Source organism: Streptomyces sp. NPDC048111, from assembly GCF_043202815.1.
Classification (GTDB): Bacteria; Actinomycetota; Actinomycetes; order Streptomycetales; family Streptomycetaceae; genus Streptomyces.
The window spans coordinates 934,308-989,573 of the sequence record NZ_JBIDBD010000001.1 but is presented as its reverse complement, the minus strand read 5'-3'; the positions used below and the strand labels follow the sequence as shown (position 1 = coordinate 989,573).

Sequence of the window (55,266 nt, the reverse complement as noted above, 5' to 3'; positions counted from 1 at the left end):
GCTGGCCAACTGCGCGTGGATCCTGGCCGCCAACGGATACCGGGTGCTCGCGGTCGACTGGGACCTGGAGGCACCGGGCCTGCACCGGTTCTTCCACCCCTTCCTCGACCTCGCCGACCTGGAGGCGACGCCGGGTCTGATCAACCTGATCACCGACTACCAGGACGAGGCCCGCCGCCCCGCCAACCGCGACCCCGAATGGCACCGCGACTACGCCCGGGTCCGCCCGCACGCCACCTCCCTCAACTGGAACTTCCCCCAGGGCGGCAGCCTCGACTTCCTCTCGGCGGGACGGCGCAACCGCGACTACCCCTCCATCGTCAGCAAGATGGACTGGGACGACTTCCACGAGCGGTTCGGCGGCGGCCAGTTCTTCGACGCCATGCGCGACGACATGCAGCGCCACTACGACTACACCCTGATCGACAGCCGCACCGGCCTCAGCGACATCGCCGACATCTGCACCGTCCAGATGCCCGAAGTCCTCGTCGTCTGCTTCACGTTGAGCGACCAGAGCATCGACGGCGCCTCGGCCGTGGCCCGCGACATCGAGGAGCGCTACCACGAGCGGCGCATCCGCATCCTGCCCGTCCCGATGCGCATCGACGACGGCGAGAAGGAGAAGGCGGACGCCGGCCGCGCCCTGGCCCGTGAGAGCTTCCCCGGCTTCCCCAGCGGGCTGAGCCCCGAGGAACTCGGCAACTACTGGGGCACGGTCGAGGTGCCGTACCGGCCCTTCTACGCGTACGAGGAGATCCTGGCCACCTTCGGGGACGCGCCCAACGTCGGCAGCTCCATGCTCAGCGCCTGCGAACGGCTCACCTCGGTGCTCACCGGCGGCCTGGTCAACTCGCTGCCGCCCATCGACGAGGCCGACCGCCTCACCCATGTCGCCGCCTACACCCGGCGCCGCCCCATGCCGCCGTCCAACCTGGTCCTCACCCATGTCGCCGAGGACCAGATGTGGGCGGACTGGCTGGTGCACGTACTCACCACCGCCGGGTTCCACGTCATGCCGGTCGACGTCCGCGCGCCCCAAACACCGGGCCGGGAAGCCGAGTTCACCTCGGGAGCCGGTTACCGCGTCATCCCGGTCGTCTCGCAGGCCTACCTCAACTCCGAGCGGGCCAGGAGCTTCTGGGAGACCGGGGGAGGGCTCGACGCCTCCGGGGCACGGCGCCACATCCTGCCCGTGCGCGTCGGCGACGTGCGCCTGAGCCCGCCGCTGAGCAGCCGCGGCGTCATCGACCTGGTGCGCCTGGACGAGAGCGACGCCGCGGCGGCCGTGGTCAGCGCGCTCGACCGGGCCGAGGCGGTCACCGCGCTGGCCTCCGCGCCCGCCGGACCGCGCTATCCGGGCAGCGTGCCCAAGATCTGGAACGTACGCCCGCGGCACGCCTGGTTCACCGGCCGCACCTCCGTCCTGGAGAAGCTGCGCGACCAGCTGCGCGGCGACAGCCGCTCGGCCCAGCGCTTCCCGCAGGTCCTGTACGGACTCGGCGGCGTCGGCAAGACGCAGGTGGCGCGCGAGTACGCGCACCGCTTCCGGGCCGACTACGACCTCGTGTGGTGGATCGAGGCCGAGCAGCCCGACCGGGTGGTGTCCTCGCTCGCCGAACTGGCCGCCGAAATGGACCTGAGGGCCGGTGACGTGGTCGCCGAGGCCGCCGCGGCCGCCCTCCAGGCCCTGCGGCGCGGTGCGCCCTACTCCCGCTGGCTGCTGATCTTCGACAACGTGGAGGACCTCGACCGGGCCCTGAAGCTGCTGCCCGAAGAGGTCGAGCCCATCTCCGGCGAGACCTACGGCCACATACTCGCGACCTGCCGCAACAAACCCGCCTCCACCGCGGTGGAAGCCATCGAGGTCGAGGTCTTCACCCGGTCCGAGAGCGTCGAGCACCTGTGCCGGCGCGTGACGAAGATGCCGGCCACCGACGCCGACCGGGTGGCCGACGCGGTCGGCGACCTGCCGCTGGCCGTCGAGGTCGCCGCCGCCTGGCTCGCCGAGACCGCGACGCCCGTGGACGCGTACGTGGAACAGCTCAGGGAGCAGAGCACCAAGGTCCTCTCGCTCGGCAAGCCCGAGGACTACTCCGAGCAGATCGGCGCCACCTGGAACATCTCGATCAGCCGGCTGCGCGACGAGTCCAAGGCGGCCGTCCGGCTGCTCGAACTCTGCTCGTTCTTCTCCGCCGAGCCGATCTCGATGCGCCTCATCGGCAGTGACTCCATGTTCGAGTCGCTGCTTCCCTACGACCCCGACCTGCGCGAACGCTACATGCTGGGCAAGGTCATCCAGACCCTGAACCGTTTCGCACTGGCCAAGGTCGACCCGGCGGACAGCAGCATCCAGGTGCACCGGCTCGTCCAGGCGGCCGTGCGGGCCGGGCTCAGCGACGAGGAGGTGGACACCGCCAAGCACGAGGTGCACCGCATCCTCGCCGAGGCCCGCCCGGTCGAGGGCGTCGACCGCGACAACCCGGTCAACGACCCCAAGAGCTGGCCCAGTTTCGAGCTGATCTGGCCGCACCTGAGCGCCTCCGGCATCGCCGACTGCGACGAGGAGAAGGTCCGCCAGCTCATGGTCGACCGCATCCGCTATCTGCTCAAGCGCGGCGAGCTGGAGAGCGCGCGGGTGCTGGGCACCCAGCTCAACAAGGTCTGGACGCGCGAGCTCGGCGAGAACGACCTCCAGACCCTCAACATCCGCTTCGAGCTGGCCAACGCGCTGCGCGCCCAGGGCAAGTACGTGGAGGCCCGGGCGATGGACGAGGACACCCTCGCCCGTCAGATCAGCGTCCTGCACAAGGACCACCCCAACGACGACCACCCCAGCATCCTCATCACCACCGGCAGCCTCGCCGCCGACCTGCGCGCGCTCGGCCGGTTCGACGAGGCCCTCACCCGGGACCTGCGGATCTACCACGGCCTGCGCCAGATCTTCGGCGAGAACCACCCCCGCACCCTCATCGCCGCCAACAACCTCGCGATCGACTACCGGCTCAGCGGCGACAGCGAGGCGGCCCGAAGGCTCGACGAGGAGACCGTCGAGCGGCGCAGCGCCTTACTCGGCGACGACCACCCCTTCACCCTCACCACCAAGGGCCACCTCGGGCGCGACCTGCGGGAGAGCGGCGACTACACCGCCTCCGTGCAGCTGCTGCGCGAGGTGGTCGCCGCGTTCGAGCGGGTCCTCAACGCGGACGTGCCCGAGGCGCTGCGCACCGCCAAGAGCCTCGCCGTGTCCCTGCGCAAGGCGGGGCATCCGCACGAGGCGAAGCGACTGACCGAGGAAACGTACAACCGCTATCGCGGCCGCTACGGGACCAAGGCGCCGGACGCGCTCGCCTGCTGCCTCAACCTGGCCGCCGACTTCTCGGCGACCGGCGACAAGCAGGCCGCGCTCGACCTGGCCCTCCAGGCCCTGGAGGGCTACCAGGGCACCCTGGGCGAGGAGCACCCCTTCACCCTGGCCTGCCGCAACAACCTCTACATCTACCAGCGGGGCCTGGGCGCGGCCGAGGAGGCGGCGCGCGGCGGTGAGGACGTGCGGGCCGCGCTGGAGGAAGTCCTGGGCGCACGGCATCCGTTCACCCTGTGCGCGGCGATCAACCTCGCCAACGCGTACGGCGACCTGGGCCGGCCGGACCTGGCCGAACGGTGGGAACGCACCGCCCTCAAGGGCCTGTTGGAGCGGTTCGGCCCGACCCACCCGGATGTGCTCGCCTGCCGCTCCAACCTGGCGATCACCCTGCGGGCGGCGGGCCGCGAGGAGGAGGCCCAGCGGTTGCGGGCCTCCATCCTGGAGCCGGCCGCCAAGCAACTGGGCGTGGACCACCCCGTGGCCGAGGCGGCCCGCTCCTGGCGCCGCATCAACCGCGACCTGGAGCCGCAGCCGGTGTGACGCGCGGGGGCCCGGAGCCGGCCGGCCCCGGGCCCCCCTTCACTTCCTCACCACGTGGCCCAGCTCAGCACCCGGGTGAGCACCCGCAGCGCACCGAAGTGGGCCGCGCCCCGCTCGACGATCAACTGGGCGCCCGGGATCCGCTCGGCCAGCCAGCGGGTGTGCTGGACGGGCGCGAACACGTCCTGCTCGCCGTGCCACAGCAGCACCGGGGCGGTGATGTCCTCCAGCCGGAAGTCCCAGTCGGTACTGAACGCCATCACGTCGTCCACCCAGCCGTCGGCCGAACTGCGCAGCGCCTCCTCGAAGTTGCGCTCCAGCATCACCCGGATGCCGGCGTCCGCGACGATGCCGCGGTCCGGTTTGGGCAGCCCGTGGCGCATGTCATCGACCGAACGGCGCGGATCGGAGCGGATGGTGATCGACCGCATGGTCAGCGCGGTCGTCAACTGCCCTTTTCCAGCAGCCGCGTTGATGTACTCCCGCACATTGGACTCGGTCATCCCCTCGAACCAGTCGAGCCCCTGCGCGTCACGCGGCGCGAGCCCCACCAGGGCCGCGGCCCGCGCCGTACGGTCCGGGAGCAGCGCCGCACAGGCCAGGGCGTGCGGGGCGCCGCCGGACCGGCCGACGACGGCGAACTCGTCGATGTCCAGCGCGTCGGCGATGGCCGCCACGTCCGCCGCGGCATGGGCGACGCTGCGTCCCGGCAGCCGGTCGGAGTCGCCGTACCCCGGCCGGTCGAACGTGATCAGGCGGACGCCGAGGCGGTAGAGCACCGCACTGCGCGGAGCCGGACCGAGCCGGCTCCCCGGGGTGCCGTGCAGCAGGAACACCGGTCTGCCCCGCGGGTTCCCAAAGTTTTCGACCGCTAAGTCCCGCCCGTCCCTGGTACGAATCAGCTCCCCCAACTGGTGCCTCCCCGTAGGTCTGGTAGGCGACAGTATGAGCGTGTGCGATTCAGTGGTACATACCCGCACTCGCCCAATGCGCGCGGGGGGCCGGTCCGGCCTCAGCCCAGCCGGGGGATCTCGATGGCCGGGCACCGGTCCATGACCATGTCGAGCCCGGCGGCCCGGGTGCGCTCGTACGCCTGCTCGTCGACGACCCCGAGCTGGAACCAGACGGCCCTGGCCCCGATGGCGACGGCCTGATCGGCCACGTCCCCGGCGAGCTCACTGTTGACGAACACGTCGACCACGTCGACGGGGAACGGAATGGCGTCAAGCGAGGCGTACCCCCGCTCCCCGTGCACGGTCTCCGCCTTGGGATGCACGGGCACGACCCGCTTCCCGAACCCCTGCAACACCCGGGCCACCCCATAGGCGGCCCGCCCCCGATTCCCGGAGAGCCCGACCACGGCCCAGGTGTCGCCGGTCTGGGTGAGGATCCTGCGGATGGTGTCGCCCTGGGCGGGGTGCATGGGGGCTCCTGGGGATGTGGTCGTCACTCTGCCCCCATACAACGCGCCGGGACAGCGTCCCCATTCCACGGGCCGCGCTTACCCGGGGCCCGGGCGACCGTCCTGCTGCAACTCGGGGCCCTCGGCGGGCTGCTCACGCCGCGTGCCGCCGGGACGGTTCCCCTGCGCGGGAAGAGCCGGTCGAGGCCTCTTCAGCAGCTCAGCCTCGGCGCGCCCGCCCCGCCGCCCTGCGCTCCCGCACCAGCACCCTGACCACCCCCGGCAGCGACGGGCGGGCCGAGGCCTTGAGGAGGGCGGGGCCCTTGTGGTGGGCCGCCGCGATCGTCAGGCCGTCCAGGGCCAGGAGGGCGCGGACCAGCGGGCGGCCCTCGGGGGTGGCCAGGGTGGTGACCGGGCGGCTCGCGTTCAGGGTTTCGCGGGTTTGGGTCAAGACCGCGGTGATCAGTTGCCGGGTGCCGGGCAAGTCGCGGGCCTGTTCCAGGTCCTCGCGGGTGACCCCGAAGCGGTCGAGGGTCTCACGCGGAATCGTGAGGCGGCCGTCCGCCAGGTCCTCCGCCAGGTCGTTCACGAAGTCGAGGCGCTGCCCCGCGTCGATGTAGGTGCGGCACGCCGCCCTGAAGGCCGTCGCGTCGCCCTCGGGCGCGAGCAGGCAGGCGACCAGCATAAACGCGGGGAGCGAGTACGCGTCGAGGTAGGCCTGGTAGTCGGACTCCGTGGCGAAGCCCGCGAAGTCCAGGTCCGCGCGGGCGGTGCTCAGATACTCCTCGACATGGGTGCGCAGACGCGGGTGGGCGGCGACGGTGTGCAACAACGGGCGGATCACCGGGTGGGTGCTTTCGCCGTCGGCGAGGGCCTTGCGCACCTGCCGCTCCCAGTCCGCGTAGACAGCGGCCCGGCCCTCGACCGGGCCGCTGTCCAGGAGGTTGTCGCTGTGGTGCATGAACGCCGTCGTGGCGATGACGTGCGGGAAGAGCGGTGCGGGAAGGAGGAGTCGGGCCGCCAGGTAGGCGCTGCGCTTGAAGCGGGCGGCCAGTTCGCGCTGGCGCGTGTAGTCGTCACGCAGCTCTGCCTCGCGGATGCCCGCGGCGTCGAGTGCCTTGCTCCACGCGCTCATCGATGATCTCTCCTGGGGTACGGGTCCACATGCCGGTCCCAGTGGATCACGAGGGAGCGGTCGGCCCTCAGCCCGTCATGAAGGTGTGCGTCGCGCCCAGTGACCCGCCCACCTTCACGTCCACCACCAAGCGCGGATGCGTCGCGACCACGGTGACGGACGGGTCGGCGTGCAGCAGCCGGCGTCCGGCCCCGTCGACGGTGACGCGCACCGTGTCCTGGGTCTGCGTGGGGTCCGCGAGGGTGAAGGTCCAGCCGTGGGCGGTGCGGCCCCACATCATCGCGGCCGGGCCGGAGACCCGGACCCGCTCGGCCGACCCGGCGCCGAAGAACGTCGCCGCCCTCAACTCCCCGTCCAGGCGCACCGATTGAACGAGAGCCGAGTTGGCGAGGACGCGCCAGCGCCCGCTCGCCCTGCGCGTCCGGTCCGCCGACGCGCCCGGCAGAACCGCGTACGCATAGCTCGCGCCGGCGGGGCGGGTCCCGTGGTCCAGGACGATCTTCTGGTAGCGGCGGGTCCAACGGTCAGCCGTGCCATGGGTGTTGGCACCCGTGTCGATGTCGAGCCAGCTGCCGGTACGGTCCTCGCGCAGCAGGCTGAGGCGCTGGTGGCCGACGCCGTCGAGCAGGACGTAGCCCGCCGTGCCCGCGAGATGCAGCCAGCGTGTGCCGCTCACGTGCCGGACCGTGCCGAGGGGTGAGGCATCGGGCCGGCCGTCGACCAGGAGCTGGGAACCGCCTTGCGCGTCCGGGCTCCGATCGGCCAAAAACCGGGCCGAGCCATCCTCACCCGAGTTCCGCGCCCCGCCCCCCTCACCCAGGTTCCGGTTCTCCACGGTCGTCCGTACCGCCGCACCCGAGGCATCCGTGATCGCGGCGCCGAGGCAGATCACCGCGTCCGGGGTGAAGAACCACGACTTCCGTGCCGAGAGCGTGCCGTCCTGCGACACGAAGTCCAGACCGTGCGCGCCGTGTTGGGCGTCGAAGCGGACCCCGCCCGCGTAGGACGTGCTGGTGCGCGGGGGGTCGGCCAGGAGCGGGGGCGGCGGCGTGTCCTTGGTGGTGGTGCCGGGGAGGAGGGTGGCGTCCACCGTCGGCCCGTACGCGTCGCTGTAATGGCCCTGCTGTTCCGGCAGGAAGGTGTGGAGCACGCCGTCACCGGTGTACCAGCCGTGCAGGTTCATGCCGTTGATGGACTCGTACCGGCAGATCCGCCGCGAGCCGACCCCGAGCGAGGCCGACCAGCCGGGCGTCGTGTGCACCATGCGGTCCATCTGCGGGAACACCCGGTGCTCGCGGACCACCATGGCCGTGCGCGGCGACGGCAGCTGTTCGGCGAGCTCCACCTCGGGCACACCGACCGGTTGCAGCCCACCGGAGAACCGCGCCAGCCCGGTGACGTCGAGGTACGGAGCCCAGGTGCCCTCGGCGATCCATCGCGCGGCACGTCCGGCGAGCCGGGACCTGGCAGGCTCGGCCGCGGTCGCGGCGAGCAGCACCACGGCGGCGATGAGCTGGTGCCCCGCGTCATGCCCGCTCTCGCCCTGTCGCGACAGCATCCGGCCGCGCACCGGATCCATCATCGACCCGGCGAACAGGAAGGGCGCGTAGGTGTCGGTGACCGTCTCTTCGAACATCTGCCGTACCGGAGAAGGAAGTTGAGTGGATGTCTCGGCGGTGACGTACGTCAGCGCCGCGATCGCGCTCAGCAGCACCAGGCCGTAGTGGCCGGGGTAGGGCACCACCTCGTGCTGGAGGAAGGACCCGTCGGTGCGGTAGCCGTCGCCCGCGGTGGAGCGGCGCGTGAGGTCGGCCGCTCCGTGCCCGGCCACGTCGGTCACCGCCGCGAGGCCCGCACCCACCCGCGCGGCGTCGCCCGCGAGCGCCCCGGACACCACCGTGATCAGCGCCTTGTCCGCGCGGTTGGCACCGGTCTCCACCAACCCGGCTGTCGCGGTACGCCGGTTGGGGTCGGCGACGAAGCGCAGCACCGGACGCAGGACGCGTTCGCGGTCGGCGGCGGGAAGCCGGTCGCCGAGGGCCACGACGGTCTGCAGCAGCCAGTAGGGCACGCCGATCTCGTACGAGTACCAGTTGCCGAGCTCGGCCGTGTGCTCGTTGTACTGCGTGCGGTGGAGGGTGTTGAGCGCGGTCACGAGGTGGCCGGGCAGTTCGGGGCGGGTGGAGAGGGCGGAGCCGGGCGTCGCCCAGTCCACCGCGATGGTCCGCAGGCGGTAGTACATGGTGGGGAAATAGGTGCTGCCGGGGCCGGTCGGGAGGTCCGGCCAGAGTTGGTCGCGGTTCACATCCATGGCCGCTAGGTAGTCGAGAGCCACCTCGTCCAGGGCCGCCACGGCCCGGTCGCGCTTCGGGGACCTGCGGCCCGTACCGACCTGGAGCGTCCGGTAGGCGGCCACGATCCGGGCGTGGTCGTCCGTTGTATCCGCGCCCCCGCCCTGCGGGCCCGCGGTCGCTGCGGATGCCGCCTGACTGTTTCCCGAGGAGAGCGCGGTGCCCGCGGCGGCGCCGGCTCCGAGGCGCAGCACATCTCTGCGATCCAGCGACATCGCACGTCCTCACGTCGGGGGGTGGGTGAGCGGGGATAGGGGTGGCGAGAGTTGTGCAGTTCAGCTACATGAATACTGATCAGGTAGCAGAATCTCGGCGCGCTTAAGGTAGTCCTGGCGTCGCGAGGTCGTCAACGGCCTTGCACGCTGCGGATGTTGAAGGGGCTGCTCGTGTACGGCGGCTCTTGGAAAACCCGGTGACCTCCGCGCCCGCCCCTCCCTACACTCGCTCTGCGTGCCGCCCACCGGGTGCAGCGCACCGCTGATGTGCGGACGAGTCGCCGAGTGAAGAGAGAAGGGAGCCGGATCATGCGTACGCACCACACCGTGACCTCCGCCCCTTCGTGCCGGTACGACGTGATCTTGGTGTCTCACACCGCCCGGTGACGGCTGCGCGGCCTTCACCGTCGCTATGTGACGTTGCGTCAATGCGCTGACCGATGACGGTTTCTGTCATCGCGATGACAGCCGGGCCACCTCGGCCGACGCCGTCCGGAATCGCGCGCACCTTCCGATTCCTGAGCCATCTCGGCGAAAGCACCCGAAAGGCCTCCGGCCATGCGCACCAACAGGCCCGCTGCCCAAGCGACTTCCCTCTCCGCCGTCCGCAACCTCGGCATCCTCGCGCACGTCGACGCGGGCAAGACGACCGTCACCGAGCGGATCCTCTTCGCGACCGGCGCCGTCCACAAGCGGGGTGAGGTCCACGACGGCACGACCGTCACCGACTTCGACGCCCAGGAGCGCGATCGCGGCATCACCATCTTCGCCGCGGCCGTCAGCTGCGACTGGGCCGGGCACCGCGTCAACCTGATCGACACCCCGGGGCACGTCGACTTCGCCGACGAGGTCGAGCGGTCGCTGCGCGTGCTCGACGGCGCCGTCGCCGTGTTCGACGCCGTCGCCGGTGTCGAGCCGCAGAGCGAATCGGTGTGGCGACAGGCCGACCGGCACGGCGTGCCGCGCATCGCCTTCGTGAACAAGCTCGACCGCGCGGGCGCCGACCTCGACGCGGCGGTCGCCTCGATCAGGGCCCGGCTGGGCGCCGTACCCCTGGTGGTGCAGCGGCCCATCGGCCGCGAGGGCGACTTCACCGGCGTCGTCGACCTCGTCCGGATGCGCACCCTGCGCTGGGACGGCGACACCTGCGTCGCCGGCCCCGTCGACGGCGCGCTCCTCGCGGAGGCGGCCAGGCGGCGCCGCCTCCTGGAGGAGACGGTGGCCGAGCTGCATCCGGACGCCCTGGAGGAGTTCTGCGCCGTGTCGGCGCTCACCGAGCAGACCCTGGTCCGCGTCCTGCGCGAACTGACCCTGAGCGGTGGTGCCGTGGTGGTGCTCTGCGGCTCGGCCTACCGCAACCGCGGTATCGAGCCGCTGCTCGACGCGGTCGTCGCCTATCTGCCCTCACCCCTCGACATGCCGCCGGTACGCGGCGCCGCCGACGGCGCGGAGCAGGAACGGGCGCCCGATCCCGCCGCACCGTTCGCGGCGCTCGTCTTCAAGGTGAACGTCACCGCGCGCGGCCGGCTCACGTACGTGCGGATCTACTCGGGCGTCCTGCGCAAGGGCGACACCGTCCGCGACGCGGCGACCGGCCGCGCCGAACGAGTCGGCCGCATCCTGCGGGTGCAGGCCGACCAGCACGAGGACAGGGAGGAAGCGATGGCGGGCGACATCGTTGCGGTGGTCGGCGTCAAGGCGGCCCGACCCGGCGCGACCCTGTGCGCGCCGGACGCGCCCCTGCTCCTCGAACCGCCCGCCGTCGCCGATCCCGTGGTGTCGGTCGCGGTCGAGGCGCGGCTCGGGACCGACACCGGCCGGCTCGCCGCGGCCCTGGCGCGCCTTGCAGAGGAGGACCCGTCGCTGGTCGTGCGGACCGACCCGGAGACCGGGCAGACCGTGGTCTCCGGCCTGGGCGAACTCCATCTGGAGGTCGCGGTGGAGAAGATCCGCCGGGACCACGGCGTCGAGGTCGGCGTCGGCCGCCCGCAGGTCTCGTACCGCGAGACCGTGCTGCGCGGGGTGAGCGGGCACGTCCACCGGCACGTCAAACAGGACGGCGGGGCCGGGCAGTTCGCGCAGGTCGTGCTCGACGTGGAACCCCTGGAGGAGGTGGGATTCGAGTTCCGCTCGACGGTGGTGGGCGGCCGGGTGCCGCAGGAGTACGCGCGGGCCGTGGAGGCGGGCTGCCGTGACGCGCTCGGCGAGGGGCCGCTCGGCGGGCATCCGGTCACCGGGCTCCGGGTCACGCTCACCGACGGGGCGACCCACTCCAAGGACTCGTCCGAGATGGCCTTCCGCACGGCCGGCCGGTTTGCCCTGCGCGAAGCGCTGCGGGCGAGCGCGATGGGGCTGCTCGAACCGGTCGTGGAGGTCACGGTGACCGTCCCCGAGGACGGTGTGGGCGGTGTGCTCGGCGACCTCGCCGCCCGGCGCGGGCAGGTCTCGGCGTCGACCGCCGTGGCCGGATCCGCGGTGATCACGGCGGCGGTGCCGCTGGCCGAGCTGTTCGGGTACGCCTCCCGGCTGCGCGGCCGCACCCAGGGCCGGGGCACCTTCACCACGCGGCCCGCGCCCCTCGCGCCGGTACCGGCCGCCGTCGCCGACGCGCTCCTGAAGCGGTAGGCAGCCCGCCGCCGCCCGCCCCCGGTCCGCCGGGGGCGGGCGGCGGCGGGTGGGGGCGCGCGGGGCGCATAGGGTGGGCGGATGCAGGAGCAGTACCGCACCATCGCCCGCGAGGGCGTGCACGAGAGCGAGATCAACCGGTCGCGCTTCATCTGCGCGCTCGCGCCCGCCGCCACCGAGCAGGAGGCGCAGGCCTTCGTCGCCCGGATCCGCAAGGAGCATCCGGCGGCCGGCCACCACTGCTTCGCGTACGTCATCGGAGCCGACGCCTCCGTGCAGAAGGCGAGCGACGACGGCGAACCCGGCGGCACCGCCGGAGTGCCCATGCTCCAGATGCTCACCCGGCGCGAGATGCGCTACGTGGTGGCCGTGGTCACCCGCTACTACGGCGGGATCAAACTGGGCGCCGGCGGTCTGATCAGGGCGTACGGAGGTGTCGTCGGCGAGGCGCTCGACGCGCTCGGCACGACCGTGCGCCGGCGGTTCCGGCTGGCCACCGTCACCGTCGACCACCAGCGCGCGGGCAAGCTGGAGAACGACCTGCGGGCGACCGGGCGCGCGGTCCGCGAGGTGCGGTACGCCGAGGCCGTCACCATCGAGGTCGGCCTTCCCGAGGCCGACGTCGAGTCCTTCCGCGGCTGGCTCGCCGACGCCACCGCCGGCACCGCCGTGCTGGAGCTGGGGGGAGAGGCGTACGGCGACGCCTGAGGCGGAGGCGCCGCGACGTCCTGGACGGACGGATGTTCCGGTTACCGCCCGTGATGTCAGACCCCACCGTTACCCTCGAGGATCATGAGATTTCTGCACACCTCGGACTGGCACCTGGGCCGGTCCCTCCACCGGGTCGACCTGCTCGGTGCCCAGGCCGCGTTCGTCGACCACGTGGTGGCGACGGCGCGCGACCGAGGTGTGGACGCGGTCCTGGTCGCGGGGGACGTGTACGACCGCGCCGTGCCGCCGCTCGCCGCTGTCGAGCTCTTCGACCGGGCGCTGCACCGCCTGGCCGGGCTCGGGGTGCCCACGGTGATGATCTCCGGCAACCACGACTCGGCGCGCAGGCTGGGCGTCGGAGCCGGCCTGATCGAGCGGGCCGGCATCCATCTGCGGACCGACCCGGCGGGCTGCGGCACCCCGGTCATGATCGGTGACGTCGCCTGCTACGGGCTTCCCTATTTGGAGCCGGCCCTGGTCCGCGACGAACTGGGCGCCGCGAAGTCCGGGCACGAAGCGGTGCTGACGGCGGCCATGGAGCGGGTGCGCGCCGACCTGGCGACGCGTCCCGACGGCACCCGCTCCCTCGTCCTCGCGCACGCCTTCGTGGCCGGCGGCGAGCCCAGCGACAGCGAACGCGACATCACGGTCGGCGGGGTGGCCGCCGTGCCCGCCGGGATCTTCCACGGCGTGGACTACGTGGCCCTCGGGCATCTGCACGGCAGCCAGGCCATCACCGAGCGGGTCCGCTACTCGGGCTCCCCGCTCGCCTACTCCTTCTCCGAGGCCAACCACCGCAAGTCCATGTGGCTGGTCGACCTCGCCGCCGACGGCGCGGTCACGGCCGAGCGCGTCGACTGCCCGGTGCCCCGCCCCCTCGCCCGCATCCGCGGCCACCTCGACGAGCTGCTCGAAGACCCGGCGCTCACCCGGCACGAACAGTCCTGGGTGGAGGCCACCCTGACCGACGCGGTCCGCCCCACCGACGCGATGGCCAGGATCGGCGCCCGCTTCCCCCACGCGCTGAGCCTGGTCTTCGACCCCGAACGCCCCGACGGCGACCCGCACGCGTCGTACGCCCAGCGGCTCAGCGGCCGCAGCGACCAGCAGATCGCGGAGGACTTCGTGGCCCACGTACGCGGCGGCAGCGGTCCCGACGACCACGAACGGACCGTCCTGCAAGGGGCGTTCGACGCCGTGCGGGTGGACGACGGCGTGCGCGAGGTGACCCGGTGAGGCTGCACCGCATGCGCGTCACGGCCTTCGGCCCCTTCGCCGCCGGCCAGGAGATCGACTTCGACGCGCTGTCCTCGGCGGGTCTGTTCCTGCTGCACGGCCCGACCGGCGCCGGAAAGACCTCGGTGCTGGACGCGGTGTGCTTCGCCCTGTACGGGGCGGTGCCCGGGGCGCGCCAGAGCCCCGGCACGCCCCTGCGCAGCGACCACGCGGCGCCGGACGTCTTCACCGAAGTGCTGCTCGAACTGACCGTGGGCGGACGGCGGTTGGAGGTCACCCGGCGCCCGCAGCAGGAGCGCCCCAAGAAGCGCGGCAGCGGATTCACCACCGAAAAGGCCCAGACCTGGCTGCGCGCGTTCGACCCCGCGGAGGGCACCTGGCAGGCGCTCAGCCGCTCGCACCAGGAGATCGGCGAGGAGCTCGGGCAGCTCATCGGGATGAGCCGCGAACAGTTCTGCCAGGTCGTGCTGCTGCCGCAGGGAGAGTTCGCCACCTTCCTCAGGTCGGGCGCGGAGGAGCGCGGCCGGCTGCTCGGCAGGCTCTTCGACACCCGCAGGTTCGCCGCCGTCGAGGACCGTCTGGCCGAGCTGCGCAAGACGGCGGAGCGTCAAGTCAAGGAGGGCGACGGCCAGTTGCTCGCCCTGGCCCAGCGCATGGCGCAGGCCGCGGGCGACGGCGCGGACACCCGTGACTGGCCGCTGCCCGACGCCCGCCCCGGCGACCCGGGCCTCGCCTCCGCCGTCCTGCAGTGGGCGGCCGTCGCCCGTGCCGGAGCCCTGGAACGGGTGGACATCGCCTCCGCCGCACTGGCCGCCGCCGAGAGCAGGCAGGCGGCGGCGGCCCGCGTCGCGGAAGAGACCCGGCAACTGGCCCTGCTCCAGGAGCGGTACGCCGAGGCACGTGCCGGGGCCGACGAGCTGGAGGCCCGCCGCCCCGAGCAGGAGGAGCTGACGGCCCGTCTGGAAAACGCGCGCAAAGCGGAACGGGTCGCGCCCGCCCTGGAATGGCAGGAGCAGGCCCAGCGCGCCCACCGCACGGCCACCGCCGAACGCGACCGTTCGCGCGCCCGTCTGCACCCCGACCTCGCCGACGCCGGAGCCGAGCAACTCGCCGCGCTGGAACGGCGGATGCGCCAGGACCTCGGCGCCCTCGAATCCGCCCGCCGCGCCGAGCGCCGCAGCGCCGAGATCGACGCCGAGCGCGCCCGCCTCGACCGGCAGGCCCGCGCCGACGAGGACGTCCTGGCGGACGCGGCGGCGTGGCTCGCGGGCTGGGAAAGCGTCCGGCTCGCCCATCAGGCCCGGATCGACGCCGCCCACGAGGCGGCGGCGCGGGCCGAACAGCTCGCCGGGCAGCTCGCGCCGGCCGAGCGCCGCCTGGCCGCCGCCCGTCGGCGCGAGGCGCTGCAAGGCCGCCTGAGCGAGGCCGAACAGCGCCACGCGAGCGCCCGCGAGGACGCCAACACCGCACATGAGCACTGGCTGGCCCTGCGCGAGGAGCGGCTGCGCGGCATCGCGGCCGAACTCGCGGCGCGCCTGGGAAACGGTGAGCCCTGCGCGGTCTGCGGCTCGACCGAGCACCCCGCGCCCGCCCGCCCCGGCGCCGGCCAGATCGACCGTGCCACCGAGGACGCGGCGCAGCAGGCCCACCGCCGCGCGGACCGCACCCGGGCCGAGGCCGAGGCCGCCCTCGCCTCCGTACGGGAGGACCTGGCGGGCGCGCGGGCCGAGGCGGGGGAGGCCGGCCTCGCCGAACTGGCCGCGGAGGCAGCGGAGTTGCGGCGCGAGCACCGGGCGGCGCGTGAAGCGGCGGCGGGCCTGCACGAGGCGCGGCTCGCCCTCGCCTCGGCGGAGCGCGAGCACGAGCGGCGCCAGGAGGCCCGGCGCACCGCGCAGCGCGACACCGCGGCCCGCACCGCCGCCCGTGAAGCCCTTGAGCGTGAACAGGCTGTACTGGAAGGGGAGTTGGGCCAGGCTCGGGCCGGCTCGGCGAGCGTCGCGGAACGGGCCGCGCTGCTCGAACACCGGGCGTCCGTCCTCGCCGAGGCGGTGGAGGCGGTCCGTGCCGTGGAGGAGAGCGCCGCGCGTCTGAAGGAGGCCGACGGACGGCTCTCGGAGGCGGCGTTCCGGGCCGGCTTCGACACTCCCGCCGCGGCCTCGGCGGCCCTGATCGACGAGCGCGGCCAGCGGGACATCCAGCACCGGCTGGACGCGTGGCAGCAGCAGCGGCACACCGTCGCCGCGCGTCTGGCGGAGCCCGCGACGGCCGCGGCCGGCCGGGCCGCCCCGGCCCGTACCGAAGAGGCGGCGGCCGAGGCGGCGGACGCCGAACGCGCCCTGCGCGACGCCACGTCGGCCCTGGCGGCGGCGCGGGCCCGCCGCGCGGAACTGCACGCCCTCAGCGGCCGGGCCGTCGAGGAGACCCGCAGGATCGGCCCGCTGCGCGAGGAGTACGAGCGGGTCGCGGGCCTGGCCGGGCTCACCGCGGGCACCTCCGCCGACAACGAGCGCAAGATGCGGCTCGAGTCGTACGTCCTGGCCGCCCGGCTGGAACAGGTGGCGGCCGCCGCCACCGTCCGGCTCCAGCGCATGTCGGGCGGGCGGTACACGCTGGTGCACTCCGATGCCCGGGGCGGCCGGGGCCGTTCGGGCCTCGGGCTCCATGTGGTGGACGCCTGGACGGGCCGCGAACGCGACACGGCGACGCTTTCGGGCGGCGAGACGTTCTTCGCCTCCCTCGCCCTGGCCCTCGGCCTCGCCGACGTGGTCGCGGACGAGGCGGGCGGCGCGCGCCTGGACACCCTCTTCATCGACGAGGGCTTCGGCAGCCTGGACGACCAGACCCTGGACGAGGTGCTCGACGTACTGGACTCGCTGCGCGAACGCGACCGCAGCGTGGGCATCGTGAGCCACGTCGGCGATCTGCGTCGGCGCATCCCCGCCCAGCTCGAAGTGGTGAAGGAGCGGGCGGGCTCGTCGGTGCGGCTGCGGGGGACCGGGGCCTGAGCCTCGCCGGGGGCGGGCGTGCGCCCGGTGGGCCTCAGCGGCCGATCGCGCGCCGTGGCAGCGGGGACGAATAGACCACGCTGGTCGTCACCGCGCCCAGGGTGCCGATCCGGCCCGAGATCTCCTCCAGGTGGCTCATGGAGCGGGCGCTCACCTTGATCACGAAGCAGTCGTCGCCGGTCACATGGTGGGCCTCCATGATCTCCGGCGTCGCCTCCACCAGATCGTGGAAGGGCTTGTAGTTGCCGTTCGGGTAGCGCAGCCGGACGAAGGCGAGGATGGGCCGGCCGAGGCGCTCCTGGTCGACCACGGCCGTGTAACCCGCGATCACCCCGGCCTCTTCGAGGCGGCGCACCCGCTCGGTGACGGCGCTGGCCGACAGCGATACGGTCCGGGCCAGTTCGGCGAAGCTCGCCCGGCCCTGGCTCTGGAGGGCTTCGAGTATGTGCCAGTCGGTGGCGTCCGGGGAATACGCGTTCATGCGCCCAGACAACCGTGGAAAGCCCGGCGGATCAAGGGTTGTTCCCGGGATCGTTGCTTCCCGGAGTTGATCATCACCTCGTAGATTTTCAGCCATGACATCACAGCCCACCGCCCCCGCCAACCCCGTCCTGCGCGTGGCTCCCGCCGCCCCGGCCGACGCCGCCGCGTACTTCCGGGCCAATCTGGTCTTCCACGCCGACGTCTCCGACGTGGCCACCGCGCTCGCCGCCGGCGGCGACCCGGGCTTCGTCGTGCTCGACTCGCGGTCCACCGCGTCCTGGGACCAGGGCCATGTGCCCGGCGCCGTCCACCTGCCCACCGCCCTGATTCCCGAGCAGGCCGAGCGGCTGCTCGACCCGTCGGTGCCCGTGGTCACGTACTGCTGGGGCCCCGGCTGCAACGGCGCCACCCGCGCGGCCCTGGCCCTGGCCGAACGGGGCTTCCGGGTGAAGGAGATGCTGGGCGGTTTCGAGTACTGGGTGCGCGAGGGCTTCGCCTTCGAGACCTGGGAGGGCGGCGAGCGGCGCGCCGCCGATCCGCTGACCGCGCCCATCGACGCGGCGGACTGCGGCTGCTGAACTCCGGTGCGGGGACGGCCGGTTGGGCGGCCGTCCCCGCGCCGTTCTCAGAGCTTGGACAGCTCGTCCACCAGATCGTCCAGGCCGAGCGAACCCTGCGAGAGGGCTGCCATGTGCCAGGCCTTCGGATCGAAGGCGTCACCGTGACGGGCGCGGGCGTTGGCCCGGCCCAGCAGCCAGGCGCGCTCACCCAGCTTGTAGCCGATGGCCTGGCCCGGCATCGACAGGTAGCGGATCAGCTCGCTCCGGACGAAGTCGGCGGGCCGGCTGCTGTGGCCGGCGAAGAACTCGTGCGCCAGCTCCGGCGTCCAGCGCTCGCCCGGGTGGAACGGCGAATCGGCCGGGATCTCCAGCTCCAGGTGCATACCGATGTCGATGATCACCCGGCAGGCCCGCATCATCTGCGCGTCCAGGTAGCCGAGCCGGCGCTCGGGATCGGTGAGGAAGCCCAGCTCGTCCATGAGACGCTCGGCGTACAGCGCCCAGCCCTCGGCATTGGCGCTGACGTGACCGACGGTCGCCTGGTAGCGCGAGAGCTGGTCGGCGACGTGCGCCCACTGGGCGATCTGGAGGTGGTGCCCCGGCACGCCCTCGTGGTACCAGGTCGACACCAGGTCGTACACGGGGAAGCGGGTCTCGCCCATGGTGGGGAGCCAGGTGCGGCCGGGGCGCGAGAAGTCCTCGGAGGGGCCCGTGTAGTACGGGGCTGCCGCGCCGCCCGGCGGCGCGATGCGCGACTCCACCTTCCGTACCCGCTCGGCGAGTTCGAAGTGCGTGCCGTCGAGCGCCTCGATCGCCTCGTCCATCAGCGACTGCAGCCAGTCGCGGACCTGATCCACACCCTCGATGTGTGCGCCGTGCTCGTCCAGGTGGGCCAGCGCCTCCCAGGGACCGGCGTCCGGCAGGATCTTGGCGGCCTCCTTCTTCATCTCGCCGAGCAGCCGGTGGTACTCGGACCAGCCGTAGGCGTACGCCTCGTCCAGGTCGAGCGCGGTGCCGTTGTAGTACTGCGACCAGCGCCGGTAGCGCTCGCGGCCCACCGTGTCCGGCGCGCCCTCGATGCCGGGCGCGTACACGTCGCGCAGCCAGTCGCGCAGCGCGGCGAGCGCGTCGGCGGCCCCGGCTGCGGCCGTGTCGAGTTCGGTGCGCAGGTCGTCGGGGCCCGGAGCCGCGAGCCCCTCGAAGAAGCCGGTGTCGACCCATTCGCCGAGTTGCCCGATGACGGTCTCGGTGGCCTTCGGACCGGCGAACAGCTTGCGCTCCAGGCCCAGTTCGAGCGAGGCGCGGTAGCCCTCGATGGCGTCGGGCACCGCGCGCAGACGGGAGACGAGGGCGCGCCAGTCCTCGTCGTTCTCGGTCGGGGTCATCGTGAACGCCATCCGCATGCCGTGCACCGGCGAGCTGAGGTTGCTGACCCTGCGCAGCCCCTCGTCCGCGTCGTGCACGGCGAGTTCGGAGGTCAGCCGCTCCCGCAGCAGCCTGCCGCAGCGCCGCTCGGCGTCGCTCTCGGCGCCGGGCCGCCGCTCGGCCTCGTCGAGACGGGCGAGCGTGGTGCGCGCGAGGTCGGCGAGCGCCGACTGTCCTGCGGGGGAGAAGTCGGGCAGGAGGGCGTGGCTCGCCCTGACGCCCAGATAGCTCCCGGTGATCGGGTCGAGTTCGATGAGTGCGTCGACATAGGCGTCGGCGACCTGGCGGGGCAGCGCGCTGCTGGAGGTGACTGACATGCGGACATCCTCTCTGAGCGAGGCTCCCGCGTCACCTCCCCTCCTGGGTCGGCCCCCGGACGGGTCGGTCGGGGGACGGCGGGGCGACCAGCGGCCGGCGGGCAGCCGGGCGACTGGGCGGGCCCGCCGCCGTGCCGGAGCGCTCAGCCCTGCCCGAAGTGGCCTTGCCGGGCAGCCGTGTCGAGGGGGGCCGCGGTGGTGTCGAGACGGGCCGTGACCACGAGGGTGCCCTCCTCGATCTGGTAGTCCAGAGGCAGCCCCAGGCCGCGCATGGCTGCGACCATGCCGGTGTTGGAGGCCTGGGTGACCGCGTACACGCTGGCGCAGCGGGCCTCGACGGCGAGGTCGGTGAGGCGGCGCAGCAGTTCGGAGCCGATGCCACGGCGCTGCCACGCGTCCTCGACGAGCAGGGCTACCTCGGTCTCCTCGCCGTCCCACAGCAGGTGCCCGAGGGCGACCAGACGTCCTGAGGCGGTCTGTACGGCGAGGGTGCGACCGTAGCGCGGGCTCAGGAGGTGGCCGAGGTAGCGGTCCGCGTCCCCCACGGGGCCGTGGTAGCGCAGGCCGAGCGTGCGCTCGGAGCAGCGCTCGTGCAGGGCCTTGGCGGCGTCGAGGTCGCTCGGGTCGGCCCGCCGCACGGTGATCTCGTTGCCCTCGGGCAGCGTCAGGACGTCCTCGCCGCGCGGCACGCGCGGGCCGAGCCGCGCGTCCAGCTCGACCAGTGCGCGGGCGCGGGCGAACTCGGTCGGGGTGAACGGGAGATGGGGCCGCTCGATGGTGATCGTCCCGCCGCCGGGGTCGCGCAGGCGCATGACGGTCGACTCCAGGACGCCCTCGACGGGGGCACTCTCGCCGGTGGGCCGGCCGGTCAGGGAGACCGCGGGCAGCGAGTGGATGGTGCAGCGGCCGAGCAACTGGCGCAGCGCCAGCGGGAGTTCGGCGGCGTCGAGGGCGGTGCGGGTCGCCAGGCCGAGGATCCTGGTCGGCGCGTCCACCAGATCATGGGCGTCGGCACGCTCGGTCCAGGTGTCGCGTGCGCCGGCCGCCGCGACGGCGCGGGACAGGTCCGCGGCCGAGAGTTCGGCCGGGGTGCGCAGGAGGAACTCGTCCACCGTGCCGTCGCCGAGCGGGTGAGTCTGGAGCGTGAGGATGTCCACGCCGTGTCCGGCGAGCGCGGTGCACAGCAGGGCGAGGCTGCCGGGCTCGTCGCGTACGGTCGTCCGCATCCGCCACAGCGAGGTCTCGCGGGGCGCGCCGGTGCGCCCCGAGCCGTCCGCCGTGGCGTCGGTATCCGGAGTCCCGCCGGTGTCCGCGGGCGGCGGTGCGTGGCTGTGGCGGCGGGCCCACCAGGTGTGGAAGGCCGCCGTCGCGATCAGTGCGACGGCGGACGCGATCAGCAGGAACGGCCCGTCGGGACCGTGTGCGACGAGGTTCGCGAGCCCGTCGGCCACGGCCACGGCCGTGAACAGGGCGGCGAGTTCGACGAGGTCCCGCCGCCAGTGGTGCCGGCGGCGGGAGTGCTTCGTGGAGTTCTGTCCTGGCGTATCGGTCATGGCATCACTGTGACGCAGCGGTGTTGCGCGATCACGAACGCTTTGTGACTGACGGGTTAAGTGGGCTTCTGGTGCTCTTTTGGCTGTTTTCCACCGTGCGTGACGTGGAGTGTCCGCCTCCACCGGCCCCTATGTCCGGGCCCTTCCGGCGGCCTCACTGGCCGACGAGCCCGGGGCGCAGCACCTGCGTGAACAGGACGGCACCCCCTTGGGCGCGCAGCCGCACCGTGAGGTCGCTGGAGCCGCCGTCGATCTCGATCTCGCCGTAGTTGGGCGGGGTCTCCATCGGTGAGGCGTTGGCCGCGGCCGGTGCGTGCACGAAGACCTGGCGCGGCCCGAAAGTGGCGTCCAGCTTGTTGGCGGGGAAGCCGCCGGCGGCGAGCGGGCCCGACACGAACTCCCAGAACGGGGCGAAGTCCTTGAACGCGGCCCGCGCGGGGTCGTAGTGCGAGGCCGCCGTGTAGTGCACGTCGGCGGTGAGCCACAGGGTGCCGGTGATCCGGCGGTGCTTGATGAACCGCAGCAACTCGGCGATCTGCAACTCGCGTCCGAGCGGCGCGCCCGGGTCGCCCTGGGCGACGGCCTCGAAGTCGGTGGCCCCGTCCGCCACGACGATGCCGAGCGGCATGTCCGCGGCGATGACCTTCCACACCGCGCGCGAGCGCGTCAACTCGCGCTTGAGCCAACGGAGTTGCTCGGCGCCGAGGATGCCGACCCGGTCGTCGGGCTGCCGGCCGGGGGAGTTGGCGTCGCGGTAGGTCCGCATGTCGAGCACGAACACGTCGAGGAGCGGACCGTGCCGCACCACGCGCTGCACCCGGCCGGCGCGGTCGCCGGTGCCGAGCGTGGAGATCGGGAAGTACTCGCTGAACGCCCGCCGTGAACGCGCCGCGAGCACATCGATGTTCTTCTCGGTGTACCGGGCGTCGTCCAGGATCTGCCCGGGGTACCAGTTGTTGCGCACCTCGTGGTCGTCCCACTGCACGATGGACGGCACCTGGGCGTTGAACGCCCGGACGTTGTCGTCGAGCAGGTTGTAGCGGAAGTTGCCCCGGTACTCGGCGAGCGTCTCGGCGACCTTGGACTTCTCCTCGGTGGTGACGTTGCGCCACACCCGCCCGTCCGGCAGCGTCACGCTCGGCAGGATCACGCCGTCGGCGTAGATGTTGTCCCCGCTGGACAGGAAGAAGTCCGGGTCCAGACGCCGCATCTCGTCGTAGACGCGGTAGCCGCCAAGGTCCGGATTGATGCCCCAGCCCTGCCCGGCGATGTCCCCCGACCACAGGAAGCGCACGTCGTCGTGGCGGCTGTCGGGCGCGGTGCGGAACGTGCCGGTGACCGGGCGGCCGGTGCGCGCCGGGTCGTCGGGGTCGGACAGGGTGACCCGGTAGTGGATCTGCTCGCCGGCCGGGAGGCCGCGCAGCGCGGTCGTGCCGGTGAAGTCCGTGCCCGGGCCCAGCAGCGGGCCGCGCCATCTGCGGGCCCGCCGGAACGACTCCGTGGCGGAGGTCTCCACCAGCATCCGGGCCGGACGGTCCGAGCGGGCCCAGATCAGCCCGGACGAGGCGGTGATGTCGCCGGCCTGCACGCCCCAGGAGGCGCTGGGCCTGCCGGAACGCGCGAAGGCGGGCGCGGCGGCGAGCCCGGTCGGCAGGGCGAGTCCCGCCGAGGCGGCGAGTGAGCCCTTCAGTACGGTACGGCGGTCGGGCATCGGTGTGGCCCCCTGGGGAGGTAGGTCGCTGGCTGCCTTGCCTTGCCATGCCTACCGGCCGCCTGCGGCGCGGGCGCGAACACGGGGTGAACAAGCGGGCGGGGGGAGGGGGGCCGGGGGGCGGGGCGCGGGCCTGGGGCGCGGTGCGGGGCGCGGGCCGGGCGTGGGGGCCGGGTGTGGGGGCCCGCCCGGCCAAGTGCCCTTTTCCTCAAGCCAGTTGGATCGACGGCGGGGCCGGTGTGTCGCCGACCGGACGGCTGCCGTCCAGGAGGACGCGCGTGACGAGCGCCGGGTCGTCGTTCATCGGAACGTGGCCGCAGCCCGGCAGGCGGACGAGTCGGGCGCCCGGGACGGTGAGCTTGGCCCGCACTCCCTGGCGGCGCGGCAGCAACCGGTCCTTGCTGCCCCACGCCACGGTCACGGGCACGCCCTGGATGTCGTCCGCGAACAGGACGTCCTGCCCGGCCGCCAGGGTCTGTGCGAAGCCGGGGGCCGTGCGCAGGGCCACCGTCTCGGCCACCACGGCCTCCGGGGTACGCCGAGCGGGACGGGCGTAGATGGTGCTGGTCAGGGCGGTGCGGCCGGCGGCCGTGCGGGACATCCGCTCGATGGCGGGCAGCGGCAGCGCCTTCGCCACGCGGCGCATCGTGCGCAGCACGGTGAACGCGTACTGCCGCTCGCCCGGCGTCCAGAAGCCGGCGGGCGAGAGCGCCGTGACGGAGCGGACGAGCTTCTCGCGCCCCATCTCCAGGGCGAGCAGGCCGCCCAGCGAATTGCCCGCGACGTGCGGCCGGTCGATGCCGAGGGCCTCGCACAGTGCGCCGAGTACCGGCACGACGCTGGGCAGGCCGTAGGAGACGGAGCTCGGGAGGGCGGGCGAGGCGCCGAAGCCCGGCAGGTCGACGGCGATCACGTCGCGATCGGCGGTGAGCAGGTCGAAGACGGGGTCCCAGGCCTGGAGGTGGTGGCCTATGCCGTGCAGCAGCAGGAGCGGCTCGCCGGCGCCGCCACGCCGATAGGTCACCGAGGTGGAGCGGCGCCCCAGAGGGGTGTCGATCGTGAACGAAACCTCTGAGGTCATGGCCTGCTCCCTGTCCTGGGCACCGTACGTGGACGTCGTCCGGCACCGCACTTAGACGTCCTGTCAGCAACAACTACCGCTCAGTAGCTTGGAGTTCGAGGAGCGGGAGCGCAAGGGGCAGGCGCGAGCCGGAACGGACGGGGGAGCCTTCGCGTCGTCCGGCGTTGTCCGGATCGGCGCCGTTTGTCGTACGCCTCACGGCGGTGCGAACGTCATGTGAACGCTCTGCGCCAGCTCTCGTGTGCGCTGGGTAACGGAACGAGGATTGGTCTTGACCAAGGGGGTGGGTCGCCCTATGGTCGCAGAGTTAGTGCAGGAACCTTTAATAAACAAGGGCACGGAAAGCCGCCGGGGACACGGCGATTGCGGAGGATCAGGGTGGGGACCACGCAGCTGGAATCGGTGCCGGAACCGAAGTACTGGCACCTCAAGACGGTACTCAGCGAGGCGCTCGACTCGGACTTCGCGGTGGGCGAGATCCTGCCCAACGAGCGCGATCTCGCCGCCCGGTTCGGCGTCGCGCGCGCGACGCTCCGCCAGGCACTTGAGCAGCTCGAACTCGAAGGCCGCCTGCAGCGCCGCCGGGGCGTCGGCACCACCGTCGCCCCGCCGCGCACCGCGGTGTCCGTCGCCACCGCCCAGCACGACTGGCCCGGCGCTCCCGGCGACGCCTGGACCACCGCGGACGCGACGTCCGCCGTCCCGCCCCTCGCGGTACGGCGTCTCTTCGACGCGGACGCCGGCGAAGAGATGCACATCGTGCGCCGCACGCGGGTGGCGCACGGCCAGGCCGTCGCCGCCGAGCTGCTGTACGTCCCGGCCGCTTCGGTGCCCGAACTGTCCGCCATCGACGTGCCGTCGGGCCCGGCCCGCGGGCGCGCCGTCCTGCGCGAGCTGCAGCGCCTCGGCCTCGACGGCCAGGACCGCGCCGTGGAGCTGGGCTCGGCGCGCGCGGACGACGCCAAGGAACTCGACCGGCTGCCCGGCGCCCCCGTACTGGTGGTGACCACTCGCTACGTCACCGAGGGCAGCACCTCCGCGGTCTCGGTCGCCACCTACCGCGCCGACACCTGCCGGCTCACCTTCGGCGACTCGGGCGACCTGGAGATCAGCCACCCGGACCAGCACCGCCAGGCATCCTGACCTGGCTCGCCGGGCCGGCCCGCTGCTCCGGCCGACCCGGCTGATCTGGCCAACCCCGCTGCTCCGGCCGATCCGGCTGGCCGGCCAATCCGTCTGGCCGGCCGATCCGTCTGCTCTGGCTCGCCCCACTGCTCCGGTCCGGCGCCGATGTCGAGCCCTGCCGGGTGCCGTGCCCTGTCGGCGGTCGATGAGCGCTGGGCGCTGGGCGCTGGGCGGTGACCGTGCCCTGGCGACGGCCGGTCAGCGCCGGGCGGTGACCGTGCCCTCCACGGCGAACAGCTCTTCCTCCACATGGTCGAGGGCGAGCCGCAGCGCACCCGTCGCCACCACGGCCTCGCCCAGCATGGAGAGGACCACACGCGGCGGCCGAAGGCAGTAGCGGGCCAACTCCCGGCGCAGCGGCTCCAGTACGCCGTCGATGCCGGCCGCCCAGCCGCCCACGACGACCAGCTCGGGGTCGAGCGCGAGCACCAGCGCGGCCACGTCGTGCACCAGCCGCTGCAGGAACCGCTCGACCGCGGCCTGCGCCCGCTCGTCGCCCTGCCGGGCCAACGCGAACACATCGGCGACGGCCTGCTCGTCCAGCGGGTGCAGTGGCTCGCCCGTCGTCGAAAGCAGCTTCTCGGGGGTGACATCGCGGCCGAGCAGATGCAGCGCCCCGATCTCGCCGGCCGCGCCCCCGAAGCCGCGGTGCAGCCGGCCGCCGATGAGCGAGCCCGCTCCCGGACTCAGGCCGGCCATCACGAAGACGATGTCGTCGGAGTCGGCCGCCGCGCCCTTCCAGTGTTCGGCCACGGCCGCGGCGTTCGCGTCGTTCTCGACCAGGACGGGGCAGCGGAAGGAGCGTCGGAGCCGCTCGCCGAGCGGCAATCCCGTCCACTCGGGCAACGCGGTGCCGAGCCGCACGGTGCCATCCGCCTCGACGATGCCCGGGCTGCCGACCCCGACCGCGCGCAGCGAACTGCGGGCCACACCGGCCCGGCGCAGCACATCGGCGACCGTCATCCGCACCCGCTCAAGACGCTCGTCCGCCGACGCGGTCTCGGGCACCTCGCGGGAACCCGCGCCGAAGATCCGGCCGTCGAGACCGGAGAGCAGCGCGGCAACCCGGTGCGGACCGATCTCTATGCCGAGCAGATGACCCGCCTCGGCCCGGAACCTGAACCGTCGCGCGGGCCGGCCCTGACGCCGTGCCTCACCCTCCTCGGGCGCGGACTCCACCACGAGCCCCGCCTCCATCAACCCGTCGACCACGCCCTCGACCGTGGGCCGGGACAGCCCGGTGATCCGGGTCAGATCGGTGAGTGTGGGAGATTCCGCTCCTCGCAGGGCGTGCAGCACCACCGCGGAATTGATCCTCCGCAGCAGAGAGGGATCCCCGCCGGTCAGCCGCCCCAACGTGTGTCCTCCCAGCTTGTGCGCGTGTCTGCCGGATCGTACTCGCTGGTCAGGTGTACGGCGAGCGGCGGCCGGTAACGGAGGCGCATCAGCTCGGGGCCACGAAACCGGACTCGTACGCGGCGATGACCGCCTGCGTACGGTCCCGCGCGCCCAACTTCGCGAGGATGGCGCTGACATGCGTCTTCACCGTCTCCGTGCCCACGATCAGCTTGGCCGCGATCTCCGCGTTGGACAGCCCCCGCGCCATCAGGCGCAGCACCGCCGCCTCGCGATCGGTGAGCGCCGCCTCGGCCAGCGCCGTACGAACCGTTCCGTTGCTGCCGTACTCGTGGGCGAGCGCCCGCACGGCGGCCGGGAACAGCAGCGAGTCGCCCTCCGCCACCAGCCGGACCGCGTTGACGATCTCGGCCGGCTTGGCCCGCTTGAGCAGGAAACCGTCGGCCCCGGCCCGCAGCGCCTCGTACACGTACTCATCGTTCTCGAACGTGGTCACGACCAGGATCTTCGGCGGCTGCTCGATCGTGCGCAGCACCGCCCGGGTCGCCTCTATGCCGTCCATCAGCGGCATCCGCACATCCATCGCGACCACATCCGGACGCAGTTGCCGCACCAGCGGGATCACGGCGGCGCCGTCGGCCGCCTCACCCACCACCTCGATGTCGGGCTGCGCCTCCAGAACGGCCCGTAGACCCGCCCGGACAAGGGGTTCATCGTCGACGAGAAGTACGGTTACCGGCATTCGACCAGCCTAGTGGGAGGCCGGCCAGGCCCCGCACGGCCTGTGGACAACGCGGGAGGGGCCGCCCTGCCGGGGGATGGGCTCGCTGCCGGCGGTCGGGCCCAGCCGGTCCGGGTCGTTCGGTCTAGGCCCGTCCTGTCCAGCCTGCGGGGTCTTGGTCCGTCCGGTCCCGGATCGCCTGGTCGCGGGCCGTCCGGGAGCGGTCCGCCCAGTCCCGGCCATCCGACGTCGGCCCACCCGACGTCGGCCCACTCCCTCCGAGCTCAGATCAGCGTGTCCAGCGGCAACCGCACCCGCACCCTCCATTCGCCGTCATGTGCCCCCGTCTGCGCCTCCCCTCCCAGCAGTGCGGCGCGCTCCCGTATGCCGCGCAGACCGCTGCCTCCCTTTCCGCCGGGCGCGGGGCCCGACAGCGGATTGGTCACGTCCATCTCAAGTCGCCGCCCTAGCACGGCCATGCGGATCCGTACGGGCACGGGCCCCGAGTGCCGCAGCACATTGGTGAGCGCCTCCTGGAGGATCCGGTACCCCTCCCGCGACACCGGGCCGGGGACCAGCTCCAGTGCCCCGGAGAGCTCGGCCTCGACCGCGGCCCCCGAGCCGCGGGCCGACTCGATGAGCCGGTCCGCTTCCAGCAGGGTCGGGCGCTGACTGGCCGGCAGGCCCGTCTCGCGCAGTACGAGCAGCACCCGTTCCAGGTCCTCAAGGGCGGCCCGGCCTGTCTCCTCGATCGCCGCGAGCGCCCGGTCGGTGAAGGCCGGATCGCCCGCTGCGCGCGCCGCCCCCGCCTGGACCACGGCGACCGTCAGCGCATGACCGATGGAGTCGTGGATCTCGCGGGCAATGCGGTTGCGTTCGAGCAGCAGCTCGGTGCGCTCCTCCAGTGCGGTGAGCCGTTCGCCGGCCGAAGGGCCCAGCAGCGCGCGGGCGATGAAGGTGATGACGTTTCCCGCCAGCACCACACACGCCAGCATCACCGCGAGCGGCACGAGGGCGAGCGGTATGAGCCACCACCGCCCGGACGGCAGGGACGCCATCCACCCGAAGACGACCGGCGGGCCGCCGAACCCGCGCGCGATCAGGTCCGCGGCCGTCGACGGAAGCCAGACGGTCGTCATCATCGCCAGCCCCGCCATCACCAGCCGTGCCTCCAGCCACAGCACGGTGCGCCACCGGTCGCGCCAGGTCGCCGCTGGTGCGACCGTGATCGACGCGTCCGGCCTGCCGCGCTCGCGCGGAGTCAGCAGCAACTGTGCCTGGATACCCTCTTCGAGGCGCACCGCCGGAATCAGCCCGAGCGGCACGACGAGCAGCCCGACCACCCATGCGCGCTCCATGTCGATGAACAGCCAGATCGCCACGAACGCCATGGGGATGACGAGATGCAGCCACCGTGCGTAGGTGACCGGTCGGCCCAGCGGGCGGAGAATGCGGTGCATCCGGCCATCGTGGCAGGACGCCGCGAGCTGCGGCTCCCCCGCACGGGGGAGAAGCTCCCCTCGGTCGGGGGAGGCGTCTGACCTGCGTGGACGGGACGCTTGCGGCATGACACGGATCGACGTCCAAGAGCTGCGCAAGGAGTACGGCACCACGCGAGCGGTGGACCGGCTCACGTTCACGGTCGAGCCCGGCCGCGTGACCGGCTTCCTCGGCCCCAACGGCGCGGGCAAGTCCACCACGATGCGGATTCTGCTCGGCCTCGACCGCCCGACCTCCGGCACCGCGCTGATCGGCGGCCGGCGGTACGCGGATCTGGCGGAGCCGCTGCGCACGGTGGGCGCTCTGCTCGACGCCCAGGCCGCCCACGGCTCCCGCACCGCCCGCGCCCATCTCCGGGCCCTCGCGGCCAGCAACCGCATACCCGCGCGGCGTGTGGACGAGGTGCTTGGACAAGCGGGACTGGCGTCGGTGGCCGGCCGCCGGATCAAGACGTTCTCGCTCGGGATGCGCCAGCGGCTGGGCATAGCGGGCGCCCTGCTCGGTGATCCCTCGGTTGTGATCCTGGACGAGCCGTCCAACGGCCTCGACCCCGAAGGGATCATCTGGACAAGGGAGTTGATGCGCGGCTTGGCCCGTGAGGGCAGGACGGTGCTGGTCTCCAGTCACCTCATGAACGAGACCGCGTCGTTCGCCGACCACCTCGTCGTGCTCGGCCGTGGCCGGCTCCTCGCCGACACCCCGATGCGCGACTTCATCGACTCCCGCATCCGTCCCCGGGTCCGGCTGCGCACCACCGAGGGCGGCAGGCTGCGCGGCGTGCTGCTCGCCAGAGGCTTCGACCCGGTTCAAGGAGACGACGGCTTCTGGCGGGTGGAGGGCGCGAAGGTCGAGGACATCGGCCGGATCGCGGCCCACGAGGGCATACCCGTCCTCGAACTCGCCATGGAGAAGGCCACGTTGGAGCAGGCCTATCTCGACCTCACCGCCGGCCAGGCGGAGTACGCGGCCACGCGTGCCCCGCAGAACATGGAGGCCTGAACGATGATGCACTGCGCGGCACTGCACTGCGAGTGGATCAAAATCCGTTCGCTGCGCTCGCTGATGGGCGCTCTGCTGGCCGTCCCGGGGGCGACGGCGGGCCTGTCCCTCCTCATATGCGGAGCGCTCGGCCGTCCGCAGCCCGGGAGTACGGATTTCGACCCGGTGCTCTTCTCCTACTACGGCCTGAACTTCGGCCAGTTGGCGGCGATCATCTTCGGAGTGATCGCGATGGCGGGCGAATACAAGAACGACGGGATCCGCATATCCCTGGCCGCGGTCCCGGACCGCACCCTGTTCTACGCGGCCAAGCTGGCGGTGGTGGGCGGATGTGTCCTCGCGGTCGGTCTGGCGACCAGCCTGGTCAGCTTTCTGGGCGGACAGGCCCTGATGGACAAGGGCTTCGGCATAGGCATCGGCGATCCCGGCGCGCTGCGGGCGGTCCTTGGCTGCGCCCTCTATCTGACCCTGCTCAGCCTGCTGTCGGCGGGGATCGCGGCCGTCCTGCGCAGCGTCACCGGTGCGCTGAGTGTGCTTGTACCGCTGTTCCTGATCGTCCCGTTCGTGGTGGGAGACGTCTCGCAGGGCGGCAGCGCGGCCGACTTCCTGCCCGATCGGGCAGGACAGCAGGTCCTGCTCCAGGAGCAGCTCGGGCCACTCGGCCCCTGGACCGGGATGGCCGTTCTGCTGGCGTGGACGGCGTTCGCGGTGGGCGGCGGCTGGTGGGGGCTGCGCCGACGCGACGCCTGACCGGAAGGCACCTGACCGGAAGGCATCGGGCGGGGCACTGACGGCACGCCAATTGTCAGTGCCGGGCGGTTTACTGACGACATGACCACCGCTCTGTACCTCCAGCACATCGACTGGTTGCGCTCCCGGGAATTCCCCGCGGAGCGCAGCCGCAGCGGCTCGGGCGTGAGCGGGCCGGGGTACCACTGCTCATGTCTGAGCGGAGACGAGGAGGAATGGGAGGACCTGACGGAACGCCTGGGAAAGCGGGCCCAATGCGTGGCCGATCACGACGCCCTGATCGCCGAGCTCACCCGGCGCTGGGAGGAACCGCAGTGGATCAGTCTCTGGAGTGCCCAGGCCCGCCTGGTCGCGGGGGAGGCGATACCCGAGCCCTGGGCGGAGTTCTCGGTCGGCTTCGACTTCCTCCACCTGTGGCGGATCGAAGGACGCTGGATCGCCATAGGCCTCGACCTGGAGGCGGAGGGCCCCGGCTGGGACCTGAGCGTGACGGTGACGGACGTGGACCCGCCGTAGTGACAGCCGTAGCCCCGACCGGCAGCCGAAGCCCCGACCGGCCGGAGCCGCACCCGGTGCCTCCCGGGCCGCCGGGTCGGGAGACCTACCGCGGGGCTTCCGGGCCGCCGCCGGGCCGGGTGCCTACTGCGGGCCGGTTTCCGCCGCGCAGCGCAGGCGGGCGTACTCCTCGGCCATCGTCTGGGCGGTCCAATGGGCGTTGAGACCGCTGGGGTTGGGCAGGGCCCACACCCGGGTCGTACCGATCATGTGCGCCTGCGGACCGATGCGGGCCTTGCGGTCACCGAACGCGGTGCGGTAGGCGGTGACGCCGACCACGGCCAGCCACCGGGGGCGCAGCCGCTCGACCTTCTCGGCCAGCAGGCGCCCGCCCTCGCGGAACTCCTCGGCGCCGATCTCGTCGGCACGCGCCGTGGCCCGGGCCACGACGTTGGTGATGCCGAGCCCGTAGGAGAGGAGTTCGTCCTGTTCGGAGGGCTTCAACTGCCGGGGGGTGAAGCCGGACAGGTGGAGCACCGGCCAGAAGCGGTTGCCGGGGCGGGCGAAGTGGTGTCCGGTGGCCCCCGACATCAGGCCGGGGTTGATGCCGCAGAACAGGACGGACAGGCCGCCCGCGATCACGTCGGGGATGACGGTGTCGCGGGCGGCCTGGAGCTCCTCGGGAGTCAGCACGGGGCGGGGCTCAGAGGATCGAGCCCGGGGTGTAACCGGCGGCCGCGGGATGCTGCTTGACGATCTCCTCGATGCGGGAGACCACGGCGCCCACCTGGTCGCCGGCGGCGCCGGTGAAGGACAGCTTGTCGGCCATCAGTGCGTCGAGCTGGGCCCGGTCCAGCGGCATGCGCTCGTCGGTGGCCAGCTTGTCGAGGAGTTCGTTGCGCTCGGCGCCCTGCTCGCGCATGGCGAGCGCGGAGGCGACGGCGTGCTCCTTGATGACCTCGTGCGCGGCCTCCCGGCCCACTCCGGCGCGCACGGCGGCCATCAGGACCTTCGTCGTCGCCAGGAACGGCAGGTAGCGGTCCAGTTCGCGGGCGACGACGGCCGGGAACGCGCCGAACTCGTCGAGCACGGTGAGGAACGTCTCCAGGAGGCCGTCGAAGGCGAAGAAGGCGTCGGGCAGCGCTACCCGGCGGACCACGGAGCAGGAGACGTCGCCCTCGTTCCACTGGTCGCCCGCCAGCTCGCCGGTCATCGAGGCGTATCCGCGCAGGATCACCATGAGGCCGTTGACGCGCTCGCAGGAGCGGGTGTTCATCTTGTGCGGCATCGCGGACGAGCCGACCTGGCCGGGCTTGAAGCCCTCGGTGACGAGTTCGTGGCCGGCCATCAGGCGGATGGTCTTGGCGACCGAGGAGGGCGCGGCGGCCAGCTGGACGAGCGCGGTCACGACGTCGTAATCGAGGGAGCGCGGGTAGACCTGGCCGACGGAGGTGAAGGCGTGGGCGAAACCGAGGTGGCCCGCGATGCGCTGCTCCAGGTCGGCGAGCTTCGAGGCGTCGCCGCCGAGGAGGTCCAGCATGTCCTGGGCGGTGCCGACCGGGCCCTTGATGCCGCGCAGCGGGTAACGCGCGAGCAGGTCCTCCAGGCGGCCGTAGGCCATCAGGAGTTCGTCGGCGGCGGTCGCGAAACGCTTGCCCAGGGTGGTGGCCTGCGCGGCCACGTTGTGCGAGCGCCCGGCCATGACCAGTTCGGCGTACTCGCCGGAGAGCTTGCCCAGGCGGGCCAGGACCGCCACCGTGCGGTCCCGCATCAGTTCCAGGGACAGCCGGATCTGGAGCTGCTCGACGTTCTCGGTCAGGTCGCGGGAGGTCATGCCCTTGTGGACCTGCTCGTGCCCGGCGAGGGCGTTGAACTCCTCGATGCGGGCCTTCACATCGTGCCGGGTCACCTTCTCGCGCTCGGCGATCGAGGCGAGGTCGACCTGGTCGACGACGCGCTCGTAGTCGGCGAGCGCGGCCTCCGGCACCTCGATCCCCAGGTCCTTCTGGGCGCGCAGCACGGCCAGCCACAGCCGGCGCTCCAGCTTGACCTTCTGCTCGGGGGACCAGAGGACGGCGAGCTCCGCGGAGGCGTAGCGGCCGGCCAGGACGTTCGGGATGCGAGGCTTCGCAGACACAGCAGTCACGTGTCCAGAGTCTACTGGCGATTTCTGCAGGCCAGCGCCCCACCCCGGTTTGTGCCTTGCTACGAGAGAGCGGGTGGGGCACGGTGCGCGACGGGTGGTGGGCAGAGCGTGATGGCGGGGCTCATGCGTCGGTGTCGTCCGCCAGGTCGAAGCCGAGGGCCTCGGCCGCCGCGGCGGGGGTGGGCTGGGTCCACAGTCCGGCCAGCGCCTCGCGCGAGGACAGTGAGCGCGGCTCGGCGCGGTCCAGGTAGAGAACCCCGTCGAGGTGGTCCGTCTCGTGCTGGACAATGCGGGCGGGCCAGCCGGTGAACACCTCGTCGATCGGCCGGCCCCGCTCGTCCAGCGCCCGCAGCCGTACGCTGCGGTGCCGGGCCACCACCGCGCCCCAGCCCGGCACGCTCAGACAGCCCTCGAAGAACGCGGCCCGGCCGGGCCCCTCCGGCGCGTACGAAGGATTGACCAGGACCCGGAACGGCTGCGGCACCCGGCCCCTCACCCGCCGGATCTCCTCGGAGACGTCCGCCGTGTCCTCGATCACGGCCAGCCGCAGCGGCAGGCCGACCTGCGGGGCCGCGAGACCGACGCCGGGGGCGGCACGCATGGTCTCGCGCATGGCCTCGATCAGCCGGTCGAGACGCGCGCCGCCGAGACCGGCGTCCATCGGCCCGGTGGGCCGGCGCAGGACCGGCGCTCCGGCGGAGACGATCGGCAAGGGGCCCGTACCGGCGAGGAGTTCATCGACCAGATCGGGGAGCGAGGGAGAGGCCATGGGCCCAGCATGCCAAGCGTGATCGTCCACCGCCCCCCCGGGTCGGACCGCCCCGGCCGCGCCGTACGGGCCGTCGACCGGGCCGCGGGGCAGGCGCGCCGACGCCCGAGGTGATGGCCGGCCGCGGGTGTGCGGCGCGGACGCGACGGCCGCCCCGCGGGAATGCGGGAGGGGACGCGGCACCTTGTCCTAGGGGTGCGCGCGTGCGTGTACGGATCCGGCGAGGCGCCCGGCGTGGAGATCACGCACGGGCGGCTGCCCCGTGTCCGGCATCGGCGCGCCCGGCGGCCCCCGGCCGTGTGAGCCCCGCATCGAGAACGAGGAGAACATGTCCCACCCGCCCGTCCGCACCGAGATCCCGCCGCATCCGCTGGACAACCCCGCCTACACCTCACTGACCGGAGTGCACGCCCGCTTCGCCGAGGCGCGCGGTCGGGTCCTGCGCTACGAGACCGACGTCTCGCCCTGGCTCGGACTGCCCCCGGAGCCCGAGGCCGCCGACTGGGCGGACATAGCCGCGCTGGCCGGTCCCGGCGGTGAGGTCTCGCTGGCCGGGGTGCGCAGTCCGCTGCCCCGCGACTGGGAGATCACGTTCGATGTGGACGGCGTCCAGATGGTGGGCGAGGCGGTCGAGGCGCGCCCGGACGACGAGGCGGTCCGGCTCGGCGCCGTCGACGTGCCCGAGATGCTCGACCTGGTGGAGCGGACCCGCCCGGGCCCCTTCCTGCCCCGCACCGTGGAACTCGGCACCTACCTGGGCATCCGTCGCGAGGGCCGGCTGATCGCGATGGCGGGGGAGCGGCTGCGTCCGCCGGGCTGGACCGAGATCAGTGCGGTCTGCACCGACGACGCCTTCCGCGGCCAGGGCCTCGGCTCCCGCCTGATCCGCGCCGTCGCGGCAGTGATCGAGGAGCGCGGCGACGTCCCGTTCCTGCACACCGGCGCCGCCAACACCGGGGCCATCCGGCTGTACGAGTCCCTGGGCTTCCGGCTGCGTCAGGAGACCCGGTTCGTCGGTGTCCGCGTGCCGGCTCCGGCTCCGGTGCCGGTGCCGGTCGCCGCCGGCTGACGGGCACGGGGCGAGCGAGCGTCCCCGTACCGACACCACGCACGCTCATACCGACACCGCGCCTGCTCATACCGACGCCACGCCCACTCGAACCGCCAACCCACCGAACGGCGTTGTGAGTTGACGGTACGTCAGGGCTGAGTCGACGGGTGTGGATACGGGCCGGCCACCGGCGCGCTCAGTCCTCGGCCCGTACCCACTCCGACACCGGCCCGGGGCGGGCCGGGTCCGCAGGAGTGACCCAGAATGCCCGCCCCTCCTCGGCGCTGAAATGGGCCCCGCTGCGACCGTCGCCGGAGGAGCGGCCCGTCAGGCGGCGCCCTATCCACGGCACCAGGTGCTGGCGGGCGAAGCGCAGGTCGGCAGTGCGGCTCGCGGCCCAGCCCGGCCTGGCCGGCGGGGGCAGGGGCGAGCGCCAGTCGTCCTCCGCATCCAGGCCCAGGGTCTGCCAGACGGCCTCGGCCACCCTGCGGTGCCCCTCGGGCGTCAGGTGCAGCCGGTCGAAGTCCCACAGATGCTGCTCGGCGAGCGCGGGTGCGCCGTAGAGGTCGACGACCAACGCGCCGTGCCGGTCCGCGAGTTCGTCGATGTGCGCGAAGAGTTCCTCCATGCGCGGCCGGAAGCGGTCGAGCACCGGGCCGTTGCGGCCGGGGCTGCGCATGAGGACCAGCTGCCCGCAGGCCGGCGCGAGCCGCTCGACCGCCTCGGTGAGCAGGCCGCGCACCCGGCCCATGTCGCACTTGGGCCGCAGCGTGTCGTTGAGTCCGCCGACCAGCGTGACGACGTCCGGACGCAGCGCTGCCGCCGCCGGCACCTGCTCCTCGACGATCTGCCCGATGAGCTTGCCGCGTACCGCGAGGTTGGCGTAGCGGAAGCCGGGCACGCGGGCCGCGAGGCGGCCGGCGAGCACATCGGCCCAGCCGCGGTAGGAGCCGTCGGGAAGCCGGTCGGACATGCCCTCGGTGAAGGAGTCCCCGATCGCGGCGAAGCTGGTGTATGGCGCATTCATCTCCATGGCGGTGTGATCGTACCGCGCGGTACGGAGATGTTCCGGGGTGGCGGCCCCTGGCCGGTACTCGTCGGCGAAGAGGCTGGTCAGAGGCTTTCCGGCGGGCCCATTTCGCGGTATGCCAAGAACACATCACTTAATTCCGTCCCGGCCGCACGGCCGGTGAGAGAGCGAGCGTGCGATGTTGTTCACTGCGGCCTTCTGGAAGGCCACCGCCGAGCGGGCCATCCGCACCTTCGCCCAGGCACTCGCCGCCGTGCTAACGGCCGGCGCGACCAATCTCCTCGACGTCCACTGGACGGCGGCCTTCGCCACCGCGGGCATGGCGGCCCTGCTCGCCGTGCTGATGGCGGTCGGCTCCGCGCAGCTGGGACAGCCGGGCCCGGGCCTGACCGAGACCACCAACCCGGCCGCCCCCAAGGTCGTGGCGACCCCGGCGGCGCCGGCCCCGCCCACCGCGCAGACCGGGCCGGCCACCCCGACCGGCTGACCCGCGCGGCGGGTGCCGCGCCCGATGACTGGCCCCGGCCGATGGGCGGGCCCGGCTCGAAGAACCGGCCGGGCCGGAACGCACGCCCGCCGGGCGGCCCGGGTCAGGCCGTGGCCGGCGGCCCCACGAGTTCGCGCAGCACGTCCTCCATGCTGACCAGACCGGCCAGTTTGCCGTCCTCGTCCAGCACGGCGGCCAGATGCGTACGGCTGCGCCGCATCGCGGTCAGCACGTCGTCCAGCGGGCTCGCGGCGCGCACCCGGGCGATCGGCCGCAGCGCCGCGACGGGGAAGGCCACGTCGCGCGGCGCCGCGTCCAGGGCGTCCTTGACGTGCAGATAGCCGAGGATGCGGCTGTCGTCGTCGACGACCGGGAACCGGGAGAACCCGGAGGACGCGGCCAGCCGCTCCAGCTCCGCGGGAGTGGCGCCGACCGCGGCCCGCACCACCTTCTCCAGCGGTACCACCACGTCCCGCACCGGCCTGCGCCCCAGTTCGAGGGCGTCGTGCAGGCGCTCGGCGGCCCGGTCGTCCAGCAGCCCCGCATCGCCCGCGTCGGTCACCAGACGGGCCAGTTCGTCGTCCGAGAAGGTCGCGGCGACATGGTCCTTGGCGTCGACCCTGAGCAGTTTCAGGATGGCGTTGGCGAACGCGTTGATGGCGAAGATCACCGGGCGCAGCGCCCGGGCCAGCGTCACGAGCGGCGGACCGAGCAGCAGCGCGGTGCGGGCCGGTTCGGCGAGCGCGATGTTCTTCGGCACCATCTCGCCGAGCAGCATGTGCAGATACGTCGCGACCGCGAGGGCGAGCACGAACGACACCGGGTGGATCAGCCCGTCCGGCACCCCCACCCAGTCGAAGACCGGCGCGACGAGGTGGGCGATGGCCGGTTCGGCGACCACACCGAGCACCAGGGTGCACAGCGTGATGCCGAGCTGGGCCGCGGCCATCAGGGCCGACACGTGCTCCAGGCCCCAAATGACGCTGCGGGCGCGGCGGTTGCCGTCCTCGGCGAGCGGTTCGATCTGGCTGCGGCGCACCGAGATCAGGGCGAACTCGGCGCCGACGAAGAAGGCGTTGACCACCAGGGTGGCCAGACCGATCAGAATCTGGATCACGGTCATCGGCCGGCCTCCTCGTCGTCATCGGCGGTCAGCGGCGCGTGCAGCAGCACCCGGGCCGCGCGCCGCCCGGCCGCGTCGACCACGTCGAGCCGCCAGCCGGCCAGCTCCACGCGGTCGCCCACGGTGGGGATCCGGCCGAGCCGGGTGGCCACCAGGCCGGCGAGGGTCTCGTACGGGCCGTCCGGGACGCGCAGCCCGATCACTGCGAGCTGGTCGTCGCGGGCGGCGCCGTCCGCGGAGTAGAGGGTGCGGCCGTCGGCGTCCTGCCCGGCGGGCGCGAGGTCGGGGGTCTCGTGCGGGTCGTGCTCGTCGCGGACCTCGCCGACGACCTCCTCCACGATGTCCTCCATCGTCACGACACCGGCGGTGCCGCCGTACTCGTCGATGACGACGGCCATGGTCCGCCTGCCGTAGAGCTGGTCGAGCAGCCGGTCGACGGTGAGCGTCGCCGGCACGAGCAGCGGCTCGCGCAGCAGCGAGGTGACCGGGTGCAGCCGCCGGCGCTCGGCGGGGACCGCGAGGACGTCCTTGATGTGCGCGATGCCCACGACCGAGTCGAGGCTGCCCCGGTAGACGGGGAAGCGGGAGAGGCCCGTGGCGCGGGTCGCGTTGGCGACGTCCTCGGCGGTGGCCTGGACGTCGAGCGCGGTGACCTGCACGCGCGGTGTCATGACGTTCTCCGCGTTGAGCCCGGCCAGGCCGAGCGTGCGGACGAACAGCTCCGCCGTGTCCGCCTCCAGGGCGCCCTCCTTGGCCGAGTGGCGGGCCAGGGCGACGAGCTCCTGGGGGCTGCGCGCGGAGGCCAGCTCCTCGGCGGGCTCCAGACCGAAACGGCGCACGAGGTGGTTGGCCGAGGTGTTGAGATGGCTGATCAGCGGGCGGAAGGCGGCGCTGAAGGCGCGCTGCGGCGCGGAGACGACCTTGGCCACGGCGACCGGCGAGGAGATGGCCCAGTTCTTGGGCACCAGCTCGCCGACGACCATCAGGAACACGGTGGACAGGACCATGCCGAGCACCAGGGCCACCGAGCCCGCGCTCGTCCTGGACAGACCGATCGCTTCGAGCGGCCCGGTGAGCAGCTTGGCGATCGAGGGCTTGGCGATCATGCCGATGACGAGGCCGGTGACGGTGATGCCGAGCTGGGCGCCGGACAGCTGGAAGGTGAGGCTGCGCACGGCTTTGAGGGCGCTGGAGGCACCGCGTTCGCCGCGCTCGACCGCACGCTCCAGGTCGCTGCGCTCGGCGGTGGTGAGGGAGAACTCGGCCGCCACGAAGACCGCGCAGACCAGCGAGAGCAGCACGGCCGCCAGGAGCAGGAGCACTTCGGTCATCGGGTCACCTCCGTCCCATGATCGGCCAGGGGGAGGCGGGGCGCACGGTGTCGCGCGGAGGAAGGGGTACTGGGAGGCTCGCCCATGGGCGGACGCTCACACCTTTCAGTCGATGGGTGATCAGCGGTCCACCCATGGTAAAGCACTGGCAAAGGAAGGGGCGGGGCGCGGGCTCAGCCCAGCGGCTTCACCCAGCGGCGCCACTGCTCCTCGGGCCCGTATCCCGCGGCCCGCCAGGCCTCGTGCGCCGACTCGTTGCGCACCAGCACCATCGCGTCCGACCGCCGCCCGCCGAGCGCGGCGAACCGCTCCTCGGCCGCGTCGAGCAGTGCCCGTGCGACACCCCGGCGGCGGTGGTCGGGGTGCACCGCCAGGCGGTACAGATGGCAGCGCCAGCCGTCGAAGCCCGCGATCACGGTGCCGATCAGAGCCCCCGCCCGTTCCGCGAGGAGCAGCGCCCCCCGGTCGCGCACGACGAGACGCTCCACGCCCGCCCGGTCGTCACTGATGCTGGTGCCTTCGGCGGCGGTCTTCCAGAAGGCCAGGACCGCGTCCAGGTCCCCAGGGCCCGCGGGCCGTATGTGCAACTCGTCCATGGCCCCATCCCACCACCGGCGCGCGGCCCGGCGCGACCCCCCGCGGCGCGCCGGGCCGGCCGCCCCGGCGCTACCGCTCGGCCGGGCCGGGCGCCGGGCGTCGCGCGACGCCGAGCACACAGGGGGCGCAGGGCGCCGCGAACCCCTTCTCGGGCACCCGCAGACGGCGGTACCCGACGAGTTCGAAGCCCGCCTCCTCGATCGCGCCCAGCGGGTCGCGTGCCGTGTGACAGCCGCCGAACAGCCGTGGCCACACCGTGCGGTCGAGTCCCCGCTGCACCGCCGCGAGCACCCGTCCGTCCGCCCGGCCGTGCTCGAAGAACCTCAGCTCGCCGCCCGGGCGCAGCACCCGCCGCAGCTCCGCGAGCGCGCGCGGCAGATCACGCACCGAGCACAGCACCAGGGAGGCGACGGCCGCGTCGAAGGCCTCGCTCTTGACCGGCAGCGCCTCGGCCGCTCCCGGCACCACGTCCACCGGCACCTCGGCCCGCAGGGCCGCGCGGACCGCCAACTGCCGCAGCGTGCGCTCCGGTTCGAGCGCCACCACCTCGCAGACGGCGGCCGGGTAGTGCGCGAAGTTGAGCCCGTTCCCGGCGCCGACCTCGATCACGCGCCCCGAGAGCCCGGTGAGCAGTTCCGCGCGGTGGGCCGAGATCCCGGCCCGCAGGTCCACGGCCTCGCTGTAGCGGGCGTAGAAGCGGGCGAAGACGGGATGGTGCACGGCATCCGGGGCGATCGTGGTGCGCTGCGCCATGTCGGACCTCCTGAGCCTCGGGCGGCGGAGCGGGGCGTGCGGCGGACGCGGCCGGTCGGCGTGCGACCCACCGGCACCCCTCAACGCCATTGTCCCCGCGCCCGGCACGCTCACCCGTCGGTGGCCGCCACGAAGCAGAACTCGTTGCCCTCGGGATCCCGCATCACCTGGAAGGTGCCCTGCGCGTCGGTCACGGTCGGGCCGACCGGCACCGCGCCGCGCCGCACGGCCGCCGCCCGGGCCCGGGGCACGTCCTCGACCGCGAGGTCCAGGTGCAGCCGGTTCTTGGCGTCCTTGGCCTCCGGCACCCGCTGGAAGGCGAGGCGCGCCGCGCCCGGCGGGTCGACGTGCGCCCACGCGGCGTCTCGCACCACGGCCCGCCCGCCGAGCAGTGCGGCCCAGAACCGGGCGAGCCGCCCGGGATCCGCGCAGTCCACGACGAGCTGCCCGATGCGGGCGCGTAACACAGCCATCAGATACTCCAAACGCCGCCGAGCGCCGGGGCGAGCCAACCGGCCGCTCGGGTACGGAAGTCGGCGGGCGCCAGTCGTCCGGCGCCCTCGGGCACGGTGCCGAGCAGGGGCGCGCCGGCCACCACCGGAAGGTCCGCGAGGTTGCACCGCGAGGCCAGGTCGGGCTCGGCCGGCCAGCTGCCCACGACGACCCCGGCGAAGTCGAGGTCCCGGGCCCGCAGGGCCTCGCCGGTCAGGGCCGTCGAGTTGAGTGTGCCCAGTCCGGCGGGCGTCACCACCAGGACCGGGGCGCCGAGCAGCCGGGCCGCGTCCGCGAGGGTGCCGCCCCGTTCGTCGAAGCGGACGAGCAGGCCGCCCGCGCCCTCGACCAGGACCAGGTCGTGCTCGGTGGCCAGCTTCGCCGCGGCCCCGGCCACGTCCTCCGGCCCCACCGGCCTCATGCCGGCCCGCCGGGCCGCGGTGTCGGGTGCCAACGGCTCGGGGAACCGGGCCAGTTCGGCGCCGGTCACCGCCTCGCCGGCCAGCCGCCGCACCTCGAAGACATCACCGGGCTCGCCCGGAGCGACCCCTGTCTGTGCCGGTTTGAGCACGGCCACCGAGCGGCCGCCGGCCAGCGCCACGGCGGCGACGGCCGCCGTGGTGACCGTCTTGCCGATCTCGGTGCCCGTTCCGCTCACGACCAGAATCGTCATCTCAGCCCTCCCGCGCCGCCGCGCACACCGCGCGGCAGATCTGCGCCAGGTCGTCGTCGTCCGTCACATAGGGCGGCATGGTGTAGATCAGGTCCCGGAACGGCCGCAGCCACACGCCCTCGCGCACCGCCGCGGCGGTCGCCGCCGCCATGTCCACGTCGTGATCCAGCTGGACGACACCGATGGCCCCGAGCACCCGCACCTCGCGGACGCCCTCGATCGAGCGGGCCGCACCGAGCCCGTCGAGCAGCCCCGCCCCGATGCGCTTGACCTCGCCCCGCCAGTCCTGGCCGAGGAGCAGGTCGATCGAGGCGAGCGCCACCGAGGCGGCCAGCGGATTGCCCATGAACGTCGGCCCGTGCGCGAGGACCGGGACCTCGCCCGAGGAGATGCCCTCGGCGACCCGGCCGGTGCACAGCGTCGCCGCCATCGAGAGATAGCCGCCGGTGAGCGCCTTGCCCACGCACATCACGTCCGGGGCGACGCGGGCGTGGTCGGCCGCGAACAGCTCCCCGGTCCGCCCGAAGCCGGACGCGATCTCGTCGAAGACGAGCAGCACGCCGTGCTCGTCGCAGGCCTCGCGCAGCACCCGCAGATAGCGCGGCGCGTGGAAGCGCATGCCGCCCGCGCCCTGCACCACCGGCTCCACGATCACCGCGGCCAGCTCGTCCGCGTGACGCGCGACCGCCTCGCGCAGCTCCTGGGCGTATCCCTCGTCGAACTCCGCGGGCGGGGCGCCCACGAAGACCTGGCGGGGCAGCGCCCCCTGCCACAGCTCGTGCATCCCGCCCTCGGGGTCGCACACCGACATCGGCTGCCAGGTGTCGCCGTGGTAGCCGCCGCGCCAGGTGAGCAGCCGCCGCTTGCCCGGCCGTCCCACCGAGCGCCAGTACTGCAGGCACATCTTCACGGCGACCTCGACGGCCACCGAGCCCGAGTCGCTGAGGAAGACGTGCTGGAGCGGCCCGGGTGTGATCTCCACGAGCCGGGCGGCGAGCCGCACGGCGGGCTCATGGGTGAGCCCGCCGAACATGACATGGCTCATCCGCTCCAGCTGGCCACGCGCCGCCTCGTTGAGCACCGGGTGGTTGTAGCCGTGCACGGCCGACCACCACGACGACATCCCGTCGATCAACTCGCGCTGCCCGTGCGCCGGTTCGGCCAGCCGCAGCCGTACGCCCGACGCCGACTCGACCAGGAGCTGCTCCTGCCGGTTGGGCATCGGGCCGTACGGGTGCCAGACGTGCCGGCGGTCCAGGTCGAGCAGTTCCGCGGGGGAGTGCTCAGGCATTGGGGGCGAGGTCCGTTCCGGCGCCCCGGCGGCGGACGGCCACCAGATCGGTACGGGCCTGGTCGGCGGGGGCCGTCTGCTCGGGCAGCGCCGGAGCCTCGTGGCCGCCGCACGGTCCGCAGCCGCCGCCCTCGTGGGAGCCGCAGGCGCCGTCCTCGTGCGAACCGCAGCCGGCCGGGGAGCTGCCGCAGCCCGTGGCGGCGAGCGCGTCGGCGCGGTGGCGCGGCAGGGTCGTGGTGCCCGCGCCCTCCACCTCGAAACCGGCGTCCGCGATCATGTCGAGGTCGGCCTGGCCGGCCTGGCCCTCGCTGGTCAGGTAGTCGCCCAGGAAGATCGAGTTGACCAGGTGCAGCGCGAGCGGCTGCATCGTGCGCAGGTGCACCTCGCGGCCACCGGCCAGGCGCACCTCGACATCGGGGCACACGAACCGGGTCATGGCGAGGATGCGCAGACAGCGCTGCGGGGTGAGGTTCCACTCCTTGCCGAGCGGGGTGCCCTCGAACGGGATCAGGAAGTTCACCGGCACCGAGTCCGGGTCGAGCTCGCGCAGCGAGAAGACGACGTCCACCAGGTCCTCGTCGGACTCGCCCATGCCGGCGATCAGGCCCGAGCAGGCCGAGAGGCCCGCGTCGTGCGCCTTGGTCACGGTGTCCACGCGGTCCTGGTAGGTGTGCGTGGTCGTGATGTCCCCGTACGTCCCCTCGGACGTGTTGAGGTTGTGGTTGTAGGCGTCGGCGCCCGCCGCGCGCAGCCGCTCGGCCTGGCCGTCGGAGAGCAGACCGAGGCAGGCGCAGACCTCCACGCCCTCGTTCTGCTCCTTGATCGCCTCGATGGTCTCGGAGACGCGGGTGATGTCGCGGTCCGTGGGGCCGCGGCCGCTGGCCACCAGGCAGACCCGCTTCGCACCGCCGGCCACGCCCGCGGCGGCCGCCTTGGAGGCCTCGTCCGGCTTGAGCCAGGTGTACTTCAGGATGTCGGCCTTGGAGCCGAGCCGCTGGGAGCAGTACGAACAGTCCTCGGGGCACAGGCCCGACTTCAGGTTGACCAGATAGTTGAGCTTCACCCGGCGCCCGAACCACTGGCGGCGCACCTTGCCGGCCGCGGCCACCACATCGAGAAGTTCGTCGTCGGAGGTCGCCAGTACGGCGAGCGCCTCTTCGCGGGTCGGCAGTTCGCGCCGCAGCCCCTTGTCCACCAGCGTGTTCAGCAGGTCCATGGCGCCGATCTTCGCGTACGGCACGGCCTGCGGCCAAGGTAGGGATCCCACAACACGGGCCGTTTGAGGTGTGTGCATCGCCACACCATGACCGGCCATGGCTGCGGCTAGGGTCTGTCGGCAGCCTACAAAAAGGGACTCCATCATGCCGCGAGCGCCGTTCGACTGGATCGACGGAGAATCCGAGCGCCGCGAGCGCGCCGGCCTGGTCCGCACCCTGCGGCCCCGCGCCGCGGACCAGGACCTCCTGGACCTGGCGAGCAACGACTACCTGGGCCTGACCCGCCACCCCGCGGTCGTCGCCGGGGCCGTGGACGCGGCCCACCGCTGGGGCGCCGGCGCCACCGGCTCCCGGCTGGTCACCGGCACCACCGCGCTGCACGACGAGCTGGAGCGCGAACTCGCCGCGTTCTGCGGCTTCGAGGCGGCCCTGGTCTTCTCCTCGGGATACGCGGCCAACCTCGCGGCGCTCACCGCACTCGGCCCGCACGGCTCGCTGATCGTCTCCGACGCGGGCAACCACGCCTCGATCGTGGACGGCTGCCGGCTGGCCCGTGCCCGTACCGAGGTCGTGCCGCACGCCGAGCCGGCGGCCGTCCGCAAGGCCCTGGACGCCCACGGCGGCCCCGGCCTCGCCGTGTCGGACTCGGTGTTCTCGGTCGACGGCGACGCCGCGCCGCTCGGTCAACTGGCCTCGGTCTGCCGGGAGTTCGGGGCCGCCCTCGTGGTGGACGACGCGCACGGGCTCGGCGTGCTCGGCGAGGGGGGACGCGGGGCGCTGCACGCGGCGGGGCTCGCGGGCGCGGACGACGTGGTCGCCACCGTCACCCTGTCGAAGTCGCTGGGCAGCCAGGGCGGCGCCGTTCTGGGCCCCGCCCGGGTCATCCGGCACCTGGTGAACGCGGCCCGCACCTTCATCTTCGACACCGGACTCGCCCCCGCGGCGGCCGGGGGCGCGCTCGCCGCCCTTCGACTGCTGCGCGCCGAACCGGAGTTGGCGGGCCGGGCCCGGGCGGTCGCCGCCGAACTGCACGGCAGGATCACCGCCGCGGGGCATGCGGCGGTGCGCCCCGACGCGGCGGTCGTCTCCGTGCGCGCGCCCTCACCGGAGGCCGCGGTGGCCTGGGCGGCGGACTGCCGTGCGGCCGGTCTGGTGGTGGGCTGCTTCCGGCCGCCGTCGGTGCCGGACGGCATCTCGCGGATCCGGCTCACCGCGCGCGCCGATCTGACGGAACAGCAGGTGGACAGGGCGGTGGGCGCGATCCTGCGGACCGCGCCCATTGTGTGACGGTGCGTCAATCCCCGTTGCTGACAGCGGAGATGAAGCGGTGCCAGGCGGGGGCGCCGAAGAGCAGCGCGGGCCCGCCGATCCGTTGGGAGTCGCGCACGGCCAGTAGCTCGCCATTGAGCCGGGCCGTCTCGACACAGTTGTTCATGCCCACGCTGCGGCTGCTGCGCCACCACGTGACACCGGTGAGGGAAGTGCTGGAAGGAACGTGCGCAGGGTGTGCGGCCATCATGCCTCCCCACTCGCCACGGACTGGCCCGGTCCTTCCCGGGCGGTCCTGGCGATGAGATCCAACGAGTCCTCGGAGGAAAGCGCGAGTGCCTGAACGGTCTGGACCGCGGCACTGTACGCCTCAAGGTCTTCTCTCCGTTCGAGGTAGAGGCTACTCGTCAAGTGGTCGATAACAACCACATCCAGATCAGAAATGGCCGGAAACGAAAACATCATGAAAGGCCCCGTGAGGCCGACATAGCCGCCCGTCCGGAACGGGATCACCTGGAGCCGCACATGGGGCAGGGCGGCGACGTCGAGCAGATGCCGCAACTGCTCCCGCATCGCCGCACGGCCACCGACCCCGCGGCGCAGGACCGCCTCGTCGAGCACCGCGCTGAGCACCAGGGGCGGATCGGCCCTCAGCACCTCCTGGCGGGCGATCCGCACCTCCACGAGCGAGTCGACCTTGTCCGGCGGCAGCCCCGCGAGCGCCGCCCGCGTGACCGCCCGCGCGTACGCCGGCGTCTGCAACAGGCCCGGGACCACCGAGGTCTCCAGCGTGCGCGCCGTGCGCGCCTGCGACTCCAGACTGATGAAGTCGCGGTACTGCGGCGGCAGCAGCCCCCGGTACGCCTGCGCCCAGCCGGCCCCGTCACCGTCGGCCGAATCCGCCAACGCCCCCAGCAGCGACCGCAGTTGCCGGTCGTTCACCCCGTACGCGTCGAGCAGCCGGGCCACGTCCGCCGGCTTCACGCCGCTGCGCCCGGTCTCGATCCGGCTCACCTTCGACTGGTGCCAGCCGACCAGCAGGGCCGCCTCCCCGCTGGTGAAACCCGCCCGGTCGCGCAGCTTGCGCAGCTCCTCACCGAGCTTGCGTCTGCGCACCGCCGGTCCCTGGCCCATGACCGCCTCCTTCGCCTCCGGCGAGGGGTAAGTGTGGGCCCAAATACGGTCTGCCGTCGCAGAGTTCACCGCTTTGAGCGACAGATATATGCATATCTTGGTGGATCGCACCCGAGACCGGCACGATGAGTGGCACTCTGGCGCGAAGCACAATCCGAGGCCGACACCGTCGTCGCGAGCGCTCGACGCCACGAGTGACCAGCCGGCCCGGGTGGGAAAGGGACAGCGTCGCCATGGCAGACCACCTCGAAGCAACCGTCACTCTGCCGAGCGATCCCGCCTCGGTGTCCGCGGCACGGCGGTACGTCGCCGGGATTCTCACCGACTGGGGCCTGCCGCCCGACGCCGAGGCGGCCGACACGGTCCGCCTCATCGTCTCGGAACTCGCCACCAACGCCGTCCAGCACACCTTCGGCCAGTCGCCCACCTTCACCGTGGACGTCCATCTCGAACGCGAGGAGGAGCTGCGGATCGGCGTCACCGACAGCCATCCGCGCTGGCCGAAACGATTGCCCGCGGCCGTGCAGCAGGACAACGGGCGCGGCATGGTCATCATCCGCTGGCTCGCGGCCGAGTCCGGCGGGCGCCTCTCGGTCGCGCCCACCGCGGACGGCGGCAAGACGGTCTGGATCGCCCTGCCGTGGACCGTGTCGGTCCAGAGCGGCTAGGCGGGCCCGTCGCCCCTGGACCCGCCCCCGCCCCCGCCGCCGCCGGACCCGTCGCCCCTCAGCCGACCCGCCCGTACCAGACGCTGTTGCTCCAGATCCGTTCGAGACGGACGACCGTGCCGGTCTTGGGGGAGTGCCAGATCCGGTCCTTCCCCGCGTAGATCCCCACGTGGTACACCCTCGTGCCGGAGTGGAAGAACACCAGGTCGCCCGCCTTGCGGGTGGAGGCGCTGACGTGCCGGGAGCTGTTGTACTGCTGCTGCGCCGAGCGCGGCAGCCGGCGGCCCGCCTCCTTGAACGAGTAGAGCGTGAGCCCGGAGCAGTCGAAGCGGGAGGGCCCCGAGGCCCCGTACTGATAGGGCGAGCCCTTCTTCGACGCCGCCACATGGAGCGCCCTCGCGGCCACGGCGGCGGCGTTGGCCTCCAGCGGGCCGCCCGGAGCCAGGGACGTCGCACCCGTCACGGCGAGCGTGAGGGCGCAGACGGTGCCCAGACGGGCCGCCAGGGACGGGACGTGTGTCTGCGCGGTCATGCGCAACCCTTCGTCAAACCGCCTGCGAAGGATGACCTGTCGGGTTCGGGCCGGCGAAGACGCCCGGCCGCCTGCGCGGCTTCACCCCGAGGGACGGCCGGGTCTCGACCGTCCCGAAGTACTCGGGTCCTCCACTCCTGCCGGTCCACTCCTGTCGACCAGACGTCCGGGACGGCGGCAGGACTCGGCGTCCGCCCGGACCGCCCCGCCGGTATGGCGGGGGCTTGTCGTCTCAGGGATCTTCACGCACCGACTGTCGGATTTCCGGATCAAAACGGCTTTCTGTGAGCCTGCGCACCTCTGGGCCGAACGGGTGGACACGGCCGGCACCCCATTGCGGCAAACGGGTCAGATGAGCCCTTTACCTGCAACGGAAGGATCGATTCAGCACCCCGTCCACAGGTCGTGAGCGGCTCATTGGGGTCACTGAACGGATAGGCCCGTGGGCCGAACGGGGGTAGCCCGTCTGGTCCGTTTCGCGGACTCCCTGAGCGTGTCGGGCGCGTCCCGGTGTCTCACACCCCTTCAGGAGGCCGACCGCGGAGGCACCGTGAGCCGCCCCGCCCGCCGTTCCCCGTCCAGAATCCGCAGCGCCCGGGTCAGCGTGGAGGCGTGCACCCGCGTCTCACCGCGCAGATGCATCAGCGTGAGGGCGTCCCGCAGCGCGGCCGCCCGGCCGACCAGCGCCTGGGCCGCCCGCAGCGCCCCGTAGGTGTCGTGGCCGTGCGCCGGATTGATCCGGCCCAACTGGTCGACCACTTCGAGATAGCGGTCGATGAACTCGCCCTCGGCGCGGGTGAGCGCGGGCAAGGGCGGAAGTTCCGGTGGCAGCACGGCGCTTCACCGCCCGCGCAGTGAGGTCTTGCGGCTTTCGAGGACGTGGTCGGCGAGCCCGTACGCCACCGCGCCCGCGGCGTCGAACACCACGTCCCGCTCGATGTCGGCGGCGACCTGTGCGGCGGTCCTGCCGGTGTAGCGCGCCAGGAGTTCGGTCAACAGCGTTCGTCCGCGCAGGACTTCGGCCGCCTGGATCGCCAGGTCGGAGGGCTGGCCGCGCAGCGGCTCGTCCAAAGCCGGCTGCTGGAGCAGCACCCGTGAGGCGGGCTGGACCGCCCGCTTGCCGGGCGTGCCGGCCGCGAGCAGCACCGCGGCCACCGAACTCACCTGACCCAGGCAGAACGTCTGCACGTCACAGGTGATGAAACGCATCGTGTCGTGGATCGCGGTCATCGCGGTCAGCGAGCCGCCGGGGGAGTTGATGTAGAGCGAGACGTCCCGGTCGGGATCCGCGTGCTCCAGGTGCATGAGCTGGGCCATCACATCGTTGGCACAGGCGTCGTCGACCGGGGTGCCGAGGAAGACGATCCGCTCGTCGTAGAGCTTGGAGTACGGATCGAGGGTGCGGATGCCCGACGAGGTGCGTTCCTCGAACTGCGGGAGCACCTGGCGGGCGGCGGGGCGATGGGTCATGACGTTCCTCTCCTCGACGGGGCGGGGGGAGCTGCGGAAGCCTCTGTCGAAAATGTACAGGACGTACAGAACGTCATGAGTGTTCTGGGCGGAGATGCTGCGGCAAGGGGCGGGAAGGCGCAGCTCAGGGGCTGTTTCGCTGGGAGCGATCGTGGATTCTCGCGCCGTTTTCTCAGGGCTCCGTGGGCGCATTGCGGACGTCATCCGTTTCGGTGAACCGATGGACCTCTCCTGCTGCGCGGGCGCGGAGCACGAGCGCCCGGCCCATCGAGCAGGCCGCTGACCTGCACACTCGCCCCCCGGCTCGGGCCCGGTCCGTCCCGGCGGGCGGCGTCTAAGCTGGAGGCATGGCCTACGAGATTCCGGTGACGCAAGCCCGCGCAGAGCTCGCGGAGCTGATCAACCGTGTGGTGTACGGCGGTGAGCGGGTCGTGGTGACGCGCCACGGCAAGCCGCTCGTGGCCCTGGTCTCGGCCGCCGACCTGGAGAAACTGGAGGCCGCTCCCGAGCAGGAGCAGATGACGAGTTCCCTTTCCGCGGTCCACCCCCTGAGGTCGGTGGCGCCCGACGAGCCGCGCCGCTTCGGCATCGCCGCCGAACACCGCGGCCCGCACACGGGCGACTGACGGCGGGCTGTGCCGGGGGCGGGTCCGGCATGTACCGAGCCGACGCCCGCCGGGGGCGGGGCCGCCGGTCGTCGACCGGGCCGCACCGCGGAGCTATGCGTGCCCCATACATGAATCACCTGCCGGTCGTCACCCCCTCCGTGATCATGTGTTCTTAAAGCGCCAGTTAACGCGCCGGAAAAACTTCCGCCCTAACGTGCAAGGCCTGGCCAAGGGGCCGGGCAACGGCCCTCAACAGGATGTTGAAGTCGGATACGGTTCCGCTGCGTTCGAGAGCGGAAAGCCCCCATCCGGTTGTCTCCCGCCCCAACGCTCGCTGGGCCCGCCCGCGGCTGTCCGCGGCGGGAGGCGCACGACTGTGAGGTGGAAAGCGTGCAACTGACGCCGCACGAGCAGGAACGGCTGCTCATCCATGTGGCCGCCGATGTGGCCGAGAAGCGCAGAGCCCGCGGGGTGAAGCTGAATCACCCCGAGACCGTCGCCCTCATCACCTCGCACATCCTGGAAGGCGCGCGCGACGGCCGCACCGTCGCCGAACTCATGGCGTCCGGACGGAAGTTGCTCTCCCGTGACGACGTCATGCCGGGCATCGCGGAGATGATCCACGACGTCCAGGTCGAGGCCACCTTCCCCGACGGCACCAAGCTCGTCACCGTCCACGAACCGATCGCCTGACGGGGGAGCGCCGCCGTGATTCCCGGAGAGATCCTCTTCGCCGACGAACCCGTCGCCCTCAACGAAGGCCGCCCCGTCGTGCGCATGACCGTGCTCAACGCCGCCGACCGGCCCGTCCAGGTCGGCTCCCACTACCACTTCGCCGAGGCCAACCCCGGTCTCGACTTCGACCGTACGGTTGCCCGGGGCAAGCGCCTCAACATCGCCGCCGGCACCGCCGTCCGCTTCGAACCCGGCATCCCCGTAGACGTGGAACTCGTCCCGCTGGCCGGGCTGCGCATCGTGCCGGGCCTGCGCGGCGAGACCGGAGGACCCCTCGATGACTGACCTCGACCGTGCCGGGTACGCCGACCTGTTCGGCCCCACCACCGGCGACCGCATCCGCCTCGCCGACACCGCGCTCCTGGTCGAGATCGAGGAGGACCGCGCGGGCGGGCCCGGACGCTCGGGCGACGAGGCGGTGTTCGGTGGCGGCAAGGTGATCCGCGAGTCCATGGGGCAGGCGCGCACCACCCGCGCCGAAGGCGCGCCCGACACCGTTGTCACCGGCGCTGTCGTCATCGACCACTGGGGCATCGTCAAGGCCGACATCGGCATCCGCGACGGACGGATCACCGGCATCGGCAAGGCCGGCAACCCGGACACCATGGACGGCGTCCACCCGGACCTGGTCATCGGGCCCGAGACCGAGATCATCGCCGGCAACGGGAAGATCCTCACCGCCGGCGCCGTCGACACCCATGTCCACTTCATCTCGCCCACCCTGATCGACCAGGCGCTCTCCTCGGGCATCACCACGCTGGTCGGCGGCGGCACCGGGCCCGCCGAGGGCACCAAGGCCACCACCATCACGCCCGGCCCCTGGCACCTGGCCCGGATGTTCGCCGCCCTGGAGGACGCGCCCGTCAACATCGGCCTGCTCGGCAAGGGCAACACCATGTCCCGCGAGGCCATGCACTCCCAACTGCGGGGCGGTGCGCTCGGATTCAAGATCCACGAGGACTGGGGAGCGACCCCCGCCGTCATCGACGCCTGCCTCGGCGTGTGCGACGAGACCGGCGCCCAACTCGCCATCCACACCGACACCTTGAACGAGGCCGGCTTCGTCGGCGACACCCTCGCCGCCATCGCGGGCCGCTCGATCCACGCGTACCACACCGAGGGCGCGGGCGGCGGGCACGCCCCCGACATCATCACCGTGGTGTCGCAGCCCCATGTGCTGCCCAGCTCCACCAACCCGACCAGGCCGCACACCGTCAACACCATCGAGGAACACCTCGACATGCTGATGGTCTGCCACCACCTCAACCCCGCGGTGCCGGAGGACCTGGCCTTCGCCGAGTCGCGCATCCGTCCCTCCACCATCGCCGCCGAGGACTTCCTGCACGATCTCGGCGCCATCTCGATCCTCTCCTCCGACTCCCAGGCGATGGGGCGGATCGGCGAGGTCGTCCTGCGTACCTGGCAGACCGCGCACGTCATGAAGGTCCGCCGCGGCGCGCTGCCCGGTGACGGGCGGGCCGACAACCACCGGGTGCGGCGCTATGTCGCGAAGTACACGATCAACCCGGCCGTCGCGCAGGGCCTCGACCGCGAGATCGGCTCGGTGGAGACCGGCAAGCTCGCCGACCTCGTGCTGTGGGAGCCCGCGTTCTTCGGCGTCAAGCCCCTGCTCGTCATCAAGGGCGGCCAGATCGCGTACGCGCAGATGGGCGACGCGAACGCGTCGATCCCCACCCCGCAGCCGATCCTGCCGCGCCCCATGTTCGGCGCGCTCGGCCGGGCGCCCGCGGCGAACTCCCTCACCTTCGTCGCGCAGGCGGCGCTCGACGACGGGCTGCCCGAACGGCTCGGGCTGGCCAAGCGGTTCGTGGCCATCGGGAACACCCGCGGGGTGGGCAAGGCGGACATGCGCGAGAACGACGCGCTGCCGGACGTACGCGTCGACCCGGACACCTTCACGGTGACCATCGACGGCGACGTGGTCGAGCCCGCTCCGGCCGCCGAACTGCCCATGGCCCAGCGGTACTTCCTCTTCTGACGGGCTGTCATCACATGAGTCGCGCCGCACTGCTCGTCCTCGCCGACGGCCGCTTCCCCGCCGGGGGCCACGCCCACTCCGGCGGCGCCGAAGCCGCCGTCAAGGCGGGGCGCGTCACCACCGCCGCCGACCTCGCGGAGTTCTGCCGGGGCCGGCTGCACACCGCGGGCCTGACCGCGGCCGCGCTCGCCGCGGCGGCGGCGGCCGGCCTCGACCCGCTCGTCCTCGACGAGGCCGCCGACGCCCGTACCCCGTCCCCCGCCCTGCGGGCCACCGCGCGCAAGCTCGGCCGCCAGATGATGCGGGCCGCCCGCGCCACCTGGCCCTCGCCGGAACTCGCCGCGTTGGCCGCCGCCCGGCCGCGCGGCGCCCACCAGCCGATCGTGCTCGGCCTCGCCGCCCGTGCGGCCGGGCTCGGGCCGAAGGACGCGGCGCACTGCGTGGCGTACGAGACGGTGAGCGGGCCGGCCACGGCCGTCGTACGGCTGCTGAGCCTCGACCCCTTCGATGCGACGGGCGTCCTGGCCCGGCTCGCCCCGGAGGTGGACGCGGTGGCCCTGCGGGCCGCGCTCGCCGCGGCGGAGGCCGTACGGGGCGGGGTGGACGCGCTGCCCGCGGCGTCGGCGCCGCTGCTCGACGTCCTGGCCGAAGCGCACGCGGCCTGGCCGGTCCGCCTGTTCGCGTCGTAGTCCGCCGTGGCCCGTCGTAGTCCGTCGTAGTCCTGGGCCCGGGGCGCCGGACCCCCAAGGCCGCCCGCCACCTCGCCGAAGGCCCACCGCCCCACGGGCCCCCGCACACCCAAGGAGAACCATGCACCTCGACCACTCCCACGCCGACGCCCCCGCCGCCGTCAGCGCCGACGCCCGGCGGCCCGACGGGAGCCGGCGGGCCCTGCGGGTCGGGCTCGGCGGGCCCGTCGGGTCCGGGAAGACCGCCACCGTGGCGGCCCTCTGCCGGGCCCTGCGGGACCAGTTGTCCATCGCCGTCGTGACCAACGACATCTACACCCGCGAGGACGCCGCCTTCCTGCTGCGCAACGCCGTGCTGCCGCCCGAGCGGATCCAGGCCGTGGAGACCGGGGCCTGCCCGCACACCGCCATCCGCGACGACATCTCCGCCAACCTCGAAGCCGTCGAGGACCTGGAGGACGCCGTCGGGCCGCTCGATCTGATCCTCGTCGAGTCCGGCGGCGACAACCTCACCGCCACCTTCTCCAAGGGCCTCGTGGACGCCCAGATCTTCGTCATCGACGTGGCCGGCGGTGACGACATCCCGCGCAAGGGCGGCCCCGGCGTCACCACCGCCGATCTCCTGGTCGTCAACAAGACCGACCTCGCCCCCTACGTCGGGTCCGACCTCGCCAGGATGGCCCGGGACGCCGAGGAGCAGCGGGCCGAACTGCCCGTCGTCTTCCAGTCGTTGCGGTCCGACGAGGGCGTCGCCCAGGTCGCCGGCTGGGTGAAGGAGCGGCTCGCGGCATGGGCGGCCTGACCCTCGGCGCGCGGGGGGTGCGCGCCACCGCCCGGATCGTCGCCACGCCCGAAGGGCTTCCCGTACTGGAGGGCGAGGGCCCGCTCGCGCTGCGGCGGACCCGGGCGCGCGGCCCGTACCAGCGGGTCACCGTGGTCGGCGCGATGAGCGCCCCGCTCGGCGGGGACGAGATCGCGGTCGAGGCCGAGGCGCGTGCCGGGGCGCGGCTGCACGTCGACTCGGCCGCCGCCACCCTCGCGCTGCCCGGACGGGACGGCGAGCGGGCGCACTACGACGTGCGGCTGCACGTCGGCGAGGACGCCGAGCTGCGCTGGCTGCCCGAGCAGCTCGTCTCCGTCACCGGCAGCGATCTCGCGATGCGCACGCGCGTCGAGCTCGCGGCCGGTGCCCGGCTGGTGTTCCGCGAGGAGCAGGTGCTCGGCCGCCACGCCGAGGGCCCGGGCACGCTCACCAGCCGCCTCACCGTGTACCGGGCCGCCCGTCCCCTCCTCGACCAGGAGCTGGCGTACGGGCCCGGCGCACCCGGTGGCTGGAACGGCGCGGCGGTGCTCGGCGGGCACCGCGCGGTGGGCCAACTCCTGGTCGTCGGCCCGGAGTTCGCGCAGCGGCCCGCCGAGCCGAGGCTGCTCGGGCCGACCGCCGTGCTCACCCCGCTCGCCGGCCCGGGGTTCCTCGTGAGCGCGGTCGCACCGGATGCGCGGGCGCTGCGGCACACCCTCGACGGGGTGCTGCGCGAGCACCTCGCGACACGCTGACCGCTCAGCGGAACACGTCGTACCGGCTATCGGTTCGGTAAAAAAACACCTGTACGGCCTGTGCACAGGGGCCTCACAGGCGAAAGGATCCCCCGACAGGCCCAAATGGAGCGCTGAGACTGACAGCGCACTTCAGCAGGGGGAGGTACCACTTGAGACGCACCGCAGTGCTCGGCTCGGCCGGCACACTGATCGCGGGCACGCTGATGGTGGGCGCGATAGCGGCCCCGGTCGCCAACGCCGACAACCGCGACCACGGTTGGTCCGAGGCGCGTGGCGTACAGGTCGCGGCCGACCGGGCTGCCCACCGGGGCATCACATGGACCGACTGCCCCGCGGACTGGGCGATCGCCAAGCCCGTCCAGTGCGGCTACGTCAGCGTTCCGCTCGACTACGCGCGGCCCAACGGCAAGCAGATCAAGCTGGCCGTCGACCGCATCGGCAACACGGGCACCAAGGCCGAGCGCCAGGGTGCGCTGGTCTACAACCCGGGCGGCCCCGGTGGTTCGGGCATGCAGTTCCCGACCCGTGTCACCAAGAAGAACCCGCTGTGGGTGAACACCGCGAAGGCCTACGACTTCGTCGGCTTCGACCCGCGCGGCGTCGGCCACTCCACGCCGATCTCCTGCGTCGACCCGCAGGAGTTCGCCAAGGGCCCCAAGGCCGACCCGGTCCCGAGCAGCGAGGCCGACAAGCGCGCCCAGCGCAAGCTCGCCGCCGAGTACGCGGACGGCTGTGCCGAGCGCAGCGGCTGGATGCTGCCCTACATGACCACGCCGAACACCGCCCGCGACATGGACGTCATCCGTGCCGCCCTCGGTGAGAAGAAGCTCAACTACCTGGGCGTCTCCTACGGCACCTACCTGGGCGCGGTCTACGGCACGCTCTTCCCCTCGCACGTCCGCCGCATGATCGTGGACAGCGT

The 55,266-nt window shown here is 72.9% G+C and carries 51 protein-coding genes and 1 riboswitch (2 of these 52 running past the window's edge); of the genes, 22 read left to right on the top strand and 29 right to left on the bottom strand.

Annotated elements, in window-relative coordinates; translation table 11 throughout:
- Window positions 1–3,904: the 3' portion of an FxSxx-COOH system tetratricopeptide repeat protein gene (fxsT, locus tag ACGF3I_RS04370; RefSeq protein ID WP_393129008.1), read on the top strand. It extends 71 nt beyond the left edge of the window; 3,904 of the gene's 3,975 nt are visible here — the last part of the coding sequence; its start codon lies beyond the left edge, outside the window; the stop codon is at window positions 3,902–3,904.
- Between the two features lie 47 nt (window positions 3,905–3,951).
- Here the strand turns inward: fxsT and ACGF3I_RS04365 are convergent, their stop codons facing one another.
- From ACGF3I_RS04365 to ACGF3I_RS04350, 4 genes are all read right to left on the bottom strand, one after another.
- Complete coding sequence (locus tag ACGF3I_RS04365; RefSeq protein ID WP_393129007.1) at window positions 3,952–4,815, bottom strand: alpha/beta fold hydrolase; 864 nt, start codon at window positions 4,813–4,815, stop codon at window positions 3,952–3,954.
- 101 nt (window positions 4,816–4,916) lie between these two features.
- Window positions 4,917–5,327 (bottom strand): CoA-binding protein, encoded by a 411-nt coding sequence (locus ACGF3I_RS04360; RefSeq protein WP_393129006.1) that lies wholly within the window; start codon window positions 5,325–5,327, stop codon window positions 4,917–4,919.
- Window positions 5,328–5,526: 199 nt separating this feature from the next.
- Entirely contained in the window at window positions 5,527–6,441 is a 915-nt protein-coding gene (locus tag ACGF3I_RS04355; RefSeq protein ID WP_393129005.1) for a squalene/phytoene synthase family protein, read from the bottom strand.
- Between the two features lie 67 nt (window positions 6,442–6,508).
- Window positions 6,509–9,007 carry a polysaccharide lyase family 8 super-sandwich domain-containing protein gene (locus ACGF3I_RS04350; RefSeq protein ID WP_393129004.1) on the bottom strand — a complete coding sequence of 833 codons (2,499 nt, stop codon included), beginning with the start codon at window positions 9,005–9,007 and terminating at the stop codon, window positions 6,509–6,511.
- A 558-nt stretch (window positions 9,008–9,565) separates the two neighbouring features.
- Between ACGF3I_RS04350 and fusA the strand changes: the two genes are divergently transcribed.
- The 4 genes from fusA to ACGF3I_RS04330 all read left to right on the top strand — a co-directional run bounded on the left by fusA (window position 9,566) and on the right by ACGF3I_RS04330 (window position 16,584).
- A complete protein-coding gene (gene fusA, locus ACGF3I_RS04345; protein WP_393129003.1) occupies window positions 9,566–11,632 on the top strand; it encodes an elongation factor G in 2,067 nt (688 codons plus the stop codon).
- 81 nt (window positions 11,633–11,713) lie between these two features.
- On the top strand, window positions 11,714–12,340 hold the full coding sequence (locus ACGF3I_RS04340) for a YigZ family protein (RefSeq protein WP_393129002.1): 627 nt from the start codon (window positions 11,714–11,716) through the stop codon (window positions 12,338–12,340).
- 84 nt (window positions 12,341–12,424) lie between these two features.
- On the top strand, window positions 12,425–13,579 hold the full coding sequence (locus ACGF3I_RS04335; RefSeq protein WP_393129001.1) for an exonuclease SbcCD subunit D: 1,155 nt from the start codon (window positions 12,425–12,427) through the stop codon (window positions 13,577–13,579).
- Window positions 13,576–16,584, top strand: a complete 3,009-nt coding sequence (locus ACGF3I_RS04330) for an AAA family ATPase (protein WP_393129000.1) — start codon at window positions 13,576–13,578, stop codon at window positions 16,582–16,584. The genes ACGF3I_RS04335 and ACGF3I_RS04330 overlap by 4 nt, the downstream gene beginning before the upstream one ends.
- A gap of 34 nt (window positions 16,585–16,618) precedes the next feature.
- Here ACGF3I_RS04330 and ACGF3I_RS04325 read toward each other — a convergent pair whose 3' ends face one another.
- A complete protein-coding gene (locus ACGF3I_RS04325) occupies window positions 16,619–17,065 on the bottom strand; it encodes an Lrp/AsnC family transcriptional regulator (RefSeq protein WP_393128999.1) in 447 nt (148 codons plus the stop codon).
- Window positions 17,066–17,159: 94 nt separating this feature from the next.
- Here ACGF3I_RS04325 and ACGF3I_RS04320 point away from each other — a divergent pair, with 94 nt between their 5' ends.
- A complete protein-coding gene (locus tag ACGF3I_RS04320) occupies window positions 17,160–17,645 on the top strand; it encodes a rhodanese-like domain-containing protein (RefSeq protein ID WP_393128998.1) in 486 nt (161 codons plus the stop codon).
- Between the two features lie 47 nt (window positions 17,646–17,692).
- Here ACGF3I_RS04320 and ACGF3I_RS04315 read toward each other — a convergent pair whose 3' ends face one another.
- From ACGF3I_RS04315 to ACGF3I_RS04300, 4 genes are all read right to left on the bottom strand, one after another.
- Window positions 17,693–19,369: a DUF885 domain-containing protein gene (locus tag ACGF3I_RS04315; RefSeq protein WP_393128997.1), complete on the bottom strand. Its 1,677-nt coding sequence runs from the start codon at window positions 19,367–19,369 to the stop codon at window positions 17,693–17,695.
- A gap of 143 nt (window positions 19,370–19,512) precedes the next feature.
- The gene (locus ACGF3I_RS04310) at window positions 19,513–20,922 is read right to left on the bottom strand and encodes a GNAT family N-acetyltransferase (protein WP_393128996.1); all 1,410 of its coding nucleotides are present in this window, start codon (window positions 20,920–20,922) and stop codon (window positions 19,513–19,515) included.
- Between the two features lie 154 nt (window positions 20,923–21,076).
- A complete protein-coding gene (locus ACGF3I_RS04305; RefSeq protein WP_393128995.1) occupies window positions 21,077–22,633 on the bottom strand; it encodes an alkaline phosphatase D family protein in 1,557 nt (518 codons plus the stop codon).
- Window positions 22,634–22,841: 208 nt separating this feature from the next.
- The gene (locus ACGF3I_RS04300) at window positions 22,842–23,714 is read right to left on the bottom strand and encodes an alpha/beta fold hydrolase (protein ID WP_393128994.1); all 873 of its coding nucleotides are present in this window, start codon (window positions 23,712–23,714) and stop codon (window positions 22,842–22,844) included.
- A 378-nt stretch (window positions 23,715–24,092) separates the two neighbouring features.
- Here ACGF3I_RS04300 and ACGF3I_RS04295 point away from each other — a divergent pair, with 378 nt between their 5' ends.
- Window positions 24,093–24,857 (top strand): GntR family transcriptional regulator, encoded by a 765-nt coding sequence (locus tag ACGF3I_RS04295; RefSeq protein ID WP_393128993.1) that lies wholly within the window; start codon window positions 24,093–24,095, stop codon window positions 24,855–24,857.
- Window positions 24,858–25,097: 240 nt separating this feature from the next.
- Here the strand turns inward: ACGF3I_RS04295 and ACGF3I_RS04290 are convergent, their stop codons facing one another.
- From ACGF3I_RS04290 to ACGF3I_RS04280, 3 genes are all read right to left on the bottom strand, one after another.
- Window positions 25,098–26,255: an ROK family transcriptional regulator gene (locus ACGF3I_RS04290; RefSeq protein ID WP_393128992.1), complete on the bottom strand. Its 1,158-nt coding sequence runs from the start codon at window positions 26,253–26,255 to the stop codon at window positions 25,098–25,100.
- An 88-nt stretch (window positions 26,256–26,343) separates the two neighbouring features.
- Window positions 26,344–26,997, bottom strand: a complete 654-nt coding sequence (locus ACGF3I_RS04285; RefSeq protein ID WP_393128991.1) for a response regulator — start codon at window positions 26,995–26,997, stop codon at window positions 26,344–26,346.
- Between the two features lie 263 nt (window positions 26,998–27,260).
- The gene (locus ACGF3I_RS04280; protein WP_393128990.1) at window positions 27,261–28,436 is read right to left on the bottom strand and encodes a sensor histidine kinase; all 1,176 of its coding nucleotides are present in this window, start codon (window positions 28,434–28,436) and stop codon (window positions 27,261–27,263) included.
- Window positions 28,437–28,542: 106 nt separating this feature from the next.
- On the opposite strand from ACGF3I_RS04280, the gene ACGF3I_RS04275 reads away from it, so the two are divergent.
- The 3 genes from ACGF3I_RS04275 to ACGF3I_RS04265 all read left to right on the top strand — a co-directional run bounded on the left by ACGF3I_RS04275 (window position 28,543) and on the right by ACGF3I_RS04265 (window position 30,741).
- Window positions 28,543–29,475: an ABC transporter ATP-binding protein gene (locus ACGF3I_RS04275; protein WP_393128989.1), complete on the top strand. Its 933-nt coding sequence runs from the start codon at window positions 28,543–28,545 to the stop codon at window positions 29,473–29,475.
- A gap of 3 nt (window positions 29,476–29,478) precedes the next feature.
- Window positions 29,479–30,225 carry an ABC transporter permease gene (locus tag ACGF3I_RS04270; protein ID WP_393128988.1) on the top strand — a complete coding sequence of 249 codons (747 nt, stop codon included), beginning with the start codon at window positions 29,479–29,481 and terminating at the stop codon, window positions 30,223–30,225.
- An 81-nt stretch (window positions 30,226–30,306) separates the two neighbouring features.
- Window positions 30,307–30,741: a hypothetical protein gene (locus ACGF3I_RS04265; RefSeq protein ID WP_393128987.1), complete on the top strand. Its 435-nt coding sequence runs from the start codon at window positions 30,307–30,309 to the stop codon at window positions 30,739–30,741.
- Between the two features lie 123 nt (window positions 30,742–30,864).
- Here ACGF3I_RS04265 and mug read toward each other — a convergent pair whose 3' ends face one another.
- The 3 genes from mug to def form a co-directional block, all read right to left on the bottom strand.
- A complete protein-coding gene (gene mug / locus ACGF3I_RS04260; RefSeq protein ID WP_393129121.1) occupies window positions 30,865–31,410 on the bottom strand; it encodes a G/U mismatch-specific DNA glycosylase in 546 nt (181 codons plus the stop codon).
- Window positions 31,411–31,423: 13 nt separating this feature from the next.
- The gene (purB, locus tag ACGF3I_RS04255; RefSeq protein WP_393128986.1) at window positions 31,424–32,866 is read right to left on the bottom strand and encodes an adenylosuccinate lyase; all 1,443 of its coding nucleotides are present in this window, start codon (window positions 32,864–32,866) and stop codon (window positions 31,424–31,426) included.
- A gap of 121 nt (window positions 32,867–32,987) precedes the next feature.
- Entirely contained in the window at window positions 32,988–33,635 is a 648-nt protein-coding gene (def, locus tag ACGF3I_RS04250) for a peptide deformylase (RefSeq protein WP_393128985.1), read from the bottom strand.
- Between the two features lie 328 nt (window positions 33,636–33,963).
- Here def and ACGF3I_RS04245 point away from each other — a divergent pair, with 328 nt between their 5' ends.
- Window positions 33,964–34,704, top strand: coding sequence for a GNAT family N-acetyltransferase (locus tag ACGF3I_RS04245; protein ID WP_393128984.1), 741 nt, complete (start codon window positions 33,964–33,966; stop codon window positions 34,702–34,704).
- A 178-nt stretch (window positions 34,705–34,882) separates the two neighbouring features.
- Here ACGF3I_RS04245 and ACGF3I_RS04240 read toward each other — a convergent pair whose 3' ends face one another.
- Window positions 34,883–35,719 (bottom strand): SGNH/GDSL hydrolase family protein, encoded by an 837-nt coding sequence (locus ACGF3I_RS04240; protein ID WP_393128983.1) that lies wholly within the window; start codon window positions 35,717–35,719, stop codon window positions 34,883–34,885.
- Between the two features lie 175 nt (window positions 35,720–35,894).
- Here ACGF3I_RS04240 and ACGF3I_RS04235 point away from each other — a divergent pair, with 175 nt between their 5' ends.
- Window positions 35,895–36,203, top strand: coding sequence for a holin (locus ACGF3I_RS04235; RefSeq protein WP_393128982.1), 309 nt, complete (start codon window positions 35,895–35,897; stop codon window positions 36,201–36,203).
- Window positions 36,204–36,306: 103 nt separating this feature from the next.
- Here the strand turns inward: ACGF3I_RS04235 and ACGF3I_RS04230 are convergent, their stop codons facing one another.
- From ACGF3I_RS04230 to bioB, 8 genes are all read right to left on the bottom strand, one after another.
- The gene (locus ACGF3I_RS04230; protein WP_393128981.1) at window positions 36,307–37,326 is read right to left on the bottom strand and encodes a hemolysin family protein; all 1,020 of its coding nucleotides are present in this window, start codon (window positions 37,324–37,326) and stop codon (window positions 36,307–36,309) included.
- Entirely contained in the window at window positions 37,323–38,657 is a 1,335-nt protein-coding gene (locus tag ACGF3I_RS04225; protein WP_393128980.1) for a hemolysin family protein, read from the bottom strand. The genes ACGF3I_RS04230 and ACGF3I_RS04225 overlap by 4 nt, the downstream gene beginning before the upstream one ends.
- Before the next feature lie 173 nt (window positions 38,658–38,830).
- Window positions 38,831–39,253: a GNAT family N-acetyltransferase gene (locus ACGF3I_RS04220; protein ID WP_393128979.1), complete on the bottom strand. Its 423-nt coding sequence runs from the start codon at window positions 39,251–39,253 to the stop codon at window positions 38,831–38,833.
- A gap of 70 nt (window positions 39,254–39,323) precedes the next feature.
- A complete protein-coding gene (locus ACGF3I_RS04215; protein WP_393128978.1) occupies window positions 39,324–40,007 on the bottom strand; it encodes a class I SAM-dependent methyltransferase in 684 nt (227 codons plus the stop codon).
- Window positions 40,008–40,117: 110 nt separating this feature from the next.
- Entirely contained in the window at window positions 40,118–40,480 is a 363-nt protein-coding gene (locus tag ACGF3I_RS04210) for a VOC family protein (protein ID WP_393128977.1), read from the bottom strand.
- Window positions 40,480–41,172: a dethiobiotin synthase gene (gene bioD, locus ACGF3I_RS04205; protein ID WP_393128976.1), complete on the bottom strand. Its 693-nt coding sequence runs from the start codon at window positions 41,170–41,172 to the stop codon at window positions 40,480–40,482. The genes ACGF3I_RS04210 and bioD overlap by 1 nt, the downstream gene beginning before the upstream one ends.
- Window position 41,173: 1 nt before the next feature.
- Window positions 41,174–42,463, bottom strand: coding sequence for an adenosylmethionine--8-amino-7-oxononanoate transaminase (locus tag ACGF3I_RS04200; protein WP_393128975.1), 1,290 nt, complete (start codon window positions 42,461–42,463; stop codon window positions 41,174–41,176).
- The gene (gene bioB, locus ACGF3I_RS04195; protein ID WP_393129120.1) at window positions 42,456–43,679 is read right to left on the bottom strand and encodes a biotin synthase BioB; all 1,224 of its coding nucleotides are present in this window, start codon (window positions 43,677–43,679) and stop codon (window positions 42,456–42,458) included. Before bioB ends, ACGF3I_RS04200 begins: the two co-directional genes overlap by 8 nt.
- A 145-nt stretch (window positions 43,680–43,824) precedes the next feature.
- Here bioB and ACGF3I_RS04190 point away from each other — a divergent pair, with 145 nt between their 5' ends.
- A complete protein-coding gene (locus ACGF3I_RS04190) occupies window positions 43,825–44,967 on the top strand; it encodes an 8-amino-7-oxononanoate synthase (RefSeq protein ID WP_393128974.1) in 1,143 nt (380 codons plus the stop codon).
- A gap of 7 nt (window positions 44,968–44,974) precedes the next feature.
- On the opposite strand, the gene ACGF3I_RS04185 is transcribed toward ACGF3I_RS04190, so the two are convergent.
- Together ACGF3I_RS04185 and ACGF3I_RS04180 are read right to left on the bottom strand one after the other, a co-directional pair.
- The gene (locus ACGF3I_RS04185) at window positions 44,975–45,196 is read right to left on the bottom strand and encodes a DUF397 domain-containing protein (protein ID WP_393128973.1); all 222 of its coding nucleotides are present in this window, start codon (window positions 45,194–45,196) and stop codon (window positions 44,975–44,977) included.
- Window positions 45,196–46,083: a helix-turn-helix domain-containing protein gene (locus tag ACGF3I_RS04180; RefSeq protein ID WP_393128972.1), complete on the bottom strand. Its 888-nt coding sequence runs from the start codon at window positions 46,081–46,083 to the stop codon at window positions 45,196–45,198. Before ACGF3I_RS04180 ends, ACGF3I_RS04185 begins: the two co-directional genes overlap by 1 nt.
- Before the next feature lie 233 nt (window positions 46,084–46,316).
- Between ACGF3I_RS04180 and ACGF3I_RS04175 the strand changes: the two genes are divergently transcribed.
- On the top strand, window positions 46,317–46,751 hold the full coding sequence (locus ACGF3I_RS04175; protein WP_393128971.1) for an ATP-binding protein: 435 nt from the start codon (window positions 46,317–46,319) through the stop codon (window positions 46,749–46,751).
- 58 nt (window positions 46,752–46,809) lie between these two features.
- On the opposite strand, the gene ACGF3I_RS04170 is transcribed toward ACGF3I_RS04175, so the two are convergent.
- From ACGF3I_RS04170 to ACGF3I_RS04160, 3 genes are all read right to left on the bottom strand, one after another.
- On the bottom strand, window positions 46,810–47,283 hold the full coding sequence (locus ACGF3I_RS04170) for a C40 family peptidase (RefSeq protein WP_393128970.1): 474 nt from the start codon (window positions 47,281–47,283) through the stop codon (window positions 46,810–46,812).
- Window positions 47,284–47,287: 4 nt separating this feature from the next.
- Window positions 47,288–47,483: riboswitch (cyclic di-AMP (ydaO/yuaA leader) on the bottom strand.
- 325 nt (window positions 47,484–47,808) lie between these two features.
- A complete protein-coding gene (locus tag ACGF3I_RS04165) occupies window positions 47,809–48,117 on the bottom strand; it encodes a hypothetical protein (RefSeq protein ID WP_393128969.1) in 309 nt (102 codons plus the stop codon).
- A 6-nt stretch (window positions 48,118–48,123) separates the two neighbouring features.
- Window positions 48,124–48,753: an ATP-dependent Clp protease proteolytic subunit gene (locus tag ACGF3I_RS04160; RefSeq protein WP_393128968.1), complete on the bottom strand. Its 630-nt coding sequence runs from the start codon at window positions 48,751–48,753 to the stop codon at window positions 48,124–48,126.
- A 347-nt stretch (window positions 48,754–49,100) separates the two neighbouring features.
- Between ACGF3I_RS04160 and ACGF3I_RS04155 the strand changes: the two genes are divergently transcribed.
- From ACGF3I_RS04155 to ACGF3I_RS04120, 8 genes are all read left to right on the top strand, one after another.
- Window positions 49,101–49,379, top strand: coding sequence for a type II toxin-antitoxin system Phd/YefM family antitoxin (locus tag ACGF3I_RS04155; protein WP_393128967.1), 279 nt, complete (start codon window positions 49,101–49,103; stop codon window positions 49,377–49,379).
- Between the two features lie 372 nt (window positions 49,380–49,751).
- The gene (locus ACGF3I_RS04150) at window positions 49,752–50,054 is read left to right on the top strand and encodes an urease subunit gamma (protein ID WP_393128966.1); all 303 of its coding nucleotides are present in this window, start codon (window positions 49,752–49,754) and stop codon (window positions 50,052–50,054) included.
- Window positions 50,055–50,069: 15 nt separating this feature from the next.
- Window positions 50,070–50,381: an urease subunit beta gene (locus tag ACGF3I_RS04145; protein ID WP_393128965.1), complete on the top strand. Its 312-nt coding sequence runs from the start codon at window positions 50,070–50,072 to the stop codon at window positions 50,379–50,381.
- Entirely contained in the window at window positions 50,374–52,095 is a 1,722-nt protein-coding gene (locus ACGF3I_RS04140; RefSeq protein ID WP_393128964.1) for an urease subunit alpha, read from the top strand. Before ACGF3I_RS04145 ends, ACGF3I_RS04140 begins: the two co-directional genes overlap by 8 nt.
- Window positions 52,096–52,109: 14 nt before the next feature.
- On the top strand, window positions 52,110–52,784 hold the full coding sequence (locus ACGF3I_RS04135; RefSeq protein ID WP_393128963.1) for an urease accessory protein UreF: 675 nt from the start codon (window positions 52,110–52,112) through the stop codon (window positions 52,782–52,784).
- 121 nt (window positions 52,785–52,905) lie between these two features.
- Window positions 52,906–53,586 carry an urease accessory protein UreG gene (ureG, locus tag ACGF3I_RS04130; protein ID WP_393128962.1) on the top strand — a complete coding sequence of 227 codons (681 nt, stop codon included), beginning with the start codon at window positions 52,906–52,908 and terminating at the stop codon, window positions 53,584–53,586.
- Window positions 53,574–54,341, top strand: a complete 768-nt coding sequence (locus tag ACGF3I_RS04125) for an urease accessory protein UreD (protein ID WP_393128961.1) — start codon at window positions 53,574–53,576, stop codon at window positions 54,339–54,341. Before ureG ends, ACGF3I_RS04125 begins: the two co-directional genes overlap by 13 nt.
- 206 nt (window positions 54,342–54,547) lie before the next feature.
- A protein-coding gene (locus ACGF3I_RS04120; RefSeq protein ID WP_393129119.1) for an alpha/beta hydrolase crosses the window boundary here: on the top strand, window positions 54,548–55,266 show its 5' portion. The gene runs 808 nt beyond the window's last position; 719 of the gene's 1,527 nt are visible here — the first part of the coding sequence; its start codon is at window positions 54,548–54,550; its stop codon lies beyond the right edge, outside the window.

What these genes read in the sequence shown, in the direction of transcription:
- ACGF3I_RS04135 (WP_393128963.1), top strand. Translation starts at nt 52,110, where the DNA reads ATGAGTCGCGCCGCACTGCTCGTCCTCGCCGACGGCCGCTTCCCCGCC.
- ACGF3I_RS04235 (WP_393128982.1), top strand. Translation starts at nt 35,895, where the DNA reads ATGTTGTTCACTGCGGCCTTCTGGAAGGCCACCGCCGAGCGGGCCATC.
- ACGF3I_RS04190 (WP_393128974.1), top strand. Translation starts at nt 43,825, where the DNA reads ATGCCGCGAGCGCCGTTCGACTGGATCGACGGAGAATCCGAGCGCCGC.
- fusA (WP_393129003.1), top strand. Translation starts at nt 9,566, where the DNA reads ATGCGCACCAACAGGCCCGCTGCCCAAGCGACTTCCCTCTCCGCCGTC.
- ACGF3I_RS04180 (WP_393128972.1), bottom strand. Translation starts at nt 46,083, where the DNA reads ATGGGCCAGGGACCGGCGGTGCGCAGACGCAAGCTCGGTGAGGAGCTG.
- ACGF3I_RS04220 (WP_393128979.1), bottom strand. Translation starts at nt 39,253, where the DNA reads ATGGACGAGTTGCACATACGGCCCGCGGGCCCTGGGGACCTGGACGCG.
- ACGF3I_RS04315 (WP_393128997.1), bottom strand. Translation starts at nt 19,369, where the DNA reads ATGTCAGTCACCTCCAGCAGCGCGCTGCCCCGCCAGGTCGCCGACGCC.
- ureG (WP_393128962.1), top strand. Translation starts at nt 52,906, where the DNA reads ATGCACCTCGACCACTCCCACGCCGACGCCCCCGCCGCCGTCAGCGCC.
- ACGF3I_RS04155 (WP_393128967.1), top strand. Translation starts at nt 49,101, where the DNA reads ATGGCCTACGAGATTCCGGTGACGCAAGCCCGCGCAGAGCTCGCGGAG.
- ACGF3I_RS04225 (WP_393128980.1), bottom strand. Translation starts at nt 38,657, where the DNA reads ATGACCGAAGTGCTCCTGCTCCTGGCGGCCGTGCTGCTCTCGCTGGTC.
- ACGF3I_RS04350 (WP_393129004.1), bottom strand. Translation starts at nt 9,007, where the DNA reads ATGTCGCTGGATCGCAGAGATGTGCTGCGCCTCGGAGCCGGCGCCGCC.
- ACGF3I_RS04275 (WP_393128989.1), top strand. Translation starts at nt 28,543, where the DNA reads ATGACACGGATCGACGTCCAAGAGCTGCGCAAGGAGTACGGCACCACG.
- ACGF3I_RS04245 (WP_393128984.1), top strand. Translation starts at nt 33,964, where the DNA reads ATGTCCCACCCGCCCGTCCGCACCGAGATCCCGCCGCATCCGCTGGAC.
- ACGF3I_RS04285 (WP_393128991.1), bottom strand. Translation starts at nt 26,997, where the DNA reads ATGCCGGTAACCGTACTTCTCGTCGACGATGAACCCCTTGTCCGGGCG.
- ACGF3I_RS04355 (WP_393129005.1), bottom strand. Translation starts at nt 6,441, where the DNA reads ATGAGCGCGTGGAGCAAGGCACTCGACGCCGCGGGCATCCGCGAGGCA.
- ACGF3I_RS04280 (WP_393128990.1), bottom strand. Translation starts at nt 28,436, where the DNA reads ATGCACCGCATTCTCCGCCCGCTGGGCCGACCGGTCACCTACGCACGG.
- ACGF3I_RS04265 (WP_393128987.1), top strand. Translation starts at nt 30,307, where the DNA reads ATGACCACCGCTCTGTACCTCCAGCACATCGACTGGTTGCGCTCCCGG.
- ACGF3I_RS04160 (WP_393128968.1), bottom strand. Translation starts at nt 48,753, where the DNA reads ATGACCCATCGCCCCGCCGCCCGCCAGGTGCTCCCGCAGTTCGAGGAA.
- ACGF3I_RS04270 (WP_393128988.1), top strand. Translation starts at nt 29,479, where the DNA reads ATGATGCACTGCGCGGCACTGCACTGCGAGTGGATCAAAATCCGTTCG.
- ACGF3I_RS04325 (WP_393128999.1), bottom strand. Translation starts at nt 17,065, where the DNA reads ATGAACGCGTATTCCCCGGACGCCACCGACTGGCACATACTCGAAGCC.
- ACGF3I_RS04230 (WP_393128981.1), bottom strand. Translation starts at nt 37,326, where the DNA reads ATGACCGTGATCCAGATTCTGATCGGTCTGGCCACCCTGGTGGTCAAC.
- ACGF3I_RS04125 (WP_393128961.1), top strand. Translation starts at nt 53,574, where the DNA reads ATGGGCGGCCTGACCCTCGGCGCGCGGGGGGTGCGCGCCACCGCCCGG.
- ACGF3I_RS04215 (WP_393128978.1), bottom strand. Translation starts at nt 40,007, where the DNA reads ATGGCGCAGCGCACCACGATCGCCCCGGATGCCGTGCACCATCCCGTC.
- ACGF3I_RS04170 (WP_393128970.1), bottom strand. Translation starts at nt 47,283, where the DNA reads ATGACCGCGCAGACACACGTCCCGTCCCTGGCGGCCCGTCTGGGCACC.
- ACGF3I_RS04360 (WP_393129006.1), bottom strand. Translation starts at nt 5,327, where the DNA reads ATGCACCCCGCCCAGGGCGACACCATCCGCAGGATCCTCACCCAGACC.
- ACGF3I_RS04305 (WP_393128995.1), bottom strand. Translation starts at nt 22,633, where the DNA reads ATGCCCGACCGCCGTACCGTACTGAAGGGCTCACTCGCCGCCTCGGCG.
- bioD (WP_393128976.1), bottom strand. Translation starts at nt 41,172, where the DNA reads ATGACGATTCTGGTCGTGAGCGGAACGGGCACCGAGATCGGCAAGACG.
- ACGF3I_RS04340 (WP_393129002.1), top strand. Translation starts at nt 11,714, where the DNA reads ATGCAGGAGCAGTACCGCACCATCGCCCGCGAGGGCGTGCACGAGAGC.
- def (WP_393128985.1), bottom strand. Translation starts at nt 33,635, where the DNA reads ATGGCCTCTCCCTCGCTCCCCGATCTGGTCGATGAACTCCTCGCCGGT.
- ACGF3I_RS04185 (WP_393128973.1), bottom strand. Translation starts at nt 45,196, where the DNA reads ATGGCCGCACACCCTGCGCACGTTCCTTCCAGCACTTCCCTCACCGGT.
- ACGF3I_RS04300 (WP_393128994.1), bottom strand. Translation starts at nt 23,714, where the DNA reads ATGACCTCAGAGGTTTCGTTCACGATCGACACCCCTCTGGGGCGCCGC.
- ACGF3I_RS04335 (WP_393129001.1), top strand. Translation starts at nt 12,425, where the DNA reads ATGAGATTTCTGCACACCTCGGACTGGCACCTGGGCCGGTCCCTCCAC.
- ACGF3I_RS04210 (WP_393128977.1), bottom strand. Translation starts at nt 40,480, where the DNA reads ATGGCTGTGTTACGCGCCCGCATCGGGCAGCTCGTCGTGGACTGCGCG.
- ACGF3I_RS04240 (WP_393128983.1), bottom strand. Translation starts at nt 35,719, where the DNA reads ATGGAGATGAATGCGCCATACACCAGCTTCGCCGCGATCGGGGACTCC.
- ACGF3I_RS04320 (WP_393128998.1), top strand. Translation starts at nt 17,160, where the DNA reads ATGACATCACAGCCCACCGCCCCCGCCAACCCCGTCCTGCGCGTGGCT.
- ACGF3I_RS04200 (WP_393128975.1), bottom strand. Translation starts at nt 42,463, where the DNA reads ATGCCTGAGCACTCCCCCGCGGAACTGCTCGACCTGGACCGCCGGCAC.
- ACGF3I_RS04310 (WP_393128996.1), bottom strand. Translation starts at nt 20,922, where the DNA reads ATGACCGATACGCCAGGACAGAACTCCACGAAGCACTCCCGCCGCCGG.
- ACGF3I_RS04175 (WP_393128971.1), top strand. Translation starts at nt 46,317, where the DNA reads ATGGCAGACCACCTCGAAGCAACCGTCACTCTGCCGAGCGATCCCGCC.
- ACGF3I_RS04140 (WP_393128964.1), top strand. Translation starts at nt 50,374, where the DNA reads ATGACTGACCTCGACCGTGCCGGGTACGCCGACCTGTTCGGCCCCACC.
- bioB (WP_393129120.1), bottom strand. Translation starts at nt 43,679, where the DNA reads ATGGACCTGCTGAACACGCTGGTGGACAAGGGGCTGCGGCGCGAACTG.